Annotated in this window: 60 protein-coding genes, 2 tRNA genes and 2 pseudogenes (1 of these 64 cut by a window edge); 16 read left to right on the top strand and 48 right to left on the bottom strand. The window is 59.8% G+C overall.

Features of this window, described 5'->3' with window-relative positions:
• Nucleotides 1–173 precede the first annotated feature (173 nt).
• Together HU743_RS17600 and HU743_RS17605 are read left to right on the top strand one after the other, a co-directional pair.
• Entirely contained in the window at nucleotides 174–773 is a 600-nt protein-coding gene (locus HU743_RS17600; RefSeq protein WP_186650155.1) for a flavin reductase family protein, read from the top strand.
• Between the two features lie 73 nt (nucleotides 774–846).
• Nucleotides 847–1,479: a LysE family transporter gene (locus HU743_RS17605; RefSeq protein WP_186650157.1), complete on the top strand. Its 633-nt coding sequence runs from the start codon at nucleotides 847–849 to the stop codon at nucleotides 1,477–1,479.
• A gap of 10 nt (nucleotides 1,480–1,489) precedes the next feature.
• Here HU743_RS17605 and HU743_RS17610 read toward each other — a convergent pair whose 3' ends face one another.
• From HU743_RS17610 to ggt, 3 genes and pseudogenes are all read right to left on the bottom strand, one after another.
• Complete coding sequence (locus HU743_RS17610) at nucleotides 1,490–1,861, bottom strand: helix-turn-helix domain-containing protein (RefSeq protein ID WP_186650159.1); 372 nt, start codon at nucleotides 1,859–1,861, stop codon at nucleotides 1,490–1,492.
• Between the two features lie 3 nt (nucleotides 1,862–1,864).
• A pseudogene (locus tag HU743_RS17615) lies at nucleotides 1,865–2,017 on the bottom strand (type II toxin-antitoxin system HigB family toxin); the annotation flags it as partial.
• A 136-nt stretch (nucleotides 2,018–2,153) separates the two neighbouring features.
• On the bottom strand, nucleotides 2,154–3,986 hold the full coding sequence (ggt, locus tag HU743_RS17620) for a gamma-glutamyltransferase (RefSeq protein ID WP_186650161.1): 1,833 nt from the start codon (nucleotides 3,984–3,986) through the stop codon (nucleotides 2,154–2,156).
• A 336-nt stretch (nucleotides 3,987–4,322) separates the two neighbouring features.
• Between ggt and HU743_RS17625 the strand changes: the two genes are divergently transcribed.
• Both HU743_RS17625 and HU743_RS17630 read left to right on the top strand, forming a co-directional pair.
• Nucleotides 4,323–4,706 (top strand): helix-turn-helix transcriptional regulator, encoded by a 384-nt coding sequence (locus HU743_RS17625; RefSeq protein WP_238351752.1) that lies wholly within the window; start codon nucleotides 4,323–4,325, stop codon nucleotides 4,704–4,706.
• Nucleotides 4,707–4,794: 88 nt separating this feature from the next.
• Nucleotides 4,795–5,019 (top strand): SymE family type I addiction module toxin, encoded by a 225-nt coding sequence (locus HU743_RS17630; protein WP_186551154.1) that lies wholly within the window; start codon nucleotides 4,795–4,797, stop codon nucleotides 5,017–5,019.
• A gap of 466 nt (nucleotides 5,020–5,485) precedes the next feature.
• On the opposite strand, the gene HU743_RS17635 is transcribed toward HU743_RS17630, so the two are convergent.
• The 4 genes from HU743_RS17635 to HU743_RS17650 form a co-directional block, all read right to left on the bottom strand.
• A complete protein-coding gene (locus tag HU743_RS17635; protein ID WP_126366361.1) occupies nucleotides 5,486–5,854 on the bottom strand; it encodes a hypothetical protein in 369 nt (122 codons plus the stop codon).
• Nucleotides 5,854–6,975 carry a hypothetical protein gene (locus HU743_RS17640; RefSeq protein WP_186650164.1) on the bottom strand — a complete coding sequence of 374 codons (1,122 nt, stop codon included), beginning with the start codon at nucleotides 6,973–6,975 and terminating at the stop codon, nucleotides 5,854–5,856. The genes HU743_RS17635 and HU743_RS17640 overlap by 1 nt, the downstream gene beginning before the upstream one ends.
• A gap of 777 nt (nucleotides 6,976–7,752) precedes the next feature.
• On the bottom strand, nucleotides 7,753–7,953 hold the full coding sequence (locus HU743_RS17645) for a hypothetical protein (protein ID WP_186650166.1): 201 nt from the start codon (nucleotides 7,951–7,953) through the stop codon (nucleotides 7,753–7,755).
• Between the two features lie 789 nt (nucleotides 7,954–8,742).
• Nucleotides 8,743–9,171 carry a hypothetical protein gene (locus HU743_RS17650; protein WP_186650169.1) on the bottom strand — a complete coding sequence of 143 codons (429 nt, stop codon included), beginning with the start codon at nucleotides 9,169–9,171 and terminating at the stop codon, nucleotides 8,743–8,745.
• Nucleotides 9,172–10,346: 1,175 nt separating this feature from the next.
• Between HU743_RS17650 and HU743_RS17655 the strand changes: the two genes are divergently transcribed.
• Nucleotides 10,347–10,619: a hypothetical protein gene (locus HU743_RS17655; RefSeq protein WP_186650172.1), complete on the top strand. Its 273-nt coding sequence runs from the start codon at nucleotides 10,347–10,349 to the stop codon at nucleotides 10,617–10,619.
• A 631-nt stretch (nucleotides 10,620–11,250) separates the two neighbouring features.
• On the opposite strand, the gene HU743_RS17660 is transcribed toward HU743_RS17655, so the two are convergent.
• The 19 genes and pseudogenes from HU743_RS17660 to HU743_RS17755 form a co-directional block, all read right to left on the bottom strand.
• On the bottom strand, nucleotides 11,251–11,850 hold the full coding sequence (locus HU743_RS17660; protein WP_124304122.1) for a tail assembly protein: 600 nt from the start codon (nucleotides 11,848–11,850) through the stop codon (nucleotides 11,251–11,253).
• Nucleotides 11,851–11,853: 3 nt separating this feature from the next.
• Nucleotides 11,854–12,204: a hypothetical protein gene (locus HU743_RS17665; protein WP_186650175.1), complete on the bottom strand. Its 351-nt coding sequence runs from the start codon at nucleotides 12,202–12,204 to the stop codon at nucleotides 11,854–11,856.
• A gap of 111 nt (nucleotides 12,205–12,315) precedes the next feature.
• Entirely contained in the window at nucleotides 12,316–12,921 is a 606-nt protein-coding gene (locus tag HU743_RS17670) for a hypothetical protein (protein WP_101161850.1), read from the bottom strand.
• Nucleotides 12,918–13,229 carry a hypothetical protein gene (locus HU743_RS17675; RefSeq protein WP_186650178.1) on the bottom strand — a complete coding sequence of 104 codons (312 nt, stop codon included), beginning with the start codon at nucleotides 13,227–13,229 and terminating at the stop codon, nucleotides 12,918–12,920. The genes HU743_RS17670 and HU743_RS17675 overlap by 4 nt, the downstream gene beginning before the upstream one ends.
• Nucleotides 13,230–13,565: 336 nt before the next feature.
• Nucleotides 13,566–15,368, bottom strand: coding sequence for a DUF927 domain-containing protein (locus HU743_RS17680; protein WP_186650181.1), 1,803 nt, complete (start codon nucleotides 15,366–15,368; stop codon nucleotides 13,566–13,568).
• Nucleotides 15,355–16,251 carry a toprim domain-containing protein gene (locus HU743_RS17685; protein ID WP_186650183.1) on the bottom strand — a complete coding sequence of 299 codons (897 nt, stop codon included), beginning with the start codon at nucleotides 16,249–16,251 and terminating at the stop codon, nucleotides 15,355–15,357. Before HU743_RS17685 ends, HU743_RS17680 begins: the two co-directional genes overlap by 14 nt.
• A gap of 547 nt (nucleotides 16,252–16,798) precedes the next feature.
• Complete coding sequence (locus HU743_RS17690; protein WP_186650186.1) at nucleotides 16,799–17,020, bottom strand: hypothetical protein; 222 nt, start codon at nucleotides 17,018–17,020, stop codon at nucleotides 16,799–16,801.
• Entirely contained in the window at nucleotides 17,013–17,288 is a 276-nt protein-coding gene (locus HU743_RS17695) for a hypothetical protein (protein ID WP_124304115.1), read from the bottom strand. Before HU743_RS17695 ends, HU743_RS17690 begins: the two co-directional genes overlap by 8 nt.
• A gap of 4 nt (nucleotides 17,289–17,292) precedes the next feature.
• A complete protein-coding gene (locus HU743_RS17700; protein ID WP_124304114.1) occupies nucleotides 17,293–17,790 on the bottom strand; it encodes a hypothetical protein in 498 nt (165 codons plus the stop codon).
• Entirely contained in the window at nucleotides 17,787–18,002 is a 216-nt protein-coding gene (locus HU743_RS17705; RefSeq protein ID WP_186650188.1) for a hypothetical protein, read from the bottom strand. Before HU743_RS17705 ends, HU743_RS17700 begins: the two co-directional genes overlap by 4 nt.
• A complete protein-coding gene (locus HU743_RS17710; protein ID WP_186650191.1) occupies nucleotides 17,999–18,259 on the bottom strand; it encodes a hypothetical protein in 261 nt (86 codons plus the stop codon). The genes HU743_RS17705 and HU743_RS17710 overlap by 4 nt, the downstream gene beginning before the upstream one ends.
• Nucleotides 18,256–18,573, bottom strand: a complete 318-nt coding sequence (locus tag HU743_RS17715; protein WP_186650194.1) for a hypothetical protein — start codon at nucleotides 18,571–18,573, stop codon at nucleotides 18,256–18,258. The genes HU743_RS17710 and HU743_RS17715 overlap by 4 nt, the downstream gene beginning before the upstream one ends.
• Nucleotides 18,570–18,815, bottom strand: coding sequence for a hypothetical protein (locus HU743_RS17720; protein WP_186650197.1), 246 nt, complete (start codon nucleotides 18,813–18,815; stop codon nucleotides 18,570–18,572). Before HU743_RS17720 ends, HU743_RS17715 begins: the two co-directional genes overlap by 4 nt.
• Before the next feature lie 478 nt (nucleotides 18,816–19,293).
• Nucleotides 19,294–19,662, bottom strand: a complete 369-nt coding sequence (locus HU743_RS17730; RefSeq protein WP_186650203.1) for a hypothetical protein — start codon at nucleotides 19,660–19,662, stop codon at nucleotides 19,294–19,296.
• On the bottom strand, nucleotides 19,663–19,932 hold the full coding sequence (locus HU743_RS17735; protein ID WP_101161876.1) for an AlpA family phage regulatory protein: 270 nt from the start codon (nucleotides 19,930–19,932) through the stop codon (nucleotides 19,663–19,665).
• Nucleotides 19,933–20,036: 104 nt separating this feature from the next.
• Nucleotides 20,037–20,579, bottom strand: coding sequence for a hypothetical protein (locus tag HU743_RS17740; protein ID WP_186650206.1), 543 nt, complete (start codon nucleotides 20,577–20,579; stop codon nucleotides 20,037–20,039).
• 178 nt (nucleotides 20,580–20,757) lie between these two features.
• Nucleotides 20,758–21,998: pseudogene (locus HU743_RS17745) on the bottom strand (tyrosine-type recombinase/integrase).
• Nucleotides 21,999–22,168: 170 nt separating this feature from the next.
• A tRNA-Met gene (locus HU743_RS17750) sits at nucleotides 22,169–22,245 on the bottom strand.
• Nucleotides 22,246–22,360: 115 nt separating this feature from the next.
• Complete coding sequence (locus HU743_RS17755) at nucleotides 22,361–24,418, bottom strand: methyl-accepting chemotaxis protein (protein WP_186650208.1); 2,058 nt, start codon at nucleotides 24,416–24,418, stop codon at nucleotides 22,361–22,363.
• A gap of 330 nt (nucleotides 24,419–24,748) precedes the next feature.
• On the opposite strand from HU743_RS17755, the gene HU743_RS17760 reads away from it, so the two are divergent.
• Nucleotides 24,749–25,966, top strand: a complete 1,218-nt coding sequence (locus HU743_RS17760) for an MFS transporter (protein WP_186551157.1) — start codon at nucleotides 24,749–24,751, stop codon at nucleotides 25,964–25,966.
• 174 nt (nucleotides 25,967–26,140) lie between these two features.
• Here the strand turns inward: HU743_RS17760 and ychF are convergent, their stop codons facing one another.
• The 8 genes from ychF to HU743_RS17800 form a co-directional block, all read right to left on the bottom strand.
• On the bottom strand, nucleotides 26,141–27,241 hold the full coding sequence (gene ychF, locus HU743_RS17765) for a redox-regulated ATPase YchF (protein ID WP_186551158.1): 1,101 nt from the start codon (nucleotides 27,239–27,241) through the stop codon (nucleotides 26,141–26,143).
• A 22-nt stretch (nucleotides 27,242–27,263) separates the two neighbouring features.
• Nucleotides 27,264–27,848: an aminoacyl-tRNA hydrolase gene (pth, locus tag HU743_RS17770; protein WP_186530541.1), complete on the bottom strand. Its 585-nt coding sequence runs from the start codon at nucleotides 27,846–27,848 to the stop codon at nucleotides 27,264–27,266.
• A gap of 171 nt (nucleotides 27,849–28,019) precedes the next feature.
• Entirely contained in the window at nucleotides 28,020–28,622 is a 603-nt protein-coding gene (locus tag HU743_RS17775) for a 50S ribosomal protein L25/general stress protein Ctc (RefSeq protein ID WP_186551159.1), read from the bottom strand.
• Between the two features lie 141 nt (nucleotides 28,623–28,763).
• Nucleotides 28,764–29,705 carry a ribose-phosphate pyrophosphokinase gene (locus HU743_RS17780; RefSeq protein WP_003171603.1) on the bottom strand — a complete coding sequence of 314 codons (942 nt, stop codon included), beginning with the start codon at nucleotides 29,703–29,705 and terminating at the stop codon, nucleotides 28,764–28,766.
• A 45-nt stretch (nucleotides 29,706–29,750) separates the two neighbouring features.
• Nucleotides 29,751–29,825: transfer RNA gene (locus tag HU743_RS17785), tRNA-Gln, on the bottom strand.
• A 36-nt stretch (nucleotides 29,826–29,861) separates the two neighbouring features.
• Nucleotides 29,862–30,713 (bottom strand): 4-(cytidine 5'-diphospho)-2-C-methyl-D-erythritol kinase, encoded by an 852-nt coding sequence (ispE, locus tag HU743_RS17790; protein ID WP_186551160.1) that lies wholly within the window; start codon nucleotides 30,711–30,713, stop codon nucleotides 29,862–29,864.
• A 3-nt stretch (nucleotides 30,714–30,716) separates the two neighbouring features.
• The gene (gene lolB / locus HU743_RS17795; RefSeq protein WP_186551161.1) at nucleotides 30,717–31,334 is read right to left on the bottom strand and encodes a lipoprotein insertase outer membrane protein LolB; all 618 of its coding nucleotides are present in this window, start codon (nucleotides 31,332–31,334) and stop codon (nucleotides 30,717–30,719) included.
• Nucleotides 31,335–31,337: 3 nt separating this feature from the next.
• On the bottom strand, nucleotides 31,338–33,062 hold the full coding sequence (locus HU743_RS17800) for a tetratricopeptide repeat protein (protein WP_186650210.1): 1,725 nt from the start codon (nucleotides 33,060–33,062) through the stop codon (nucleotides 31,338–31,340).
• A gap of 182 nt (nucleotides 33,063–33,244) precedes the next feature.
• Between HU743_RS17800 and hemA the strand changes: the two genes are divergently transcribed.
• The 6 genes from hemA (at nucleotide 33,245) to HU743_RS17830 (ending at nucleotide 38,602) form a co-directional block, all read left to right on the top strand.
• Nucleotides 33,245–34,531: a glutamyl-tRNA reductase gene (hemA, locus tag HU743_RS17805; RefSeq protein ID WP_186622849.1), complete on the top strand. Its 1,287-nt coding sequence runs from the start codon at nucleotides 33,245–33,247 to the stop codon at nucleotides 34,529–34,531.
• The gene (gene prfA / locus HU743_RS17810) at nucleotides 34,528–35,610 is read left to right on the top strand and encodes a peptide chain release factor 1 (protein WP_186650212.1); all 1,083 of its coding nucleotides are present in this window, start codon (nucleotides 34,528–34,530) and stop codon (nucleotides 35,608–35,610) included. The genes hemA and prfA overlap by 4 nt, the downstream gene beginning before the upstream one ends.
• The gene (prmC, locus tag HU743_RS17815; protein WP_186650213.1) at nucleotides 35,611–36,441 is read left to right on the top strand and encodes a peptide chain release factor N(5)-glutamine methyltransferase; all 831 of its coding nucleotides are present in this window, start codon (nucleotides 35,611–35,613) and stop codon (nucleotides 36,439–36,441) included.
• Nucleotides 36,435–37,190, top strand: coding sequence for a molybdopterin-synthase adenylyltransferase MoeB (locus HU743_RS17820; RefSeq protein ID WP_186650215.1), 756 nt, complete (start codon nucleotides 36,435–36,437; stop codon nucleotides 37,188–37,190). Before prmC ends, HU743_RS17820 begins: the two co-directional genes overlap by 7 nt.
• Complete coding sequence (gene murI, locus HU743_RS17825) at nucleotides 37,183–37,974, top strand: glutamate racemase (RefSeq protein WP_186650217.1); 792 nt, start codon at nucleotides 37,183–37,185, stop codon at nucleotides 37,972–37,974. The genes HU743_RS17820 and murI overlap by 8 nt, the downstream gene beginning before the upstream one ends.
• 109 nt (nucleotides 37,975–38,083) lie before the next feature.
• On the top strand, nucleotides 38,084–38,602 hold the full coding sequence (locus HU743_RS17830; RefSeq protein ID WP_186650220.1) for an acyloxyacyl hydrolase: 519 nt from the start codon (nucleotides 38,084–38,086) through the stop codon (nucleotides 38,600–38,602).
• A gap of 93 nt (nucleotides 38,603–38,695) precedes the next feature.
• Here the strand turns inward: HU743_RS17830 and HU743_RS17835 are convergent, their stop codons facing one another.
• The 12 genes from HU743_RS17835 to HU743_RS17890 all read right to left on the bottom strand — a co-directional run bounded on the left by HU743_RS17835 (nucleotide 38,696) and on the right by HU743_RS17890 (nucleotide 48,803).
• Nucleotides 38,696–39,001, bottom strand: coding sequence for a YkgJ family cysteine cluster protein (locus HU743_RS17835; protein WP_186650223.1), 306 nt, complete (start codon nucleotides 38,999–39,001; stop codon nucleotides 38,696–38,698).
• Between the two features lie 52 nt (nucleotides 39,002–39,053).
• A complete protein-coding gene (locus HU743_RS17840) occupies nucleotides 39,054–39,545 on the bottom strand; it encodes a DUF2878 domain-containing protein (RefSeq protein WP_186650226.1) in 492 nt (163 codons plus the stop codon).
• A complete protein-coding gene (locus HU743_RS17845) occupies nucleotides 39,538–40,803 on the bottom strand; it encodes a cyclopropane-fatty-acyl-phospholipid synthase family protein (protein ID WP_186650228.1) in 1,266 nt (421 codons plus the stop codon). Before HU743_RS17845 ends, HU743_RS17840 begins: the two co-directional genes overlap by 8 nt.
• The gene (locus HU743_RS17850; protein WP_186650231.1) at nucleotides 40,790–41,605 is read right to left on the bottom strand and encodes a DUF1365 domain-containing protein; all 816 of its coding nucleotides are present in this window, start codon (nucleotides 41,603–41,605) and stop codon (nucleotides 40,790–40,792) included. Before HU743_RS17850 ends, HU743_RS17845 begins: the two co-directional genes overlap by 14 nt.
• Nucleotides 41,602–42,849: an FAD-dependent oxidoreductase gene (locus HU743_RS17855; RefSeq protein WP_186636843.1), complete on the bottom strand. Its 1,248-nt coding sequence runs from the start codon at nucleotides 42,847–42,849 to the stop codon at nucleotides 41,602–41,604. The genes HU743_RS17850 and HU743_RS17855 overlap by 4 nt, the downstream gene beginning before the upstream one ends.
• The gene (locus tag HU743_RS17860; protein ID WP_186551174.1) at nucleotides 42,846–43,628 is read right to left on the bottom strand and encodes an SDR family NAD(P)-dependent oxidoreductase; all 783 of its coding nucleotides are present in this window, start codon (nucleotides 43,626–43,628) and stop codon (nucleotides 42,846–42,848) included. The genes HU743_RS17855 and HU743_RS17860 overlap by 4 nt, the downstream gene beginning before the upstream one ends.
• Nucleotides 43,625–44,047, bottom strand: coding sequence for a nuclear transport factor 2 family protein (locus HU743_RS17865; protein WP_186650233.1), 423 nt, complete (start codon nucleotides 44,045–44,047; stop codon nucleotides 43,625–43,627). The genes HU743_RS17860 and HU743_RS17865 overlap by 4 nt, the downstream gene beginning before the upstream one ends.
• A complete protein-coding gene (phrB, locus tag HU743_RS17870; protein ID WP_186650236.1) occupies nucleotides 44,040–45,485 on the bottom strand; it encodes a deoxyribodipyrimidine photo-lyase in 1,446 nt (481 codons plus the stop codon). The genes HU743_RS17865 and phrB overlap by 8 nt, the downstream gene beginning before the upstream one ends.
• Before the next feature lie 16 nt (nucleotides 45,486–45,501).
• Nucleotides 45,502–46,443 carry a MerR family transcriptional regulator gene (locus HU743_RS17875; RefSeq protein ID WP_186650239.1) on the bottom strand — a complete coding sequence of 314 codons (942 nt, stop codon included), beginning with the start codon at nucleotides 46,441–46,443 and terminating at the stop codon, nucleotides 45,502–45,504.
• Nucleotides 46,443–47,405 carry a DUF523 and DUF1722 domain-containing protein gene (locus tag HU743_RS17880; protein ID WP_186551178.1) on the bottom strand — a complete coding sequence of 321 codons (963 nt, stop codon included), beginning with the start codon at nucleotides 47,403–47,405 and terminating at the stop codon, nucleotides 46,443–46,445. Before HU743_RS17880 ends, HU743_RS17875 begins: the two co-directional genes overlap by 1 nt.
• A 199-nt stretch (nucleotides 47,406–47,604) precedes the next feature.
• On the bottom strand, nucleotides 47,605–47,820 hold the full coding sequence (locus tag HU743_RS17885) for a TIGR02450 family Trp-rich protein (protein WP_186551179.1): 216 nt from the start codon (nucleotides 47,818–47,820) through the stop codon (nucleotides 47,605–47,607).
• The gene (locus tag HU743_RS17890; RefSeq protein ID WP_186650242.1) at nucleotides 47,817–48,803 is read right to left on the bottom strand and encodes an FAD-dependent oxidoreductase; all 987 of its coding nucleotides are present in this window, start codon (nucleotides 48,801–48,803) and stop codon (nucleotides 47,817–47,819) included. The genes HU743_RS17885 and HU743_RS17890 overlap by 4 nt, the downstream gene beginning before the upstream one ends.
• A 197-nt stretch (nucleotides 48,804–49,000) precedes the next feature.
• On the opposite strand from HU743_RS17890, the gene HU743_RS17895 reads away from it, so the two are divergent.
• Both HU743_RS17895 and hemH read left to right on the top strand, forming a co-directional pair.
• Nucleotides 49,001–49,903, top strand: a complete 903-nt coding sequence (locus tag HU743_RS17895) for a TIGR01777 family oxidoreductase (protein ID WP_186650245.1) — start codon at nucleotides 49,001–49,003, stop codon at nucleotides 49,901–49,903.
• Between the two features lie 13 nt (nucleotides 49,904–49,916).
• Nucleotides 49,917–50,942, top strand: a complete 1,026-nt coding sequence (gene hemH / locus HU743_RS17900; protein ID WP_186650248.1) for a ferrochelatase — start codon at nucleotides 49,917–49,919, stop codon at nucleotides 50,940–50,942.
• A gap of 165 nt (nucleotides 50,943–51,107) precedes the next feature.
• On the opposite strand, the gene HU743_RS17905 is transcribed toward hemH, so the two are convergent.
• Nucleotides 51,108–52,382, bottom strand: coding sequence for a uracil-xanthine permease family protein (locus HU743_RS17905; RefSeq protein ID WP_186551183.1), 1,275 nt, complete (start codon nucleotides 52,380–52,382; stop codon nucleotides 51,108–51,110).
• Nucleotides 52,383–52,384: 2 nt separating this feature from the next.
• A complete protein-coding gene (gene upp, locus HU743_RS17910; RefSeq protein WP_090286199.1) occupies nucleotides 52,385–53,023 on the bottom strand; it encodes a uracil phosphoribosyltransferase in 639 nt (212 codons plus the stop codon).
• A 176-nt stretch (nucleotides 53,024–53,199) separates the two neighbouring features.
• On the opposite strand from upp, the gene HU743_RS17915 reads away from it, so the two are divergent.
• Nucleotides 53,200–53,757: a hypoxanthine-guanine phosphoribosyltransferase gene (locus tag HU743_RS17915; RefSeq protein WP_016773231.1), complete on the top strand. Its 558-nt coding sequence runs from the start codon at nucleotides 53,200–53,202 to the stop codon at nucleotides 53,755–53,757.
• Nucleotides 53,758–53,918: 161 nt separating this feature from the next.
• A protein-coding gene (locus tag HU743_RS17920; protein ID WP_186650251.1) for a hypothetical protein crosses the window boundary here: on the top strand, nucleotides 53,919–54,265 show its 5' portion. The gene runs 133 nt beyond the window's last position; 347 of the gene's 480 nt are visible here — the first part of the coding sequence; it begins with the start codon at nucleotides 53,919–53,921; the stop codon falls past the right edge of the window.

A 54,265-nucleotide genomic window follows, 5' to 3' on the forward strand; every position in this document is an offset into this window, starting at 1 on the left:
GTGACGCTCTGCGTCACGCCGACGAAGGAACGCGGAGCGTCCCGGGCGGCATTCCCACGCAGAGCGTGGGAACGATCACCGAGGGGCAGCGCCGCATCTGCTCACTCCTGCAGGTTCTTTGTTTCTTCAGTGGCAGCGCTACAATCGGCTCCTTTTCTCCCGGAGCAGATCCCATGAGCGACTCTCACCGCCGTCCGGTGTCCCTGAACAAAGCCTATCGCCTGCTCAACCACGGACCGACCGTACTGGTCAGCGCCGCCCATGACGGCCAGCGCAACATCATGGCCGCCGCCTGGGCCATGCCGCTGGATTTCGAGCCGCCGAAGGTTGCCGTCGTCCTCGATAAATCCACTTGGACCCGCCAGTTGCTCGAAGCCTCCGGCACTTTTGTGCTGAACGTGCCTTGCGTCAATCAGGCCGATATCGTGCAAACTGTGGGCAACACCTCCGGCCTGGACATCACCCGGACCCAGGGTCAGGACAAATTTCAGGCGTGCGGCCTACAGACCTTCGCTGGCGAACAGGTTGAAGCGCCGCTGCTGGAGGGCTGCGTCGCCTGGCTCGAATGTCGCCTGCTACCGGAGCCGCGCAACCACGAACAATACGACCTGTTCCTCGCCGAAGTCATCGCCGCGCAAGCCGATGAGCGCGTGTTCAGCGACGGCCGCTGGCATTTCGAAGGACATGATGGCTTGCGCACGCTGCACCATGTTGCGGGCGGGCATTTCCTGACGATTGGCGATGGGGTGGACGGCAAGACGCTGACGATTTAAATGGCGTTGATGGAAAACCTTCAGCGGATGTAGCAAGGTAGAGGCCAAATTCCATCTATCAGGCGCAACGCACATGGACTTATCTGTTGCCGGTTATCTCGCCCCGTTGCTGTCGCTGGCGCTGTTGTGGACGCTGGCCGTAGTCACGCCCGGACCGAATTTCTTCAACATCGCGCAACTGGCGGCCAGCCAGTCGCGACGGCACGGTGTCGTGGCTGCGCTGGGTGTGGCCAGCGGCACGGTGCTGTGGGGGCTGGCTGGCGGCCTTGGGATCAAGACTTTGTTCAGCGCCGCGCCGGCCCTTTATCTGGGCTTCAAGATTGCCGGTGGCTGCTATCTGATTTATCTGGGCCTGAAGCAATTCAAGCGCAAGCCCCCGATTGTCCCCGGTGCGCTGGCTGCCGCCCGCCAGACCTATCTGGGCGTCTACGCTCGCGGTTTCCTCGGTAACATGACCAACCCGAAATCGGCGTTGTTCGTCGCCACCATCTTCGCTACGGCCATGCCGGCTCACGTACCGCCACTCCTGCTGGCGCTGGCCGTGCTGACCATGGCGACGCTGTCGTTCAGTTGGTATTGCAGCGTCGCGCTGTTCTTCGCCAGCCGCCGGGTTGCCGGTGTTTACGAGCGGTCACGCCAGTGGCTGGATCGGTTGGCGGGTGGGTGCTATTTGTTATTTGGGGTGCATTTGGTGGCGAATCGCTGAGTCTCTAGCCTCAACCGTGTTTCATTGGTTTGATCAGGCTTTCGGCAGGAATCCCGAATAACTCATGAAGCTTCCAGATCATCGGCAAGGTCAGTGCTCGTTTGCCGTTCAAAACCTCATAGACTCTGTTTGTTCGACCGATAGCCGGAGCGAGATCAGCAGCAGACAGGCCTGATTGTTCCATTCGAAATTTGATGGCATCGATCGGATTCGGCAGATCCAGCGGAAAGTTCTTGGCTTCGTAGGCCTCAATGAGCGTGATCATGATGTCGAAGTAGTCACCTTCAGGGGTCCCCGGTTCTGGCTCGTTGTCGAAGAGCGCAGATATATTTTTAAGCGCCGCTCGGTAGTCTTCCTCGTTATGAATCGGGCGTATGTTCATGGGTTACTCCATTTCGACGGTGTCAGCGTCGATTGCATCGTACTGCTTGTGAGTGCCGACGAATTTTATGTAAATCGCGCCGTAGCGATAGGCCACAGCTACGATCAGGCGAAAGTCGTTGCCTTTGATGTTGAACACAACTCTTCGGCTTTATTTCCTGAAAGGTCCCTTACTTTATCTGCCCCAGCTAATTTTCGGGGTAGGAAAAGGCGACGAGGTGCATATGAACAGAGCCTATCGCCGACAAAAAAAGCCTACCTCCCGGTAAGCCTTTTCTGTCCACTTCGTAATACTAATCCCCCAGCGCTTCTCCCTCACGCCGGGGATCGGCACCCCCCGTCAACGTCGCTTTGCCCTGCGCATCCTTGACCCGCACGATTGCCTGCGTGCCGCTGGTCATGTCGATTTCGCTGATTGTGTGGCCCTTGTCCTTCAATGCCTGAATCAGCCCCGGGCTGAATTGTCCCTGTTCCAGTTCGGTCGGGCCGTTGCGGCTGCCGAAGTTGGGCAGGTTGATCGCGTTTTGCGCGTCGAGGTTCCAGTCGAGCAGGCCTATGGTGGTTTTCGCCACGTATTCGATGATCTGCGAGCCGCCGGGCGAGCCGACCGTGGCGAGGAAGTCACCAGTGTTGCGATCGAAGATCAATGTTGGCGCCATGGACGAGCGTGGGCGTTTGCCCGGCTCGACGCGGTTGGCGACTTTCCGGCCGTTCTCTTCGGGGATGAACGAGAAGTCGGTCATCTGGTTGTTCAGCAGAAAACCCTGAACCATCAGGTGCGAGCCGAACGCGGCTTCGATGGTGGTGGTCATCGACACGGCGCCGCCGAGGTCATCGACCGCCACCACTTGGGAGGTTGAGATGCGCAACGGCGAGCGGTCCGGCGCGTAGGCCACTTGCACGCCTGGCGGTGTGCCCGGTTTGGCGCTGCCCATGCTGCGCTCGCCGATCAGGCTGGCGCGGCTGGCCAGATAGGCCGGATCAACCAGACCTTTGACCGGCACCGGGACGAAGTCGGTGTCGGCCACGTATTGCGCGCGGTCGGCGTAGGCCAGGCGTTCGGCCTCGGCGATCAGATGCACGGCTTGCGGATTCGGTTCGAAGCCGGCCGGCTTATTGGTTTTGACTGGTTTGAGCGGGGTCAGGGACAAACTCGGGTCGCGGGTTTCCAGCGCCTGCAACGTGCCGAGAATCTGTGCCACGGCGATCCCGCCCGACGACGGTGGCGGCATGCCACAGATCTGCCAGCGCTTGTAATCGGTGCACAGCGGCGCTCGCTCCTTGGCCTGATAACGCTGTAAATCGTTCAGCGACAGGCTGCCGGGGTTGGCGTGGCGCTGAACCTTGGCGACGATCTCTTCGGCGATTGGACCTTTGTACAGCGCATCCGCGCCTTCGCTGGCGATACGTTTGAACACGGCGGCCAACTTCGGGTTCTGCAGGCGTGTGCCGACGGCTTTGACGCTGCCATCCTCATTGAGGAAGTACGCTGCCATGTCTAGTGACTGGCGGATGAGCGGATCGGCAACCAGCAGCGAATGCAGGCGCGGGGAAATCGCAAAGCCTTGCTCGGCCAGTTTGATCGCCGGCTCAAACAGCTTCGCCCACGGCAAGCGACCGTGTTGCCGATGCGCCAGCTCCAGCGCGCGCAACACCCCAGGCGTACCGACCGAGCGCCCGCCGATCTGCGCTTGCGTAAAAGCCATCGGTTTTCCGTCAGCATTCAAGAACAGCTTTTCGGTCGCCCCGGCCGGCGCCGTTTCGCGGCCGTCATAAGTGCGCACCTGTTTGCCATCCCACAACACAATCATCGCGCCGCCACCGATCCCGGACGACTGCGGCTCAACCAGCGTCAACACCGCCTGCATCGCAATCGCCGCATCAATCGCCGAACCACCCTGACGCAAAATCTGTCGCCCGGCTTCGGCCGCGAGTGGATTGGCAGCGGCAGCCATGTGTTTGCTGGCGTGGCGGGTTTGCAGATCAGCGCGGTAACCGGAAGCGGCTTCCGGTGCCAGCGGCAAGGAAGAAGAGGGCGGGGCGTTGCATGCGGTGAGGGTCAGAGCGCTGACAAGCAGTGTCAGGGCTGGCAGGCGAAAGCGCTTCAAGGGCTGGGCTGGAAACACGCGGGCTCTCCGTCCGTGGGGTAAAAGTCTTGGGGACTTTATCGAGCGGGCGGGCGGGGTGCAAACCGGGTGGGGATTTGATGCTTGGTCAAATCGTCCTCGACGGTACGTTCTAAAACCGGTTGGTTGCGATGGATTCAGTCGGCAATGGCGTCTGTGGTTGTAGTTCTTCGCCCCGGCTGGAGTACCTTTCGTGCATTTCTCCTACAGAACTTTCAGGTCGACAACCTACGCGCCGCTGCCTGAGGATGTTTTCTGTGGTTTTTTCCAGGATGGATATCAGCTGAAGAGGATGAGTCCGTTGCCATTCGATTTTATTTTCAGTCGGCCACTGTCATGAGCATTTCCAATGAGGATCGTGATTTTCTGGTGGCGTTGGGCAGTCGCATTGCACATTTACGCACAGTGCACGAGATAACACAGACGCGGTTTGCAAGGGCTTTAGGTCTTTCCCGGCAGACCTTTCAGGGTTACGAGGAGGGCACGCGCAGCATGCCGGTCACGACACTGGTGAAGGTGGCATTTGCGCTGCGCGTGCCTGTTGAAGACCTGCTCGGGGTTCCCTCGTACACGGAGACGCCCAGACGCAGCTTGACCTCGACGTGGTATCGACGGCTGCAGTCCATCAATGAGCTTTCGAAGGTTCAACAGAAGGTTATTGCGCAGATGCTCGACGCCCTGATCGCACAGGCGGGGACCAAAACAAGTAACGAAGAATGAAAGGCTTGAAATAACCCAAAGAACGCGGAACCAAGGTGCGCGAACACCCTGGCTCCGCTAACCACAAGCAGCTAAACAGGAGCTAATCATGGCTAAAACCAATCATACGTCATCAACCCCCATCACTGTACGCCGGTTGAAAATCGCCGCTGATTTTTACCCGGCCCACACAAAGGACACACCCTACGGCCCCGGCAAGCCTGTGCCTTGGATCAGGCTGCGCGGGTTGTGGTTGCGGCAAGCGGGATTCGAGGTAAACGAGAACGTCAAAGTGCGCGTGATGAAGGGGTGTCTGGTGATTACGGCGGAGTAGAGCAGTAGATGGGGGGCTTAGGTAAATAGGCAACACTGGCGCATTAAGAGAAACGCTGCTATCCCTTAAGGATAGTGGCGTTTTAGCTGAGCATTTCGCCGGTTACCTTTTTATGGTTATCTGAGTCCATAGTTTGATCGTGCGAGGATCAGCTCTTCAAAGACAACCCGGTGCAGGTGCTCCATATCTCCCGAAGTATTAAACAGGCCAAATCCTAAGGAATTATGTCGAGCAGCGCTAGGCCATGGGGAAAAGCTCTCTTTTTAAAGATGGCTATTTCAAAAAGTGTTTTGATTTATCTGGAAATTACTAGCGGTATAGGCCCGTTACACCAAGAATACACCCGAATAGTGACGTGGCATTATCTTGAATTCCAGATTTGCGTATGTGAGATCAGACGAAGTAAGTATTGAAAGTTAGACGCGAGGAGCATATACAGAAAACCCGGCGCTGGGCCGGGCTTGTCTTACGGCTTATAGAGCCAATCTCTTTCTTCTGCGATGGTCCGAAGGATTTTTGATTTTCGTTTGATATCGTTTTTCTCGTTCCCATCAAAGTCAATAATGGCGTGCTCTTTGAACGGCTCAGGATCGGGGAAAGCTGGAAGCTCCAGCGCTCCACACTCGGCAACCGTGACAGCTACCACCCCGACAGACCTAAGGCCCAGTGACTGAACGAAATGATCGTGAGCATTCGGTGGGTCGATTTGGTCACCATCGTAGCAAGAAAGTTTCTTATCATCTTTCGGCGTGGGACTAAAAGCTTGCGATGTGATCTTTCCATCCTGAATGAAGCTTGGATTAATTTGTCGCAGCAGATGCGTACTCTCCTTCATCAAATCTCTCCCTTTGCGGCTTTGGAAATTAAATCGACGAGCGCCTGTTTGTGGGTAGGATCGTCCAAGGAAAGCACTTTGGATATCTCTTGCATTGTCTCGGTGTTGAGGCAATGAAGGTCGCCAGATAGGCTGGCGAGATCAATTTCTAAGCTGACGTCCTGATTTCCGGTTCGCCATTCAAGCTGAACCCCACCCTCTTCTGTAGGGTAGATATAAGGGCTAGGCAGCGTAGGTGGATAGGTGTCGACGAAAAAGCTCTCAAGCCAGTCAAAGTCGGACGACGCTGGAACGAGCCCGCGACCATCCAGCCAACCGACTTTAAGAAGTCTCAGCTCGTCGATTCTAGCCAGTGGATCGTTGGTATCGATAATGGCGGCGTCCTCAATAACATCAAATGAGTGTAGCCGTTCATAGCGGTCAAATCGACCAACGCCCGAGACTGAAACCTTGAGCCCGGTTCGGTAGCCGCTCATCGCCTCAAGGATGGTATCCAAGTGAATAGCGTCAACCTTGGCGGCAATTTTTCTGCCGCCTGGCAGCTGCAGTTCGAAACTCATCTTGCTTTGATCAAGCTCAGACACGAGGCCGCGAACTGTTATTTCGTCCGTGAGTACCTCGTTCTGCGATGCGAGTAACAGACGTCGGCGAGTTAGCTTTGTGAGCCGTGCAGGGCGATCTTTTCCCGGGAAAAACTCCAGAACCTCTCCCTCCCTAAGCCCCCTTCCAAATCTGTCAAAATAGCCAAGCAGATTTGCAGGAAGGTGATCAGTGATAGGTTCGTTATGCTCGGCGGCATTGATCGCTCCCCCGATGGCTTGAACAGCGCGGAAAAAGTAATCCTCATTTGCTGCGGGAAATAGGCCGGCTGAGTCGTCAATGTAATCAATAGTAATGCCAGGTATCGCGCTACCGTCCTTGACTTCAGAGAGACCAATGGAAAGCGGGTCTGTAAATCCTTTTGGCGCCCTAATGCGAACGTTGTTTTGCACGAATATCCACTTGGCAACCGCTATTACGAATTCCTCCAGAACAGATATGTCCTTAAGAAGCTCAAGCGGGATAGTGTGCCCATCAAATCGAGCGCCGACAAACCGCGGTTCAATCAATGGTTTTTTCATGAGCGATCCCTATCCCTTGATTTCTGTTGTCGCATGAATTTCTGCAATTCCCTGCCCATTTCTGGTGGGGAGAAATGTCGCAAGTGGGCGCCGTTTGATGACGAAAGGCGCACGCTCCGCCTTGTTCCATCCCAGCATAGCCTTAACCAAGCATCACAGTCGCAGCTCCCTAGAAAGCTGCCATCGTTAAGAATGTATTCGTGCAAAGGCATCCGATTCTTCCTTTGACGGCGTTGAATCGAACCATGGTGGATTGTCGGTCATATGGGGAATCAAAGCACAGCGTCGCAGGTGGTGTAATTTACGAAATATCCGTTTCGTACGCTGATCGGATATTTTTCCTATAATTTTCTTCTTGAGAAATGCGTCAATTCGGTCTGCTGACGTGAAGCGGCCGATCTGAGCTGTAGGAGTAAGCTCGGGAAAGATTTTTCTCAAGGCATAAAAAAACGGCCTACCTTTCGGTAAGCCGTTTTTAGTACTTGGTGGCTACACAGGCAATTGAACTGGACGCCTAACCTACTGTATTTATTGGATATTCGTAATTTGTGATATTCAAGGGATACACCAGGGGATACACGGCGCCGTCTGCTGGGCTGTTTTTGGCCTGCTCGCCGTCGTCCTGAATTCACCATTGACGCTACTCATCTGTACCCGACGAACGGTAACCACGCTTCGAACCGACGCCACGAAGCGCTACCCCGGGACAGGGGAGTGGCCGCGGCTACCTGCCATCCCATTTCGGTAGGGCAGGTGCTGATAATTCACCGGCGCCTCTCACAGCCGCATTTCCCTGATGACCTTCCGCGGGTCTGCGCCTTGCCTGAGCGCTCGTCGTGCGTCCTTGGTCAGTTGGTCGAGCGCCTGCTCCTCGAAGGTAGCCGCCATGGCGCGGGCCTTTCTGATGATCAGCAGCGCCAGCTCGGCGGGAATCTTCACTTTCTCAGTTGGCAGGTAATCGCAATCGATCACAGACACGGCGCTGTCCTCTGGCTCGCGGGATGCTGGCGCTGGACCGGATCGGCGCCAGCGATGATCTGCAGATGTTATCAGTGCGCAATCGAAACTACCCAAAATCCAGGTAGTTTCCTGTCGCCTGCTCCGGCCTGCTGTCAGGAGCCAAGGCGCCCGGAAGATACTAGACGAGACCGGAGCGCGTCGGCACGCCGTCACCGCCACAACCCGCGCACTACAAGCTCTCCCGGCAACTGGTCGGCATCCTGCTGGCCGCAATCCGTCTAATGTCTGTCTAGTATTTGGTGGCGCGGCCGGCCCGTGGGCGCGTTGGCCTGTCCATCTACCGTTCACCCTTGACGGCCGTGGTTTTGAATTCTTGACGAGACGAGTGCCTACGGGGCCGCACGAAGTGCCGCAGGCCATGCTATGCGCGGGTTTGCCGTGCCCGGTGGTGGTCCGCCCCTGGGGAAACCGTCAAGACCTGTCTGAAGTTCGGTCAAGGCTCCGTCAAGGATGGTCAAGGATTTCGGCGTGGCCTGCGCTGTGACAGTCCCATCCGTTCTGGACGCCCTGACCATCGCCGCCAGCCTTCCGAGCCGGCCCGGCCTTGATGGCCGCGGCCTCCGTCCACCGCCTACCAAAATACGCCGGGTCAATCCGTCCAGAACTGTCCAGAATCTATCAGGGGTCTGTCAGGGTTGTGAGACGGTCAACCTCCCCACTTTGACGTGGCCAAGGCGGAACAAGCCCCAGACGCCCACCGGCCTTGGATTCCGTCTCACACCTGTCTCACATTCCGTCAAAGCGTGGTCAAAGTGCGGTGGCTTTGCAAAGCGGCCAAAACGAGTAGAGCCATGACCCGCCCAAGTCTCCGAAAGCATTGATGAGCGCCCCAACAATGGAGACCGCTATGCCCGCTGCCACGTTGCTCCCGGCACGCCGCTCAGATGGGGTAGTCGTTACGAGGTCATCCCCCTGCAGATCTCCGTACCGCCCTGCGCCTGACTGCGACCGGTAGAAGCCGTTTGCAAACACTGGCGCCATGGTGAAAAGAAGTCCGGCTACGGCAATAACAGCGCCGAATCTATTGAGCATTGTCCAGTCTCCCTTCCATATGGAAAGGCTTACACCAGCAACCAGCGATGCCAACGCCAACAAGTAGATGAACGTCCGATTCGCCAGCCATTTGACCCAGGGATCAAGCGGGTGGCTGTCCACTGCGCGTCGTTTTGCGAACATTTCGTCCTTCCTTTGGGTGAATAAGTCCCCAGCCGGCATTGGCTGCGGATGTAACTTAAACCCGGATCAGGCATGTGTGAAGGTGTGCCCCCAATGGGGGAGAATGTCCAGCGTCAGCTATTTTTTGAAATATGCCGACACTGTGATGGTTTCCAGTGAAAACCACTGCCCATGGTGGAAACCTAAGTGGAAACCTCCAAGCGCCAACCATAACTTTTGATAACAGTGACGCGGGGGCGCCCACCCGAGGTTTTACGACTTTGTCGCGAAAGGTCGGCATGGGGACGACGGTTCGCGCGCAATGATGGTTGCGAACCAGGTGCGAACTTATCGTGCGAACCACCGGTGCGAACTTGCTGGCTGCTTCCAGTGCCAGGTGCGTACCGATCGTGCGTACCTGGCTGCGTACCAGTGTTGGGAATCTCGCTCCCACAGGGGATATCCGAGTAATGCTCCCTGCCATCAAAGATGATCCAGTTTTGGATCATGTTTCGCGGGCTCTAGGGTGCGTGAGGATCATGCGTGAAGACGTGCGCGAAGCCTCATTCATGGGGTTGGTTTTCACAATCAGCGTTGAATGCGTCGGTGACCGGTGGGAGTGGTCGCTACTGATGTTCACCGCGAATGGTCACTGGCTGGATGCGTGGCTCGGTGCTGGCCTGAGATCGATGCTGCGCGTACTAACTTTTGCTAACAGATCGTGGATACCAGCGTGGATACCAAAAACCATTCGTCAATTCGCATGAGTTCGATTTTTGCTGGCTCGGTCTTCTGTGAACATCTGTGACGTGAAATCGATGGCCCGGGTTTTGGACGAATGGAAAAATGACTAAGAATTTGATCGCCGCCCGCAACCTCGCGGAGGCTCAGCAGGCCAGGAGTCTGAGGGCGGAGGCAATATCTCTCCGCCTGGAAGTTCGTGTTGTGCTGAGACAGCTCGAGGCGCAGCGAGGCCTTTACCTCGTCCGGATGCTGCAAGTGGCTGATGTATTGCAGAGACTCGATTCAACTCATCGAGCGCGTACGGGCCAACTATTAGGCTGGCCACCAAATGCGCGTTGTTCGCGCTACACCAGCAGCCAATCACAGCCCCATCCTGACCTGGAAACTCACCAATAAACCGTGCAATCGAACCGTTTGGCGTCCATGGTGTAGTGCCATGGAGAGCGCGGCTTATGACTTCCGGTGATCGGCTTCACGATAAAGTTCTGAGTTACGCCCACGCGGAAATCCAAATCATCCTTGCTGGTTCGGCGAATCCGCAGTTTCACTTCGATCAGCTGGTCAGGACCCTGGGAGCGTTTGTTCATTGCGAAATCGTTACCCAAGATGAGGTCGACAGTATCCTGGCGGAGGCGAAAGTTGCCTTGGGTATCGCTGTGCAAAATATCGAAGACTTGTCACGTCTGGCAGCGTTTGCGCGCGCGGATGAACCTGACAAAACCTGACATCGTGAGGAGTGCGTCACCGTTGACGATGTTGACATCGCCACGCGCTCAAGCCCTCAACTCTGTTAACAATTGTCAAGGTTGGCCACGTCTGTGTGAGGATTTTGGATTGGTTACCAAAGGTGGTTACCACGCTTGGTTACCACCCGGCGGAGCGGAACATATGGGCTGCTGGGTAGCGCGCTCTGCCTCCTATCTCTGACACATTGTCAAAGGCACTCTTTTGTCGATCTCAGCGCGCTCTCTTTGCCTGATCCGAAGTCGAGGTATGCGCGCTGGTAAAATCTCACAGAGCTGCCAGACGCGGTTTTACTGATGCTCAGAATCTCATTCGTGTTCATGTCGTTGCCGCTGACCAGCCGATAGCCAATTTCCGTTTCGGACATGGTGGCGTCTGGTCGATGCTCCTGCCACTGCGGGAAGACACAAAGCGCATAATTCTTAGGCGTCTTGCTGGAGGAGGCTGAAAACACTGGTCCTTTTTGAACGAGGGCGCCTGGAGAGTAGCAACCTGCCAAAACGAGAGTCGAGGCTGCGAGTACGACTGCTATTGAAAAGCGCATGGTGGCGTTATCCGTAACTGATAAAGCCGTGAAGCTACCATGCGCTCAATAAAAGCCCAATAACCGAGTTACGCCTTATCTTCGGCGTAGATCGAGGCCGAGATAATCATCCCGCCCCACCGTCTGTGGCCGATGCAGATCGGTACCGGGTTGCCGCTGGCTGTGGTGTTCTTGGCGCTGCCGAAGGCGTAGGACGGGGAGTTTTCAGGGCCGGCGCTTTGCTTGAGCCCGGCAGCCTGCGGACTGAGCATCTGGATAACGCCGCCGGCGGCCGTGCCAATCCCCGCACCCATGACCGCGGTCGCCGCAGCGCCAGCAGTCATGAATGACGCTATGACGATAAGCGCAACTCCGATCACTGTCTGCAGAACGCCGGCGCGCTTACTGCCGGCTATTACAGGAACAATTCGAATCTCCTGTGCCCCTCCCAGCTTCAAGTCGCGCTCGCCAATGTTCCTCCGATTACGGAAAACGGCGAACTCCAAGCCTTTACTCTTGGCATTGGCCAGGTACTTCACAAAGCCAGGGTGATTCACGTCGACGGCCTTCACCGCTTCGCGAACGTCACCTGTGGAGAGCTCGTACAGGTGTTCCCGGCCAAAAAGTTTCCCAGCGCTACCGCCGAGCAGGATCAGGGTCTTATTGCCAAAATTTGTTGCCATCGCCATTTGTTACTCCTGGGCGCCTTGGGCGCTGTGTTTGGGGATTTCCATGCCGAGCTGGCCGGCGAGGATCATGCGTGCGGCCATTGCGTCGTTTCGAATTGCGATCTCGCGCTTCACGTCTGGATTCCAGGCCGAGCAGTGAGTCGATTTGTACGCCCGGGCTCCCCGGTATTCGATGCGCATCAGTTCGGCGGAGATCCTGGCCTCCTCCTCGGTGTAGAAAGGCCCCTCAATCTCCACCCGCTGGCCGTCACGCACGTGCTCTACCGTCCAGACGATGTACCCGCCGATCGTGCCGGGGTCAGTGGTGAAATCTGTGTCCTTGCACGCTTCCGCGAAGCGTATGTGGTGTGACATGTATTGCCTCCTTCGACGCCGTGGCGCCATTGATGGGCGGATGCCCGGTTGTGTTGCTCCGTGTCGCGACACCTTTTCGTGATTCGCAAAACGTGTCGCGTAATTGGGTTTCTACTTGCCGACGATGCTCAGGGTGGGCGGAAGCTTTGGGCCAAACGGTGCGCCAGGCGCGAAAGGGTCTGGCCGCAAATGCTCTGGGCAGTCCCTGATGAAGTTGGCAGTCGCGATCTGACAGGCGTTGAACAACGGCGCGTCGTTCCATTCCTGTCCTCGGCGTGCGGCGCTGTCCTCCAGGGAATGGGCGAACACCAATTCCGCCAAACCGTTCACGCCGTCCTTCCTCGCCGCCTCCCGCTCCACGGCGTTCACCGCCAGCAGATCGCACACCCGGTCGAAGCCCAAGCCATCCATCAAGCCTTCGGTGTCCAGCATCAGCGACCGGCCGAACGCGCCCAGCACCTTGCGCACGTCATCCCATTCAGCGCTCCGATGGTCCGAAGACTTCTGCTGAATCTCGTAGATCTTGTTGGCGGTGAAGGGCAGGTAGTGGCGCAGCTTGCTGGCCTCCCGCCGTATGGCTCGGCGCTCGGTTCGGATGTCGTCTGCTCTCTGGCCGAGGATGCGACAGAGCCGGCGGGTGGTGATCAAGCTTGTGCTCTTGCTGGCGCCTGGCTTCTGCGCGATTTCCAGCAGGGCAATGACGATATTGGCCTTCATGGTTTTGTCTCCATGGGCGTGCGGTCGTAATCAGCGCGCAACTCGGCACCAACGCCGCAATAGCGATTGGTGGGCGCGTAGCACGATCGGCAGGCCATGATGTGGTTGAGGTATGCGTCGCGCGCCCGCCGCCACTCGGGCGTTGCCGTGGCGGCGCTTGCGTGAGGCTCAGTCGCGAACTGGGGGCGACGTTCTGCGTGGGTGATCAGCGCCAGCGACGGACGAGGCGCATGGCGTCGCGGATTCTCCGTGGTGGTACTCGCGATGATCGGCGGCATGTGATCGAGCAGACTGGAGAGGAGGCTCACGGCTTCACCTCGCCCGACTTGCACCATTGCCCAAATGTGTCTGTGAAAAAAAAACGGGGGAACGGGGGAACAGTGGGAACACCCAATGATTCCGGGGCTTTCAGAGGGGGATTTTGTACCCCACGTTTTTTTGTGGGGAACAGTGATAACCAAACGTCAGGAAAGCGCCGTTCGCTTATATTCAAAAACATGTTTGTGTTCCCCCTGTTCCCCAAACACCAAATAAGGGGGAACGGCTACAGGCCGCGTCTTTGCTGGCTGTTCCCCCGTTCCCCCTGTTCCCCACGTTTGTAGGTTCCTGTGAAGTCGGGCATTCGTCTCTGGTATTGGTGGAGGTCATACGGCACCGCCTTCGCCGTCCAGGGCTTCCGGGTCGATGACGTACAGCCGAGCAGATCCGCCGGCGGGGATACGGTACTTTTTGGTCTTTCGGCTATCCCGATCGGTGTCGCGCTTGGCCAGGGCTCCGCCAACCTCCAGCGCCTTGATGACGCGGGTGAGGCCGAACCCGTGGGCGGCTTCGATGAGCGCGGACTTGTTGAACAGGAACAGTCGCTTGTTGGCGACCACCTCCCAGTACCCTGCGCGGTTGAAAACCTTGGCGTCCGCCTCTGGGGCGTCCACGTCGGAGAATCGGCTGCTGCCGTGCTTGTCGATAAAATCGATGATGCCGGCCAGGATCTGGCGGTCTTCGGCGTTCCCTCCGCCGACACGGGAAAGCCATTCGCCGTAGAGCAGGCGGCAGTCGGCGAGGGCGGTACCTGGCTCCCACGGGAGCAGTCCGTAGGCGATGGCCATCTCGCCCGCCAGCGCGATCACGGCGAACCGGTCAGCCACCCGGCCGGCCTGGGCATTGTCCTCGACGAACTGCGCGCGGATGCCGTCAAAGTCACTGAGCAGTCCAGGCTTGTCATCGGCCGCCACCAGATGCTCGACGAATGCCGGGCCGAGATGTCCGTGGTGCGCGCCAACCGCGACGGTCAACTGCCGGTGGAAGTCCGCGCCCTCAAGGCCGTGCAATTCATCGAAGGCGCGGTGGGTGCGGGTACCGGCGTTCACGTCGACCATGCGCAGCTCGGCGCCAGCATGGGCAGCGTTACCGGATATGGCTGCGTGCTCGGACAGCGACCGCTCGCCGCTGGAGAGCGTGAGGAGGCGCCAGCTCAGTTTCGCCCGGCCTTCACGCTCTCGGGTCATGGTGCCTTTGCCCTGACCATTGGCGAGGGAGTAGGCCATTTCCTGTACCCGCTTGGGGTCGGCGCGCTTGATCTCGTCCAGCGGCAGGATGGTGTCGTTACGACTGGACGCCTCGATCTCAAGCCCGCCCTTGGTCATATCCCAACTGGCGGCGAACACGCCCGGGTCACCCCACACGGAGGAGCCGATCAGTTGAGCCAGCGACTTGCCGCTCGAGCTGTCACCGACCAAGTGAACACCCCCGCCCAGCACGCCGACCAGACTCAGGAGAGGCCCGGCCAGCGAGCAGCCGATCGCCAACGTCAGCACGGGATTGCCCACGCACTTGGCTGCCACTTCAGCCTGCCACCGCGCCAGCTCGCCGCGCTGACTGAACAAAACCTGAGCTCTGTTGCTCGCCTGATATCGCACGTTGGCGGTGCCGATCGTTCGCCCGGGTAGCACGAACGCGCCTGATTCATGCCAGCCTGGCCGGCCCGTGGTGGCGAACACCTCGGCGGGGTGCTGATCGAGCAGGTACTCCATGAACGTGCCGCGCTTCTTGAGCGCGATGATTACGCCCATGCCGAAGAGTGCCCGGCGAGCGTCCTCGCCGCTCCCGCCGAACACCTCCATGGCGATGATCCATTCCTTGATGCCGCCCTCCGTGACCAGGCGGAGCAGACGCCCTTCGCTGCCGTCGTCGCTATTGGTCGTGCGCGCCACAACCGTGACAGGGCTGGAGATCCATTCGTCGGTGATGGGGCGGTCCGCGGCGTCGCTCTCCGCGTCGTCCTGATCGGCGGCGGTGCGCTTGAAGCTGTGCCAGTACACCCCGGGGCGCAGCTTGCGGCCGTTCTCGTTGGTTACCCAGTGCTCGTATACCGCCCAGCAGGGCCGCGCTGGCGCAATGGTGGCGGCTTCCAGCCGAAGGGTGATCACGTTGGCGTCAGGCTTGGCCATTGGCGAGTTTCCAGTTTGCAAGGTCGTTGAAGTCAGTCAGGGATTCGGGGGCGTTGTCTGGCCAGTCGGGGAAAGCGACCTCACCACCCACGGCCGCGGCTGCGGCGTTTGCAGCGGCGCGTCCTGGGTTGCCATCGGTGAGCCGATCATCGTCGCCAGCAACGACAATTGGCTGGGCTGGGTAGCGGGAGCGGAGACCCATTGCGGCCGGCATCAAGTTGCCCGCGTTCATGGCTGCGGCCACCGCGTATCCGCCGTGCTGATGGAGGCTGGCGCCGGTCGCCCACCCTTCGCAGATACAAAGCACCGCGCCGGGCTGGATGATGCCCAGCGGGGAATAGGTGCCCTTGATCCGCCCGCCGAAGAGAAAGCGCTTGCCGCCGTCCGGTGCGATGCGTTGTAGGTTGACCAGTCGACCGTCGAGGTACAGCGGAACGAGCAAGTCAGCCCCGCGCTGGCGCAAGCCGTAGGAGCGAACACCCTTCGCCGCCAGATACGGATGGTCGGGTGATGCGCGCCGCGCGTTGCGCCACCAATGATTCGCTCTTGCCGCCGCCCGCTCATGGCGCTGGCGCTGTTCCGCTTCACGCTGGCGCCTAGCCAGTTCGATTCGCTCGCGGATCTGCGCGGCTTCGCGGGCGTCCACCGGCTCGCGGCTACACCAGGTGCTGGTGGTGCCGTCCTTCCAGCTTCCGAAAGCCCCGGATGCGATGTTGTCCAGATACAGCACATACCAACCGTTTTGGCTCCCGACCTTGTCGCCTGGAACATGAAACCTGTGAATCTCGCTATCGGGTTCGGGCAGCCAGTTAAGCGCTCCATACGCGCTCTGGAGCGTTTCGCGGAATAGGTGAATAAGATCGCTTGTCTTCGGATTGTTCAAAGGGCTACCCCCTTGGCAATTTCGGCGCGCACTTCTTCTAGAGTTTTGCCAGCGGTATCTACGTTCATCCCTGGAGCTCGCAGTTGGGTTATCTCCAAGTCGGATAAACCCATCGCTCGCATTTTTGTAATCCACGCGGCCAGCCGCTCCAGTGCGTTCTGTTTGGCGTTCGGCCCCCTCATCATTTCGTTGGCGCGGAGGCATACCTCGCACATGTCGCTGGGTAGCGGCCTCGACATCCATGTACCAGGGCGTCGATATTCGTAGAGCCCGCAATCACAACGACATACCCACCAAGTGCCATTGCCGGAATTGCTCGCTCGATGCCAGGCGTAAGCAGTCATGCGTCCACGCCGGAGTCCGGTGTAATCGGTAGCGCGCATCGGTCGCTGAGGACACGATGGTGGATGGTCAAGCGTGATCCTCTTTTTGGGCCGGGCGCTGTCGAATCTCACCTCGAAGTGTTCGCCGCTACAAAAACCGACGGTCGCAGACGCCCTGTTGACAGGATTCGGATGTAGCTTGAGCTTTTCAAAGGAGGACGATTTCATGCCGCGCCCTCCGGTTCATAACGCGCCAGCACCACGCCGATCTGCTTAACGACCGCATCCGTCTCCTTGCGGCTGTGGTCGTCGGCGGCGCTGTCGCGCAGCGTCACCAGATCGCTAAAAGCGCACAGCAACAGCGACCGGCCGTAGTCATCCATGTGGGCCGGCTCGCTCTCGCGCCCGGTAGTGGCGTGCGGGTCGAACTGAATTACGTCACCCATGGCTGGCGCTCCCTGCGAAGGCGCGGCAGATCCTGCCGTTGTTCAGTGCGTGCCAGTGGGTGAAGTCGTCGATGGAATCGACCAGACACGCAGTGACCTGGGCGTCGGCGCTACGCATAACTACACGCCCGCACTCGGCGTCGGCTTCGGTCAGGAACGGACCCAGCAGCGCTTTGGGCGCCTTCGGATGGGTCACATAAAACAGTTCGTTGGCTTTCTTCAGGCAAGCCGATCCCGTCGACGCAGAAGCGCCGTTTTGAAGTTTCATGGTCTTAACCCTTTATCGAATCAGCGTTTCGCGCCGAGTGCGCGTCGTTCGTCTGCGTCCGGCGTGCCCGTTCTGCCGCCATAAATCCAAGCCCTTCATTCGCCTTTTTGAGCGCGGCCTTGTCGTCGACCTGGGAAAGCCGCAATCGCGAGCCAACAGCCGACGCCTCGGTGAACTTGCCGATCTCTGCCATGAACCCCATGACTTGCGCCTTGAGCGTTTCCAGCTCCTCGGGGGACGCCTGGCTGGCGCGGTCGATCCACGAAGCGGCGATGTATTTGAGGTGGTCGCCATCAACTCGCTGGGCGTAATTGCTCATGTGTTTCAAGGCGATCAGCGCCAGCGCGCCGCCGGTTGCCCAGCCACCGCTATAACCACCGATCAAGGGAACGTCCCAGTACCCGATGCGCCCCATCGGGTCGGTATAGACGGTGTTGCCGACGTAGGGGAGGCGGTGAGCCGGGAGGGTTCTGCGGCGTTTGAACATCATTGGCTGAATCATTGGGACGCCTCCTGTTCGGCGATGACATCACCGAGGAGATCGGCCCAAGCCATGGCTGTGTGCTGTGCGAACATGGCCGTCACACGGGCCACAGCGATGTGAGTCGAGGGCGAGGCGATCAGCGCCAGCGACATCGCCAGAAGCACCAGAATGTCCTGCGCATCTCGCAGATCTTCGACCACGCCTGCGTTGGTCTTGAGCGTGCCAGTCATACCTCACCTCCGAGGTTCGACAGGTTGTCACTCAGCAGCTCGAACGACTGCTCCACATCCCCGAGGTGCGTTTCTGCCAGGTACACGCCGAGGTTCGACAGACCGGGAACGTTCTTCCCATCGGAGTGTTTTTGGTCGTCACGAATGGCGGTCATCAGGGCCAGCATCCAGTCGCTGAACTCGCGGCAGCAATCGAGCTGGAAAAGTGCCTCTTGGGCCACCTGTTTGCAGGTGCCGGCTTTGGATTTGATCGTCATTGCGCACCCCCTTCACCCATTTCGGCGCGCTTGCCTACCACGCCGTGCGAGGCGCCCAGGTGGCGATGGCGCCAGCAGAAATTCCCGCTGAACGTGCGGATCTGCTCAATATGGCGGGCAATGTCACACGCCAGCTCATTGTCGTAACCACCCATCGCTGGAATCACGAACGTCAGCAGGATTTTCTCCAGCTTTTTGTGCTCTTCGCGGGCGAAATTCATAGAGCACATATCACGAGCATCGATCATTGCTTCGCTCAGGATTTCCCCTTCAATTGGGGAGGCGCCCCCGAGGACGCAAAGTTCGCGGCTCATTGAGCACCTCCTTCAACAAGCAGGTGCTCATAGTCCTCGATGAAACAATCCACCGAGTTTGCGTGGTCCATAGCGACGAACGCACCCAGTGAGGCGAGGCGTGACTGGTTGGAGTGTTCTGGGGAGGATTCTTTGAGGGCGATCAACAGCGCTTCAAGCTGCTGCAGAATTTCCTGACAGCCCCTCAGGTGCTCAAAGGCGTCACTGGCAACTTGATGCGCGGAACGGGCGACGGCAGTCATGCGGCACCCCCGACAGATTCCAGTGTGCGAACGATGGCCATGTGGGCGTTGTAACGGGCGAGACGAACGGAGACGGACGAGTTTGCGCGGAGGGCGCTCAAGGCCATGCGGCGGTGAGCAAGTGCGCGGATTTTGGACGGAATGAGGGCGGACATAGGTGGCGCTCCAAGTTCGATATCGGAACTGCCACGGTCCTTCCTACGGGATTGGGTGGCAGCCGTGCGTGGGGTAGGAATACCGGGAAACTTGGAACCCGGCCAGGCCGAAGCCTGCCCACACACGGCCGCCATAACACTTAACTGCGGGCGTAAAAAAAGACGCCAGCAATCGGAATGGGGGCGCCTGTGCGCCAAGTTTTCTGATGGGTTCCTACACCCGGCCATGGATTTTGCCATGACTTGGGGCGAACCATACCGACGGGCGCGACTGCTGGCAAGAAGACTTATCGACCGTTCATCGCTGATCATGAGGGGAGCAATCATGCCGCCACCTTTTGGCGGGATGAGCCCGTCTTCTCAAGCATGGCCAGAACGTTGCGCCCGCGCTTGTGTTCGGAAGCCGGTAGGCTGTAGCGGGTCACCAGGCAAGGCAGACCCCAATGATTCGGCACACGCTCCATCAGGCGGTTGAAGTTCAGCCCGTAACCGTTGGACAGACTGCTGATGGTCGAGTGAAGGCAGTGGTCGCCCAAACGCTCTGCCTCGAAGCGATTGAGGCTCAGGTCTTTGAGGAAGTGGCCCAGGACGCGACTGATCTTTGTCGGTGCTTTCCCGGTGCTGGTGGTAATATCGGCTTGAGATTTTTCCGGGCCGGCCTTTTTGGGTTGGCCTTTTTTTTGGTCAGTCATTTATGCGGCCTCTCCACGCAGAGCGATGCGCTGGCGCACCCATGCCTGGACCTCGGCTAGCACGAAGCCCACCGGCGAGCCGCGCGACTTGCTGTTGCTCAGGGGCACCGGGCGCGGAAAGGTCGGATCGTCTTTGAGGCGTTTGTACACGGTGGGGCGAGCGAGGCCGGTGATAGCCTCAAGGTCCGGCATGCGAATCAGGGTGATCGCCGGGTCAAAGTTCTGTGCAGAGACAGCGGAAGGCTGGTGCGGCGTATGAATGGTGTGCATTTTGCGTTTCCCGATACTGATTTAGACAGGAAACACATTGCGTCGGCAGGGCTATTGTCGAAAATGTATGACATGCCGGCGTGCCGTCACGTCATACCAATCTGTCACTTACCGGCAGCGATGTCAGAGCGGTCTGACACATTGTCAGGCTTGATCGCACTCGCCAATTCCGCGGCCTGGCGCACTGGGATGCCTCGCTCCGAAATGAAGCTCTGGATGCTTTTCTGCAAGGGCGGACGCTCTGGATCGTACTCAATCCAGAATTTGATCGTGGCCTGTTGGGCGGCTGACAGAGCTCTTGTCGTATATGGGAATGTGAGCGCCCCAGTATCGGTTGGACCATTGCTGTCATGGGTGATGGGTATCAGCAGCGGCTTATCTCCCGGCAGTGGGCTGTCCGGCTGCGCAGTCGCTACCGCGTCGCTTGATTCGGCTGCCTCCATCTCGTCGATTGCGTGGAATTGGCGGAGGACGTACGACATACCCCACGCTGCGCACAACATGCCGCTTGTGCTGCCCATGACTATCCACCCCAGCGTGTCATAGCCGTACTGTTTCAGAGCCAAAAACACGCACAGCAGGATCATGCCGGCGACCATGCCCGCAAGAAAAAGGCCGAGCTGGTGGTTGTAGTATTCACGCTTCATCTGCCGCTCCCTCCCAGGAGCCCCAATTGGCTAGATTGGCTGACCAGGCGGTTGGGAATCCCGCTTTTCGTCCCGTCGGACTAGATCAGCCAAAACTCTATGCTCTCCAGATACTGGCTATTCAAACAGTAATGGCGGACAGTCTATATCTGTCTATCTATCAGATGAAAGCGCCGTGTCATGCGCGTTTACCGAAGTGTCCCTGAACCACAACACCGCCCGCGAGACCGTCGAGGTAGTTCGCATACCATTGCATCATCACAGTGCGCTGCGGCAGGTACTTCGCTTTGTTGTATACGCCAGCGACGCCGGGCTTCTTGTGGGATAGCTGGGCCTCGATGTGGTTCTCGTCGAACCCGTTTTCATTGAGGACAGTCGACGCGATGTGTCGGAACCCGTGCCCGGTCTGGCGCCCCTCGTAACCCATTCGCCGCAGTGCCATCAGGAACACCGTGTCGCTGCGGGGCTTCGTGCGGTCGCTGCGGCCGGGGAAAAGCAGGGGATTGCCACCGGTGTACTTGCGCAACTCTTCCAGCGCCTCGATCGCCTGAGTGGAGAGGGGGACCAGATGCTCCATTCCCTTTTTCCGCCCCTTCCGATTCACCGGGACAGTCCAGATCTTTTTATCAAGGTCGAACTCTGACCACTCCGCCTCGCGCAGCTCGCTGGGGCGCACGGCAAAAAGGCTCAGCAAGCGCAGGCCGAGGCGGACATCGTGGGCATGTGGATATGCGGCAATCGCGCGGATCAGGCCGGGCAACTCGTCTTGCGTTACGTGCGCGTAGTTCTCGGCTTTGCCTGACTGAAGATACTTCTGCAGCCTTCCAGCGGATTGTGCGTCGCGCGACCAGTCACCCTGGCCAAGTCGTAAACGTCACGGCAGTAGGAGCGAACCCGGCTCATTTGCTCAAGGATTCCTTTCTGCTCCATGCCGCGCAGAAACTCCATCCATTCGAGTGGGGTGATATCCACGAACTGGCGCTTGCCGAACACAGGGAAGACATGACGCTCCAGGGCGCCGATGATCCGCTTCGCTGTTCCGGCATCCCAATTGGTCAGGCGTGACGCGTACCACTCCCGCGCCAATGGCTCGAACGTCTCGCCGGCGATATCCCGATCTGCCTTTTTGCGAGCCTGTTTCGTGACGATGGGGTTTTTGCCGTCGGCGGCATCGGTGCGCAGTTCAGCAGCTTTCTGCCTGGCGGCCGATCCGCTCACCTCTGGGTAACCGCCGAGCCCGAGCCATGACCATTTGCCGTCTGGCTTCTTGTACCGGAGCTGCCAAGACTTTTGCCCGTCAGGTTTCACGCGAAAATAAAGGCCGCTCCCGTCGAGCTCGCGATACTCCTTGGCGTCAGGCTCAAGGCCGGCCAATGCGGTATCAGAAAGGGGGCGGCGTTTTATCTCGGAGCGCTTCATTTGGGCTTGTATCCCCTCGGTTCAATTATTTGTCGAGGATACACAGGGGGATACACAGAGGGAAGGTATAGAGGGATACAGGGAGAGATAGCCAGAAACAAGAAAGCCCGCACTAGGCGGGCTTCTTGAGGTTGCTTAGAGACTCATGGAGACATCTGTAAACAGGTACTTGGTGGCTACACAGGGACTTGAACCCCGGACCCCAGCATTATGAATGCTATGCTCTAACCAACTGAGCTATGTAGCCAAGTGGCGCGCATTATTCCCCTGAAATGATAAAGCGTCAAGCGTAAATCAAAAATATTTCTTCCTGTTTTCAACCGCTTATCCTCGGGCCCCGAAAATCGGGGCCGGGGAGGGCGTCAGCGCAGCTGGAATCTGGCGGTATTGGCGCTCAGGGCCTGGCTGCCCTGGCTCAAGGTGTCCGCCGCGAGGTTCACGGCGCGCGCGCCTTCGAGCAAACGCACCGCCGCTTGATCGACCTGCTGGATATTGCCGCTGACCTCATCAGCCGTACTCGCCTGCTCTTCAACGGCCGTGGCGATCTGCGCCAGGGTGTCGGTGACACTTTGTACGGCGCTGGCGATTTCCCCAAGGCGTTCGCCGAGACCAGTGACCGCTTCGGCGTCCGACTGGGCCTGGCCGCAAGCGGCTTCCATCAGGCTCACCGCTTCGTTGACGGTAGCGCGCAGGCTGTCGACGGTGCCGGCGATTTGCGCGGTGGACGATTGCGTGCGTTGCGAGAGGCTGCGTACCTCGTCGGCGACCACAGCAAAGCCACGACCCTGTTCACCAGCGCGCGCCGCTTCGATGGCGGCGTTGAGTGCGAGCAGGTTGGTCTGCTCGGCGACGCCGCGAATGGTGTCGACCACCAGTTGAATCTGCTGGCCTTGCTCGCTGACCCGGCCGAGCGCGGCGGCGGTGTCGTTCAGGCGTTGATTGAGCTGCTGAATGCTTGCCGTGGTGCGCTGGCTGTCGCGGCTGCTGTCGGCGGCGATGCGGCGGGTGTGCTGGGCGCTGCCGGACGCCTGCTCGCAGCTTTGCGCCACGCCTTGCGAGGTGGCGGCCAATTGCGTGGCGGCAGCGGCGATCTGGCTGATCTGCAACTGCTGCGCCTCGACTTCGCCGAGGGCGCCGCTGGAGTGTTGGTTGAGGCTGCGCACCGCGTTGCTCAGTTGCGAGGTCTCGTGGTCGACGCCGAGCATGCTGCTGCGCAGTTGCACCACGGCAACGTTGAGTGCTGTGCTGATCGCCGCCAGTTCATCGCGACCCACCACCGGCACTTGCAGGCTCAGGTTGCCGTCGCGCAAGGCTTCGGCGAGCAGGGTGATGCCGCTGGCGCTGCGGCGGATTGATGCCTGCAGGCAGACGAACAGGTACAGCGCGGCCAGCAGCAAACAGCCGAAGATCATGGCAACAAGGATGAACTGGCGGATCGCCGTGCCGTGATAGGCATCAAGCCGCTGATCCAGCGCTACCAGCGATTGCTGGCGCAGGGATGCCAGATCAGTGAGCAACGCATCGAGGCTACGTTCGAAGTCTTCCGGTTTCAGGTTAATGCTGCCGCCGAACACGCCGTCGTCGAGTACCTTCAGGCTGCTGTCGAGGTGTTTGAGGCTGTCGTGGTATTGGCTGGCCCAGGCTTGCAGATCGGCTGGCAGACGCGCTTCGAGCAGCCCTGCCGTTTTCACCAGTTGCTCGCGGGCGTCGCCGATGCGGCTGCGCAGGTCACGCAGTTGCAAGCGGCTCTGCAAGGTGAACTGGCCGGAGACGACCGAGGCCTGACCGACGGCCGCGAGGCGACCGACCCGCTCGATCAGGTCCGGCGCGTGTTGCGTGGAAATCTGCGTCAGCAGGTAGGTTTCCAGCCACGGCGCCAGCGTCAGGCGATTGTCCATGACAATCTGCTCGCGCAAGGCTTGCAGTGCGCCCAGGGCATTGGTGAAACGGTCGTAACCGTCCGGCCACCAGCCAACACCGCTGAGGCTTTTCGAATCCAGACTCTTGAGCGCCGATTGCAGCGCTTGAAAGCGCGCGAGGGTTTCGCCCTCGGCGCCTTCCTGGTTCAGCGCGTTACCCAGGTCGGTGGTGGCTTGCAGCACCGCCGGTTGCACGCCGTCGAACGCGGCCATGGCGGCGAGAGTGGCCGGTGTCGGCTGGCGATTGGTTTCCGTGGCGCGCCAGCGGGCGGCGCGGTCACGTTGAGCGGCGAGCAGGTTGTCCAGCGCATCCAGCGCCAGCAATTGACGCACCCCGGCGCGCTCGCCAGAAATCAGGTTGAGCTTCTCTTTATAGTCCTGGCCGATCATCAACAGGCTGCCGGCCAACGGCAGAATGAACAGCAGAAACAACATCTGGAATTTACGCGCGAAGCCAAACCGCCCCAGCAATTTGATCCCCGGTGAAAGGAAAGCCTGCATGCCTCATGACTCCTCTGGACACCACGCACCATTGGCGTGCATCGCGAGCTTCTCGCCCACGACCGTGCCCTCTAAAAGGCCTCGAAAGTTCACCTGTGCCCGCTCTGTAGGCCGGCTCTGTAGCGAAACTTCCCATTGTCGAGCGCCTTTGTAAGGCGATCGTGTTCAAGGGCAGAAGCAAGGCAAGATTCAGACCATGGCGTTGCGCTATCATTTTTTGTCGGCGGCCAGCCAGTTAGTTAGCTGCCTAAGGGGATGGCGCTCACGCACCGAAAAATGGCACATTGACGTACCTGCCTGCGGGCAATTCTCTGCTGTCCGGAAATTTCCATGGCTATCAGCAACGTTCAGACCGCCGCTGCCTCGGCGACCGCTGCTCCCCAAAGCAGTCCACTGGTAATGCGCATCATCGGCGCGGTGGCGCTGGCGCATTTGATCAACGACCTGATCCAGTCGGTGCTGCCGTCGATCTACCCGATGCTCAAGGCTAACTATGGCTTGACGTTCACCCAGGTCGGCCTGATCACCTTGACCTTCCAACTGACCGCGTCGCTGTTACAACCGTGGGTCGGTTATCACACCGATCGACATCCGAAACCCTGGCTGCTGCCGGCGGGCACGGTGTGTACCTTGATCGGTATTCTGATGATGTCGGTAGTCGGCAGCTTCCCGCTGATTCTGCTGGCGGCGGCGCTGATTGGCATTGGCTCATCGACCTTTCACCCGGAAGCGTCGCGGGTCGCGCGGCTGGCATCGGGCGGGCGCTATGGCCTGGCGCAGTCGACGTTTCAGGTCGGCGGTAATGCCGGTTCCGCATTCGGCCCATTGCTGGCGGCGGCGATCATCATTCCGTTCGGCCAAGGCAATGTGGCGTGGTTTGGCCTGTTCGCGGTGTTTGCGCTGTTCGTGCTGTATCGCATCAGCCGCTGGTACGCCAATCACCTCAACCTGTTCAAGCTCAAGGCCGGCCAGGCTGCGACGCACGGATTGTCGAAGGGCAGGGTGACCAGTGCGCTGGTGGTGCTGGGCTTGCTGGTGTTCTCCAAGTACTTCTACATGGCCAGTTTCACCAGTTACTTCACCTTCTACCTGATCGAGAAGTTCGACCTGTCGGTGGCCAGTTCGCAGCTGCACCTGTTCCTGTTCCTGGGCGCGGTGGCTGCGGGCACGTTTTTCGGCGGGCCGATTGGCGACAAGATCGGGCGCAAGGCAGTGATCTGGTTTTCCATCCTCGGCGTGGCGCCGTTCACGCTGATCCTGCCGCATGTCGATCTGTTCTGGACCAGTATTCTCAGCGTGGTGATCGGCTTCATCCTGGCCTCGGCGTTCTCCGCGATCGTGGTGTACGCACAGGAACTGGTGCCGGGGAATGTCGGGATGATCGCCGGGATTTTCTTCGGACTGATGTTTGGTTTTGGCGGGATTGGTGCGGCGCTGCTCGGGCATCTGGCGGATGTGCACGGGATCGAGTATGTGTATTTCCTCTGCTCGTTTTTGCCATTGTTTGGCGTGTTGGCGATTTTCCTGCCGCGTACCAAAAAGGCCTGACCCGACACAAACCCCTGTGGGAGCGGGCTTGCTCGCGAAGGCGTCGTGTCAGTCGACGAATGTTTTGCTGACACACCGCCTTCGCGAGCAAGCTCGCTCCCACAGGTACAGTGTCAAATCGCAGGCACAAAAAAGCCGCGTATCAAACGCGGCTTTTTCTCGGGGGGCCGTCGCTTAGACGTTAAAGCGGAAGTGCATCACGTCGCCGTCCTTGACGATGTAATCCTTGCCTTCCAGGCGCCATTTGCCGGCCTCTTTCGCACCGGCTTCGCCTTTGTACTGGATGAAGTCGTTGTAGGCGATGACTTCAGCGCGGATAAAGCCTTTTTCGAAGTCGGTGTGGATCACGCCAGCGGCTTGTGGCGCGGTGGCGCCGACCTTGACGGTCCAGGCGCGGACTTCTTCGACACCGGCGGTGAAGTAGGTCTGCAGGTGCAGCATTTCGTAGCCGGCGCGGATCACGCGGTTCAGGCCAGGCTCTTCCAGGCCCAGGGCCTCGAGGAACATGTCTTTCTCTTCGCCGTCATCGAGCTCGGCGATTTCCGCTTCGATCTTGTTGCAGACCGGAACGACCATGGCGCCTTCTTCTTCGGCGATGGCACGAACCACGTCCAGGTGCGGGTTGTTCTCGAAACCGTCTTCAGCAACGTTGGCGATGTACATGACCGGTTTGGTGGTCAGCAGGTGGAAGCCCTTGATCACGGCTTTCTCATCCGCGCTCATGTTCTTCATCAGGCTGCGTGCCGGTTTGGCTTCGGTGAAATGCGCGATCAGTTGCTCCAGCAGCGCTTTCTGAACCACTGCATCCTTGTCACCGCCCTTGGCGTTGCGCGCGACTTTCTGCAGTTGTTTTTCGCAGCTGTCGAGGTCGGCGAAAATCAGTTCCAGATCGATGATTTCAATGTCGCGTTTCGGATCGACGCTGTTGGAGACGTGGATCACGTTGTCGTCTTCGAAGCAGCGCACGACGTGAGCGATGGCATCGGTTTCGCGGATGTTGGCGAGGAACTTGTTGCCCAGGCCTTCGCCTTTCGAGGCGCCGGCGACGAGGCCTGCGATGTCGACGAATTCCATGGTGGTCGGCAGGATGCGCTTCGGATTGACGATGGCCGCCAGTGCTTCCAGACGCGGATCCGGCATCGGCACGATGCCGCTGTTCGGCTCGATGGTGCAGAAGGGGAAGTTCTCCGCCGCGATACCGGATTTGGTCAGGGCGTTGAACAGGGTGGACTTGCCGACGTTAGGCAGGCCGACGATGCCGCAATTGAATCCCATGGTGTTTCCCCTCGGAGTAGAGTCAGGCCTTCTGGCTGTGCAGGTTTTTCATCGCGCGGTTCCATTCACCGGCGAGGATATCCGGCAGCACGCCGAGGGCAAAATCGATGCTGGCATCGAGTTTTTCCTGTTCGGCGCGTGGCGCACGACCCAGGACGAAATTTGAAACCATACTGGCAACGCCCGGGTGGCCAATGCCAAGCCGCAGGCGGTAGAACGTGTTCTGATTGCCCAGTTGCGCAATGATGTCGCGCAACCCGTTGTGACCGCCATGGCCGCCGCCTTGCTTGAGCTTGGCAACGCCCGGAGGCAGATCGAGTTCGTCGTGCGCCACGAGGATTTCTTCAGGCTGGATGCGGAAGAAACCGGCGAGTGCCGCCACGGCCTGGCCGCTGCGGTTCATGTAGGTGGTGGGAATCAGCAGACGAACATCCTGACCCTGATGCGAATAGCGCCCGGTCAGGCCGAAATATTTGCGATCGGCCACCAGATTCACATTCTGTGCGTGGGCGATGCGCTCAACAAAAAGGGCCCCTGCGTTATGCCGGGTCTGTTCGTATTCAGCGCCTGGATTACCCAGGCCAACGATCAGTTTGATGGCAGTCACGATAGGGGCCCTTCCTTGGAGTGGTGGATAACATCGCCGCGATCAGGGAAAGCGGCGAAAGTGGACGAAAAATGCTCATTTACCATGGATGTAAACTTCGCGTTCTCGCCCGCTTTCTCGCTACGTTCCAGTCCGCGATGTTACTTGCTCACTCAGGCTATACAGAGTGAATTACTCTGCTGCGCCTTCTTCAGTAGCTTCTGGAGCAACACGTGGAGCGTGGACGTTGGCAACAGCCTTGTCATCGCCGTGTGCCAGAGCAACGAACTCAACGCCTTTAGGAGCTTTGAGGTCCGACAGGTGAATGATCGAGCCGATTTCAGCGTCAGCCAGGTCGACTTCGATGAATTCAGGCAGATCTTTCGGCAGGCAGGACACTTCGATTTCAGCGATAACGTGCGAAATCTCGCCGCCTTTCTTCACTGGAGCAGCTTCGTTGATGAAGTGCACAGGAACGATGGCGGTCAGTTTCTGGCCGGCAACAACGCGTACGAAGTCAGCGTGCAGCACGTGGCCCTTGGACGGGTGACGCTGCAGTGCCTTGATGATGACGTTTTGCTTGGTGCCACCAACGTTCAGCTCGATGATGTGGCTGTAAGCCGCTTCGTTTTCGAGCAGTTTGGCAACTTCTTTGGCCAGCATGCTGATGGATTCAGGGGCTTTTTCGCCACCGTAAACTACAGCTGGAACCAGGCTTGCGAGACGACGCAGGCGGCGGCTCGCACCTTTCCCCAGGTCGGAACGCACTTCAGCATTCAGAGTAAAATCGTTCATTGTGTATCTCCAAAATAGCCATGACCGAGTGGCGTTTGCGACCAGCGCCGAACACGGTATGGGCAAAAAAGCCCCGCCCCGACAGGTATGCCGGGGCGGGGCGCTTTTCGTCAACGAGACATTTCGTGAAGGGCAGGGCCCTTAACGGAACATCGCGCTGATCGATTCTTCATTGCTGATGCGGCGAACCGCTTCGGCAACAACCGGTGCGATATCCAGTTGACGGATACGTGCACAGGCTTGTGCTGCTGCGGACAGCGGGATGGTGTTAGTGACCACCAGCTCGTCCAGCACGGAATTTTCGATATTCTCGATGGCCCGGCCCGACAGCACAGGGTGTGTGCAGTAGGCAAAGACCTTGGCTGCGCCATGCTCTTTCAGGGCCTTGGCCGCGTGGCACAGAGTGCCGGCGGTATCGACCATGTCATCGACGAGAATACAGGTACGCCCTTCGACATCACCGATGATATGCATCACTTCAGAGTGATTGGCTTTCTCACGGCGTTTGTCGATGATCCCGAGATCAACGCCCAGCGACTTGGCCACGGCACGTGCACGCACGACGCCACCAATGTCCGGGGATACGATCATCAGGTTTTCGAAGCGCTGATCTTCAATGTCATCCACCAGAACCGGGGAGCCGTAGATGTTATCTACCGGAATATCGAAGAAGCCCTGAATCTGGTCAGCATGCAGATCAACCGTGAGAACACGGTCGATGCCGACTACGGTAAGCATGTCAGCGACGACTTTCGCGCTGATGGCCACACGTGCGGAACGCGGACGGCGATCCTGACGGGCATAACCAAAATAAGGAATAACAGCAGTGATACGAGTAGCCGAGGAGCGGCGGAAGGCGTCAGCCATCACTACCAGTTCCATCAGGTTATCGTTTGTCGGAGCGCAGGTCGGCTGAATAATGAAAACGTCTTTACCGCGAACGTTTTCATTGATCTCGGCTGTGATTTCGCCGTCGGAAAACTTGCCGACAGAGATGTCACCGAGAGGGATATGCAGCTGACGTACAACACGCCGAGCCAGATCGGGGTTAGCGTTCCCCGTAAAGACCATCATCTTGGACACGCGCAGTACCTAGAGGCTGAGGGTAACCTGGATGAGTAGAGAAAATGGCAGGGGCGGCTGGATTCGAACCAACGCATGGCAGGATCAAAACCTGCTGCCTTACCGCTTGGCGACGCCCCTGTATCTGTTGCTTCAAGTGCCTGGCACTTGATTCCTTTAGAGCAGACTTTGCAGCTTGCGATGCAACATCGAAACGTTGCTTCCTTTTGCTACAAATCCTGAAAGGGTCTCTGTCAGAAGGGCCGAGACTTTATCAGCTTCAGCTTTGCTTGGGAAGCCCCCAAACACACAACTTCCAGTTCCGGTGAGCTTTGCTTCGGTAAATTTACCTAACAAATCCAATGCGTTACGTACTTCTGGATAACGCCTTGCAACCACCGGCAAGCAGTCATTTCGACTGTTTCCCTCGGGAACGGGGCGCACTTTAATGGGCGGCGTGTTACGTGTCAACAAAGGATCGGAAAAAATTTCTGCCGTACTTACAGAGACTTGCGGCACGAGCACCAGATACCACGGTTCTTCGGGATCGACCGGGGTCAGTTTCTCGCCCACGCCCTCGGCAAACGCCGCGTGGCCACGGACGAAAACCGGTACGTCAGCGCCCAGTGACAAGCCCAGAGCGGCCAGGCGATCTTCATCCCAACCCAGTTGCCAGAGATGGTTGAGGCCGAGCAAGGTCGTGGCCGCGTTTGAACTGCCGCCGCCGATGCCGCCGCCCATGGGCAGCACTTTGTCGATCCAGATGTCGATGCCCAGCGCGCAGCCGGACTGTTGCTGCAACATTTTCGCTGCGCGCACGATCAGGTTGCTGTCGTGGGGCACGCCGGCGAATTCGGTATGCAGTCGGATCACCCCGTCATCGCGCACGGCAAAGGTGATGTCATCACCGTAATCGAGGAACTGAAACAACGTCTGCAACTCGTGATAACCGTCTTCGCGGCGACCCAGAATGTGCAGCATCAAATTGAGTTTGGCCGGCGAAGGCAGGGTCAAGCGTGCAGCGGCCATGGGTTATTGCCCCAGCTTGCGTGGTTGCCAGGTCTTGATCACGAGCGTGACGTCGAGATCAGTGCCGTGCAACTTGATGCGCTCGGGTAGCCAGTAGCCGTTCTGCTGGGTGTAGGCGGTGTACTCGACTTTCCAGCCATCCTGTTCGAGGCTGGCCAGGCGGCTGTCGGCGTCCAGATTCAGGCGACTTTTGCTTTCCGGCGCTGGCAGGCCACGGACCCACCAGGCCAGATTCGACACTGGCAGTTTCCAGCCCAGTTGCTCCTCCAGCAGGGCTTCCGGGGACTGCGATTCGTAGCGGCCCTGGTTGGCGACTTCCAGCGACACCTTGCCCGGACGTCCGGTCAGGCGTGCTGCGCCGCGACCCAGCGGGCCGGACAAACGAATGTCGTAGTAATCCTGGCGTTGCAGCCAGAACAGCGTGCCGCTGCCGGAATCCTTTGGCGCGCGGATGCCGATCTTGCCGTCGATCTGCCAGCCATCGAGGCCGGTCAGTTGTTGTTTGTTCGCCGCCCACTGGGCCGGGCTGCCGTGGCCTTCGACCGATTCACGGGCGCCGAAACCCGCGCAACCGGCGAGCAGGGCGATAAAACTGAAAACAATAACGTGGCGCAAAAACATGAGTTAAAGAGTCTCGGATCCGGTCAGGCGCTTGATGGTGCTGCGCAGGATGGTGCTGTCGGGCTGATCCTTGAGGAATTTGCCCCACACTTGTCTGGCTTCGCGCTGATTACCCTTGGCCCACAACACTTCGCCCAGATGCGCGGCCACTTCGTGGTCAGGGAAACGCTCGAGCGCCTGGCGCAGATATTTCTCCGCGTCGTCCAGATTGCCCAGGCGGTAATTCACCCAGCCGAGGCTGTCGAGTACGGCCGGGTCTTCCGGGTTGATCTGGTGGGCCTGCTCGATCAGCGTCTTGGCTTCGGCGTAGCGGGTGGTGCGGTCGGACAGGGTGTAGCCCAGCGCGTTGAGCGCCATGGCGTTGTCCGGGTCGCGCTTGATGATCAGGCGCAGGTCTTTTTCCATCTGCGCCAGGTCATTGCGTTTTTCTGCGAGCATCGCCCGGGTGTACAGCAGATTGAGATCGTCCGGGTATTTCTGCAGGGCCTGCTGCAAAACTTGCCAGGCTTTGGCTTCTTGCTTGTTGGCCGACAGGGTTTCCGCCTCGATCAGGTACAGCTGGATCGCATAATCAGGCTGCTCGTCACGTTCGGCGGCCAGTTTGCTTTGTGCTTCAGCGGTCTTGCCGTTGTTCATCAGGATATCGGCCTGACGCAATTGCGCCGGCAGATAGTCGTTGCCCGGACCAACCTGCGCGTATTCGATCAGCGCGCCTTGCGGGTCGTTACGTTCTTCGGCAATGCGCCCCAGGTTCAGGTGCGCCGAATCGACATGGCTTTCGCGCGCGATCAGGTCTTCCAGATAGCCTTTGGCTTCATCCCAGGCCTTGGCTTCCAGGCACACCAGCGCGAGGGAGTAGCGCAATTCGTCGTCTTCCGGGTACTGCTGAACCAGGCTGGAGAACTCGGTCTTGGCGTCATCCATCCGGTCCTGCTCGACCAGCATGCGCGCATAGGTCAGGCGCAGGCGCTTGTCGTCCGGGTATTTTTTGATGCTTTTCTGCAACAGCGGCAGTGCTTCGTCGCCACGGTTCAACACTTGCAGCAGGCGCGCGCGCAGCAAAATCGGGGCAACTTCGCCGTCTTCCGGCGGGTTGTCTTCGAGCAGCGTCAGGGCGCCTTGATTGTCGCCGTCCTGCTGCAAAAGCAAAGCCTTGCCAAAAATCAGTTGATTGTTGTTCGGGTGCCGTTGCAGCAAACGGTCGAAGCTTTTCATCAGACCATTGCGGGTTTCCTGATCGGTGTCGGCGGCCGACAGCGCGAGGAAATCGAAATGGGTGTCGCCCTTGCCCTGCAGGACTTTTTCCATGTAGACCATGGAGTCGTCGTAACGCCCGGCGCGGGCCAGTTGCACGGCGGCGGCGCGTTGCGCTTCGAGGTCGTCCGGAGCGTTGCGTGCCCAGATCAATGCGGTATCGAGGGCCGGTTGATCGGCGCCCAGGTATTCGGCGATGCGAAAGGCGCGCTCGGAAACACCCGGGTCCTGCGTGTTGATGGCCTGGGTCACGTAGTTGTCCAGGGCAATGTCGAAACGATTGCGCTGACCGGCGAGCTCGGCGCTCAGCAGGCTGAACACGGTTTCCTCGCTGAACGAGCTGTAGACCTTGGGTTTTTCAGGCGCGGGCGTGGTGTCTTCGGTCGGCGGAGTACCGTCCGGCGCAACGGGGGCCAAGGCCTGGCAGCCGCTGAGGAACACAAAAGCGAGGAGCAACGCGGAAGATCTATTCATATAGGAAGAGGACGACTAACCTGCGGTCGGATCATCATGACACAAGCCTTCGGCCAAACATAACCGAGACTCAATTGTGGCCATTATAGGGGCTGACGATTGGGACAATAGTCAGCGGTAGTTGTTCTGAATCTTTCGAAGTAGGACAATTGCCGGCTTCACGTCACCATCAGCGACCTTGAATGGCCTTCCTTGCACTCGGTATCAACCACAAGACTGCATCAGTAGACGTGCGCGAGCGCGTGGCCTTTACGCCTGAGCAACTGGTGGAAGCCTTGCAACAGCTCTGCCGACTGACCGACAGCCGCGAAGCTGCGATCCTCTCCACCTGCAATCGCAGTGAGCTTTATATAGAACAGGATCAGCTGTCGGCCGATACCGTGCTGCGCTGGCTGGCCGATTATCACCATTTGAGCCTCGAAGAGCTGCGGGCCAGTGCTTATGTGCATGAAGACGATGCGGCCGTTCGTCACATGATGCGCGTCGCCGCAGGACTCGACTCGCTGGTGTTGGGTGAACCGCAGATTCTCGGCCAGATGAAGTCGGCCTACGCCGTGGCTCGCGAGGCCGGCACCATCGGTCCGCTGCTGGGACGGCTGTTTCAGGCGACGTTCAATGCGGCCAAGCAGGTGCGCACCGACACGGCCATCGGCGAAAACCCGGTTTCCGTGGCGTTCGCCGCGGTCAGTCTGGCGAAACAGATTTTCAGCGACTTGCAGCGCAGCCAGGCCCTGCTGATCGGCGCTGGCGAGACCATTACGCTGGTCGCCCGCCATTTGCATGAACTGGGGGTCAAGCGCATCGTCGTCGCCAACCGTACGCTGGAGCGCGCCAGTCAGTTGGCCGAACAGTTTGGTGCCCACGCGGTGCTGCTGTCGGACATCCCCGCGGAACTGGTGCGCAGCGACATCGTCATCAGTTCGACCGCCAGTCAGTTGCCGATTCTCGGCAAAGGCGCGGTGGAAAGCGCGTTGAAGCTGCGCAAGCACAAGCCGATCTTCATGGTCGACATTGCCGTGCCCCGGGACATCGAGCCGGAAGTCGGCGAACTCGACGACGTTTACCTCTACAGCGTCGACGATCTGCACGAAGTGGTCGCCGAGAACCTCAAGAGTCGTCAGGGCGCAGCCCAGGCGGCGGAAGAGATGGTCTCGGTCGGCGCCGACGATTTCATGGTGCGCCTGCGCGAGCTGGCGGCAGTCGACGTGCTCAAGGCCTATCGTCAACAGAGCGAACGGCTGCGCGACGAAGAATTGCAGAAGGCCCTGCGCCTGCTGGCCAACGGCGGCAACGCCGAAGACGTGCTGGGCCAACTGGCCCGTGGCCTGACCAACAAACTCTTGCATGCACCCAGCGTGCAACTGAAAAAGCTGTCTGCCGAAGGCCGCCTCGATGCGCTGGCCATGGCCCAGGAACTCTTTGCCCTTGAGGGCTCACCGGATAGTTTTTCGGATAAAAAACCGCAATGAAAGCGTCACTGCTCAACAAGCTGGACATTCTCCAGGACCGTTTCGAGGAACTGACCGCGCTGCTCGGCGACGCCGAAGTCATTTCCGATCAGGCCAAATTCCGCGCGTATTCCAAGGAGTATGCCGAACTGGAGCCTGTAGTGGCCGGCTATAAAAAGCTGCTCGGCGTACAAAGCGATCTTGAAGGCGCCCAGGCGTTGCTCAAGGACAGCGACCCGGACATGCGCGAAATGGCCGTGGAAGAAGTCCGCGAAGCCAAGGAATTGCTGGTCACGCTGGAGTCCGATCTGCAACGCATGCTGCTGCCCAAGGATCCCAACGACGGCCGCAACGTGTTTCTCGAGATCCGCGCCGGCACCGGTGGCGACGAGGCGGCGATCTTTTCCGGCGACCTGTTCCGCATGTACTCGCGCTACGCCGAGCGCCGTGGCTGGCGGGTGGAGATCCTCTCGGAAAACGAAGGCGAACACGGTGGCTATAAAGAAGTCATCGCCCGCATAGAAGGCGACAACGTTTACGGCAAGCTCAAGTTCGAGTCCGGCGCGCACCGCGTACAGCGTGTACCCGCCACCGAATCCCAGGGCCGTATCCACACCTCGGCCTGCACCGTGGCGGTGTTGCCCGAGCCGGACGAACGGGAAGCCATCGAGATCAACCCGGCGGATTTGCGCGTCGACACTTTCCGCTCCTCCGGGGCCGGTGGTCAGCACGTCAACACGACCGATTCTGCGATCCGCATCACCCACATCCCGACCGGCACCGTCGTCGAGTGCCAGGAAGAACGTTCCCAGCACAAGAACCGTGCCCGGGCGATGGCGTGGCTGTCGGCCAAGCTCAACGATCAGCAGACTGCTGCGGCGGCCAACGCCATCGCCAGCGAGCGCAAGTTGCTGGTCGGCTCCGGCGATCGCTCCGAGCGGATTCGCACCTACAACTTCGCTCAGGGCCGGGTCACCGACCATCGGGTCAACCTGACCCTGTATTCGCTTGATGAAATTCTCGCCGGCGGCGTGGAGGCCGTAATCGAGCCGTTGCTGGCCGAATACCAGGCTGACCAACTCGCCGCGATAGGTGAATAAATGACCATCATTGCCAGCCTGTTGCGCGCCGCCGAGCTGCCGGACTCGCCCACCGCGCGCCTGGACGCTGAACTGCTCCTTGCCGCCGCTTTGGGTAAGTCGCGCAGTTTTCTGCACACCTGGCCCGAGCGCATTGTGCCGAGCGAAGCGGCGCTGACCTTTGCCGAATACCTGCAACGGCGCCGCAGTGGTGAGCCGGTGGCGTATATCCTCGGCCAGCAAGGCTTCTGGAAACTCGACCTGGAAGTCGCGCCGCATACGCTGATTCCACGCCCGGACACCGAGTTGCTGGTGGAGGCGGCGCTGGAACTGTTGCCAGCGACCCCGGCAACGGTGCTCGACCTCGGCACTGGCAGCGGCGCAATCGCTCTGGCCTTGGCCAGTGAACGTCCGGCGTGGAAAGTCATCGCCGTGGATCGTGTGCTCGAAGCCGTGGCGTTGGCCGAACGCAATCGCCAGCGCCTGCAATTGGATAACGTCACGGTGCTCAGCAGCCATTGGTTCAGTGCACTTGAAGGCCAACGCTTTGGGTTGATCATCAGCAACCCGCCGTACATCGCCGCCGCCGATCCGCATCTGATCGAAGGTGACGTGCGTTTCGAACCGGCCAGCGCGCTGATCGCCGGGGAAGACGGCCTCGACGATTTGCGCCTGATCGTCGCCCAGGCTCCGGATCATCTGCACGCCGGCGGCTGGCTGATGCTCGAGCACGGCTATGATCAGGCCCAGGCTGTGCGGGATCTGCTGCTGAGCCGTGGCTTTGAAGAGGTCCACAGCCGTACCGATCTGGGCGGCCATCAACGCATCAGTCTGGGGCGCCTGCCGTGCTGAATGATCAGGAGTTGCTGCGCTACAGCCGGCAGATTCTGCTGCAACACATCGACATTGACGGCCAGTTGAAGCTCAAAGCCAGTCGGGTGTTGATTGTCGGCCTCGGCGGACTTGGCGCGCCGGTGGCCCTGTATCTGGCGGCGGCGGGCGTGGGCGAGCTGCATTTGGCGGATTTCGATACGGTCGACCTGACCAACCTGCAGCGCCAGATTATTCATGACACCGACAGCGTCGGTCTGAGCAAAGTCGACTCGGCGCTCAAACGCCTGGGCGCGATCAATCCCGAGATTCAACTGATCGCCCATCGTCAGGCGCTGGACGAGGACTCACTGGCCGCTGCCGTAGCGGCAGTGGATCTGGTGCTCGACTGTTCGGATAATTTTGCCACCCGCGAAGCGGTCAACGCCGCGTGTGTTGTCGCACGCAAACCTTTGGTCAGCGGCGCGGCGATTCGCCTGGAAGGGCAGTTGTCGGTGTTCGACCCACGGCGTGCCGAAAGCCCTTGTTATCACTGCCTGTATGGTCACGGCAGCGAGGCCGAACTGACCTGCAGCGAGGCCGGCGTGGTCGGGCCGCTGGTCGGTCTGGTCGGCAGCCTCCAGGCGCTGGAAGCCTTGAAAGTGCTGGTCGGCTTCGGCGAACCGCTGGTTGGCCGCTTGCTGCTGATCGATGCGCTGGGTTCACGTTTCCGTGAGTTGCGGGTCAAGCGCGATCCAGGGTGCAGCGTCTGTGGTTCGCGCCATGCGTGAAGCGCCGATCGGCGTGTTCGACTCCGGCGTCGGCGGCTTGTCGGTATTGGCAGAGATCCAGCGTTTGCTGCCCAATGAATCGCTGCTTTATCTCGGCGATTGCGGGCACATTCCTTACGGTGAAAAAACCCCGGAGTTCATCCGTCAGCGTTGCAGCGTGATGGCTGCTTTTTTCCGCGAGCAGGGCGCCAAGGCGCTGGTGCTGGCGTGTAACACCGCGACAGTGGCGGGCGTCGCCGATCTTCGTCGCGACTATCCCGACTGGCCGATTGTCGGCATGGAACCGGCGGTCAAACCCGCCGCAGCGGCCACGCGCAGTGGCGTAGTCGGCGTGCTGGCGACGACGGGGACTTTGCAAAGCGCCAAGTTTGCCGCGTTGCTTGATCGCTTCGCGGCTGATGTCAGAGTCATCACCCAGCCGTGTCCGGGGCTGGTCGAACGGATTGAAAACGGCGATTTGCACAGCGCCGACCTGCGCGCGTTGTTGCAAGGTTATGTCACGCCATTATTGGCTCAAGGCTGCGACACGATCATTCTTGGCTGCACGCACTATCCGTTCCTCAGGCCGCTGCTCAGGTCGATGATCGGCGACGATATAAGCCTGATCGACACCGGAGCCGCCGTGGCCCGGCAGCTTCAGCGTTTGCTCGCCGAGCGCGATCTGCTCGCGCAGGGTCCGAGCCTGCCTGTGAAGTTCTGGACCAGCGCTGATCCGCAATCCCTCAGAAAAATCCTACCGTTGCTGGGCCAAACTGCGTCGAATGTGCAAAACTTCGACTTGTAAAAAAAATGTGAAATAACTAAAAAAACGCTGAACTTCTGACCAAGCGCAGATTTCTATAGCGACAGAAGCACTAAAACCAAACGATCGTTCCGGAAAAGGAAGTTTCAAAGTGAAGCGACTATTCTGCTTGGCCGCGATTGCGGCCGCACTGATGGGGCAAAGTCTTTCTGCACAGGCTGCGGACGTAGAGTTTGCGGTGGGCGGGACCAGCGATTCGACCATGACTTATCGTCTGGGCATGAATTTCGATTGGGACAAGAGCTGGCTGCAGAGCGATGTCGGCCGCCTGACCGGTTACTGGAGTGGCGCCTACACCTATTGGGAAGGTGACAAGACTTCCAGCAACAACAGCCTGTCGTTCTCGCCAGTGTTTGTTTACGAATTTTCCGGTCAGTCGGTTAAACCTTACGTTGAAGCCGGTATCGGCGTGGCGTTGTTCTCCAACACCGAATACGAAGACAACAAACTGGGCGGCTCCTTCCAGTTCGAAGACCGTCTCGGTTTCGGCCTGCGCTTCAATGGCGGCCACGAAGTCGGAATCCGTGCCACGCACTATTCCAACGCCGGTCTGTCCAGCGACAACGATGGTGTAGAAAGCTACTCACTGCATTACTCGATGCCGCTGTAAATAAAGTTCAAAAGATCGCAGCGTTCGGCAGCTCCCACAGGAGAAATCATTCCCTGTAGGAGCTGCCGAAGGCTGCGATCTTTTGCTTGTGAATCAGCGGTAGACGGTAGATATGCCTCGGCGCTCTTCGATGCACTCCGGTGCGCCCATTTCAAACTCGCGGCAGATCAGTGGGCGTTTCTCGTAGATCGTGCACATCATGCTGTCGCGGTCCAGCGCCGCGCACCAGCCGTCGTCCAGGCGCAGCATGACTTCGCCGCCCCACTCATCGGTATCGATAAAGCGATCCGGCACGCCGGTGTCGGTGATCAGCAGCACTTCGAGCTGGCAACAGCACGCGGCGCAGGTCGAACAGGTGACTGCCGGTTCGGCGATTTGCGTATGAGGAATGGTTTTCATGGCGCCAGTGTAAGGCAGTGATCGCTGTGGGTGTGAACGCGCAGACGGACGCTCAAGGCGCCAGGCGTCGAGCCATTACGTGTAGCAGTGGAAACAGCAGAGCCCAGAGCAGGCCGATGACGATCAGCGTGGCGACCTCGCCGTAGGGGAATTGCACCCCGGCCAGGCGCCCACCGCCGTAGTAGGACATCGCCCCGCCCACCGCACCGAGGCCGCTGGCCAGCCACCATGGCCGGGCGCTCCATTCAAGGCAATGGCGCAAAGTCGTGGCCAGCAGCGCCCAGAGCAGCATCAGCCAGAGCGGAATCAGCGGCGAAGCATCCTCGAACCGAAACACCCCGAGGTAACGCAAAACCCCGTCCACCGCGATGCCGACAATGACCACGCAAAGAATCAAACGGCCCTCCGCCGCCCAACTGCCGATCCAGCGCAGATGGATCACCAACACCGCCAGGGCCAGCAGTAGCCACAAGCTGTCGCCGCCCAGCACGCAGGCCAGCCAGCCGAGCTGAAACAGCACGGCATTGGCCGCACGCTCAAGCATCGAAGCGGCCGAGCAGAGGCGTCGGCATCGCCGCCGGTTTGGCCAGCAACAGTTGCGCGGTGCCGATGGTGCGCTCGAGGAAGCCACCCTCGCAGTAGCACAGGTAAAATTCCCACAGCCGCAGGAAATAATCGTCGTAGCCCAATTCATTCAAACGGCCATGGGCCAGGCGAAAGTTCTCGTGCCACAGGCGCAGGGTCCTGGCGTAGTGCAGGCCGAAATCTTCCATGTGCAGCAGGTTCATGTCGGTGTCGCGACTGACCACGTCGAGCATTTTCTGCACCGAGGGCAAGGCGCCGCCAGGGAAGATATAGCGCTGGATGAAATCGACGCTGCGCCGGGCCTGTTCATAGCGCTGTTCGCGAATGGTGATTGCCTGCAACAGCATCAAGCCGTTGCTCTTGAGCAGGCGCGCGCATTGCTTGAAATAGGTCGGCAGGAAGCGATGGCCGACCGCTTCGATCATCTCGATCGACACCAGTTTGTCGTACTCGCCGCTGAGGTCGCGGTAATCCTTGAGCAGCAGGGTGACGCGACCCTGCAAGCCCAGTTGCTCGATGCGGTTGGCGGTGAACGCGTACTGCTCTTTCGACAGGGTAGTGGTGGTCACGCGGCAACCATAATGCTGCGCTGCGTAGAGCGCCATGCTGCCCCAGCCCGTGCCGATTTCCAGCAGATGGTCGCTGGGCTGGAGAGCAAGTTTCTGGCAGATCCGTTCCAGTTTGTTCAACTGCGCCTGTTCCAGCGTGTCGGTGGGCGTGAGGAATTGCCCGGCGGAATACATCATGGTCGGGTCGAGAAACTGCTCAAACAGTTCATTGCCGAGGTCGTAATGCGCCGCGATGTTTTTCTGCGAGCCCTTGCGCGTGTTGCGGTTGAGCCAGTGCAAGCCTTGCACCAATGGCCGACCAAGGCGCGCCAGCCCCCCTTCCATGGCATCGAGCACATCGAGATTACTGACGAAGACGCGGACGACGGCAGTCAGGTCCGGTGAACTCCAATAACCGTGGATAAACGCTTCGCCGGCACCGATGGAACCGCTGCTGGCAATCAGGCCCCACAGCGCTGGATCGAGCACATGAACTTCGCCGAGCAGAGCGCTGCCGGGCGTGCCGAAGAGCATTTGCTCGCCATCCTCGACGACCATCAATTGCCCGTGTTTGAGCTGCGCCAACTGACGCAGCACGCCACGGCGCAGCAGCGAGCCGGTCAGACCGTTGGTGCTCAAGCGACTGAGTGGCAGGCTAGAGGATTTCATGGTGCGGCTCCTTCGGAGGCACAGAGGCGGTTTGGAAGCTGCCGTCGGCAGCCTGATGAGCGAAGATCGGCGCGCGCTTGAGCAGCAGTCGCAGCGCTTGCCAGTAAATCGCCAGGGCGGTTTTCGCGGTCATCCACGGGAAGCGCCGCAGATAGCTGTGCAGGCTGCGACGATCGAGCGGTTCGCGGCGTAGATTGAGCGTGGCGTCGAACAGTTTGTGGTCGCCCTGCCAGTCAGCCATGTGCACGCCGAGGGTTTGCGCGGCCGGGCTGAAACTCATGCGGTACTCCAGATCCCGCGGCAGGAACGGCGAAACGTGAAACGCCTTGGCCACGGCGAAGTGCTGATGGAAATCCACCAGGCTGGTCGGCGTCTGCGCTGGCAGCACGTAGTGATAACGCTCGCGCCATGGCGTATTGGTCACTTCGCAGACAATCGCCGCCAGTTGCCCGTCGGCTTCGTGGCAGTAAAAGAAACTCACCGGATTGAACGCCAGCCCCCAACTGCGTGGCTGGGTCAGCAGGCACACCGCGCCTTGCGGCTCATGACCGATGGCCGCGCCGACCTGCTGGCGCACGGCGTCGATCAGGCGCATGCCGTGAGCGGTAAATGCTTTTAGATAATCGCTTTCGCGGAACGAAAACGGCGCAAAGCGACTGCGACCGGCCAGGGGCGACAAGGCCAACACGGCCTCCTGCTCGCTGAGGTCGAGATAGAGCAGGCCGACCCGGTAACGGAATTGGTGGCGACGGGGCGAGAAGCGTCGGTGGTCGATCCAGCCCGAGTACAGGGCGCTGTTCATAAGGTCTCACCGAACGAGGCCGCCACGCGCAAGGCGCTGACCACACCATCCTCATGAAAACCATTGGCCCAGTACGCGCCGCAGTAATGCGTGTGTTGCGCACCATCGAGTTCGGCCCAGCGATTTTGCGCGGCCATCGCTGCGAGGCTGTATTGCGGGTGGGCGTAGGTGTAGCGAGCGAGGACCTTATCGGGGGCGATGCCCGCGCTTTGGTTGAGGCTGACGCAAAACGTCGTGTCGCTCTCGATGCCCTGCAGGATGTTCATGTTGTACGTGACGGCCGCGCGGGTATGGCCGGGCCCGCCAAGGCGATAGTTCCAGCTGGCCCAGGCCCGCTTGCGCGTCGGCAACAGGCCGGTGTCGGTGTGCAGCACCACTTCGTTATCGGCATAGGGCAGGGCACCGAGGATCGCCCGTTCGGCATCGCTCGGGATGGCCAGCAGTTGCAGGGCCTGGTCGCTGTGGCAGGCAAACACCACTTTGTCGAAGTGTTCGATGCCGGCCGGGCTGTGGATAACCACGCCGTGTTGGTTGCGCTCGACGCGAGTCACTGCACAATTGAGGCGAATATTGCCCCTGAATGACGCCGTCAGCGGCGCGATGTAAGCGCTCGAACCGCCGACAATGACTTGCCACTGCGGCCGATCGCTGACGGACAGCAGCCCGTGATTCTTGAAGAAACGCAGAAAAAACTGCAGCGGGAAATTGAGCATCTGTGCCATGGGCATCGACCAGATGGCCGCGCCCATCGGCACGATGTAATGCAGGACGAAGCGCTCCCCGTAACCGCCAGCCTTCAGGTATTCATCGAGTGTGGTATCGGCGCCAATGCGCAACTCGGCGAGATCACGCTGGGCTTGTTTGTTGAACCGCAGAATGTCTTTCAGCATGCCCCAGAAACCCGGCGACAACAGGTTGCTGCGCTGGGCGAACAGGCTGTTGAGGTTGTTGCCGTTGTATTCCACACCGGTGTCCGGGTCGGTCACCGAGAAACTCATCTCGGTCGGTTTGAAAGCCACGCCGAGCTGGTTGAGCAAGCGGATGAAGTTCGGATAGGTCCAGTCATTGAAGACAATGAACCCGGTGTCTACGGCGAACTCCTGGCCTTGGTGCTTGACCGGCACGGTGTGCGTATGACCGCCGACCCAGTCGCCAGCTTCGAACACTGTAATGTCATGACGGCGCTTGAGCAGGTAGGCGCAGGTGAGCCCGGCGATACCGCTGCCAATCACGGCGATTTTCATATCGGGTCTCGCTGCGGTGGGTTTTTGCGCACCATGCGTTTGCCGATGGCGAGCTGAGCGCGGGCGGGCAGTTTCGACAGCGGCCACAGCGCCGCCATGAACAGCGCCGGAAAGGCAATTTCCAGCGGACGGTCCTTGAGTTTGGCGTAGATGTGACGAGCCGCTTTATCCACAGGCCAGCTCAGCGGCATCGGGAAATCGTTCTTCTCGGTCAGCGGCGTTTCGACGAAACCGGGACTGATCACCGTGACTTCAATGCCTTCATCCGCCAGATCGATACGCAGTGATTCGAACAGATAACGCAGCCCGGCCTTCGATGCGCCGTAGGCTTCAGCCCGTGGCAGGGGCAGGTAAGTCACCGAGCTGGCCATGCCGACCAAGTGCGGCGCGGTGCCTTTGCGCAGCAGGGGCAGGGCGGCTTCGATGCAGTAACTGCTGGCAAGCAGATTGGTGCGCACCACGTGTTCGATGATCGAGGCATCGAACTGGCGGGCATCGACATATTCACAGGTGCCGGCGTTGAGAATCACGCTGTCCAGCGAACCCCAGGCCTCGGTGATCTGCTCACCGATTTCGCGCACGGTCTGACTGTCGGTCAGGTCTCCCGGCACCACTAGCACCTGTCCCGGATAGCGTTGGGACAGGACTTTGAGTGGCGCAACGTTGCGTGAGCTGACGGCCAGATGCGCGCCGCTTTTGAGGATGTACTCACACAATGCAGCGCCGATGCCACTGCTGGCCCCTGTCAGCCAATAACGCCGTGGAGGTGTACGACTCATCCCATTCTCCTTTTCAGCCAGGCAATCACCCGGCCCAATATTGGCAAGTGTTCATACAGCAGCGCCCCGGCATCGAAATAATCCCGGTGGCGATAAACCTTGTCCCGCCAGAGCAGGTGCGAACAGCCGTTGACGCAAATCTCGCGGCCGCCGGCCAGACGCGGGTGGCGGTAACGCATGACCCAGCGCAGGTAACCCTCACCGTCGGCAATTTGGTCGAAACCGTGAAAATCGAAACGCAGATCGCTGACGTTGGCGTACAACTCGGTGAAGTAATCTTGCAGTTGCGCCAGACCCTGCACTTCATGCAGTGGATCGGTGAAATGAATGTCGCTGCTGTACAGCTCGCCCAGGCGATGCAGGTTGTCTTTGTTCAACCCGGAAAATTGCCGGGCGAAGCTGCGCAGGAATTCACTCATCGACGGCTCCGGCAGCCTGGCGCGACGGCAGATTCTTGAACGCCGTCAGCGCGCGGTCGCGTGAAGCGCCAAGGTTGACGATCGGCGCCGGATAATCCGCTACGCCGAACAGCCCTCCAGCGCTGGCCGGGTTGTGTACTTGCTTCTTGTTGAGCCCAGCCAGTTCCGGCAGCCAGTGCTTGATGAACACGCCTTCGGCGTCGAACTTTTCCGACTGGCTGACCGGGTTGAAAATGCGAAAGTACGGCGCTGAGTCGGTGCCGGTCGACGAGCTCCATTGCCAACCGCCGTTGTTCGCCGCCAGATCGCCATCGATCAGGTGGCGCATGAAAAAGCGTTCGCCTTCGCGCCAGTCGATCAGCAGGTTTTTGGTCAGAAACATCGCCACCACCATGCGCAGGCGGTTGTGCATCCAGCCGGTTTCGAGCAATTGGCGCATCGCTGCGTCAATGATTGGCAGACCGGTGCGCGCCTCTTGCCAGGCTTTCAAATCCTCCGGCGCGTTACGCCATGCCAGGGCTTCGGTTTCCGGGCGGAAGGCGCGGTGCCGCGAAACCCGCGGATATCCAACCAGGATGTGTTTGTAGAACTCGCGCCACAGCAGTTCGTTGATCCAGGTGACCGCGCCGACCTTGCCGCTTTCAAACTCGCCCTGATTGCTGTGCAGCGCGGCGTGCAGGCACTGGCGTGGCGAGATCACCCCGGCGGCCAGATAAGGCGAGAGCTGGCTGGTGCCGGGCTTGGCCGGAAAGTCGCGTTCGCTCTGGTAATAGTCGATCTGCGCATCGGTGAACGTATCGAGACGGCGCCGCGCTTCTTCCTCGCCGGCCGGCCACAATGCGCGCAGCGATTCGCTCGGCGTGGCGAAGCCTTTGATGGCGTCGGGAATCGCATCGCTGGCGATGTTCAGCGCAGCCTGTTTGCCCGGTGCCTTGACCCGTGCCGGCAGCGAACGGTGCAGGCGTTCGTAGCAGACTTTGCGGAACTGGCTGAACACCTGGAAATAGCTGCCGGTCTTGGTCAGCACGGTGCCGGGTTTGAACAGCAACTGATCCAGATAACTGTGGAATTCGATGCCCTCGGCCCGCAACGTTTCGGCCACGGCTTCATCGCGACGGCTTTCATGAACGCCGTATTCCTCGTTGACGTGAACCGCTTCGATCTTCAATTGCCGGCAGAGCTTGAGCAGTTCTGCCGGCGCCTGCTTCCAGTGCGCTGCGCTACGAATCAGTAACGGAATGTTCAACGCGCCGAGACTTGTGCTCAGCTCGCGCAGATTGCGCAGCCAGAAATCCACTTTGCACGGCGCATCGTCATGTTCCAGCCATTGCTGCGGGCTCAACAGGTAAACGGCCACGGTCGGGCCGCGCGCTGCGGCGGCCGCCAGGGCAGTATTGTCATGTTGGCGCAAGTCGCTGCGCAGCCAGATCAGTTGCATGTCGTTGGACTCATCATCAAATCAGACCGCGCTCGAGCAGCGCCTGGTGCGCAGCAAGCGGATCTTCAGCCAGGAATAAATCGGCGGATTCGGCAGTTCTGGCGGACAACTCGGCGTGGTGGATATGCACCGCCGGTCCGGCGATCAATGTCGGGCAACCGACGTTTGCCAACAGTTTTGGCAACTGCGCCAGTTGCAGGGCTTTGCTGGAATACAGCAGAACGCCACGGGCCTGGAGCTGTTCGACAGTCAACGCCAGCTCGCCGGCCGGCAGCGGCCAGTCGAACACCTGCACCGGGCAATCAGCGCTGCTGATCAGCCACGCGCACAGCCACAGTTGGGGGTCCAGTGGCAGGTCGGAATGATTGATCAGCAGCAGCGGTGCGGCATGCAGTTGGCGGTTGTTGTGGTAGATGCGTGCGCCGAATTTACTGCGCAGCCAGGACAGGAAAAACACCCGTTCCATCTGCGCGCCGAACTGGCCCTGCCAGCGCTGTTCGAGTTCGCTCAGCAACGGCATCAGCAGTTGTTCGCACAGCGTGCGCGGCGGGTACAGCGCCATGGCCTGGTTGACGCTGTCATCCAGCGCGCGTTCATTGAGCGCGGTAACGGCCGCCAGCAAAGTCTGCTGCAAGCGCTGCCAATCGTTTTCCACGGTTTCAGTGAACGCTTGCGGCGTATCGAGCAGCGGCTTGACCTGGCTGACGGCAACGCCACGGTTGAGCCAGGTGAGAATGGCCAGAATCCGCTGCACATGTTCGGCTGAATACAAACGGTGGCCCTTGGGCGTGCGCTGTGGTACGACCAGCCCGTAGCGGCGTTCCCACGCACGCAAGGTAATGGCGTTGACCCCGGTCTGCCGCGCGACTTCGCGGATCGGCAGCCAGCCCTCGTCGAGGGCTTTCTTGAAGTCGGCGCCGAGGTCTTCCTGGGCGCTGCTGTCGGTTTTTTCGTTCATTAGATAGCGTTTCGCAGACTGAGGTTTTCCGGATGCGGCTGCAGGTACACCTGTTGCGCAATGTAGGGATCCGGATGGAGGCGAAAATGATGCTTGAGCAGGGTCAGCGGCACCACCAGCGGCACGATGCCCTGACGGTACTGGCCGATGACCTGCTGCATTTCCTGTTTGTCTTCGGCGCTCAGCGATTGTTTCAAATATCCGCTGATGTGCAGCAGCACGTTGCAATGGGTACCGCGGGTCGCGCATTTTTTCAGCGCGGCCATCAGTTCGCTGAAATAGCGCGGGCCGAGCTCCGCAGGGTCGCTGTCGGCCATGTTGCCGAGCAATTTGCCCAACGCTTTGTATTGCAGCGGGTTGTGCGCCATCAGCAGGTATTTGTAGCGCGAGTGGAATTCGGTGAGGGCGCGGCGGCTCAGGCCCTGGGCGAGCACTTGCTGCCAGGCGCTGTAGGCAAGCACGCGGGTGATGAAGTTTTCCCGCAGCACCGGATCGTTGAGGCGTCCGGCTTCTTCCACCGGCAAATCCGGATGCTGTGCACAGAACGCCTGGGCATAGATACCACGGCCGCCACCATTCACCGGAGCGCCGTTGGCGTGATAGACCTTGACCCGCTCCAGCCCGCAGGACGGCGATTGCTGCATGAAGATATAGCCGCAGAGATCTTGCAGCTCACCGGCCATTTTTTCGCCGTACTCGGCCAGTGGCCGGGTGACGTTGATGCTCGGATTTACGGTGCCGACCGCCTCGGGCTGTTGCGGGTCGCCGACCAGCCGAATCGGCTCGCGAGGAATGCCCATGCCGATGGCGACTTCCGGGCACAGCGGCACGAAGTCGAAGTATTCCGCCAGGGTTCGGCTGCACAGCCGTGATTCCTTGTGCCCACCGTTGAAGCGCACTTCTTCGCCCAACAGGCAGGCGCTGATGGCGATCTTCGGCTTGGACAGGGAAGCAGTAGACATGAGCACCTCGAATCTATACCTGTACAGAGGGTTGTCTCTGTACAACTTTGCTCAGCATAGATCCGTGGATGTACAAGTCAAATGGTTTGTATAAGATTTTTTGTAGGAGTGAGCCTGCTCGCGATGGCGGTGTGTCAGATGAAAATGTCTTAACTGATATTCCGCTATCGCGAGCAGGCTCACTCCTACAGGGAGAAATTTATTTCCAGCCTAGTAGCCAGTGTTCGTTGTTCTGGAGCGTTCGCCAATCCAGGCGCTCGCTGCGCTGGGTCAGCACCGCCTGCAATTCAACCTCCAGCACCGTGCCGTCTTCATCACGGATCAGTTCGGTGACCAGAAAATGTTTCTCGCGATTCTGCGGGTGGGCTGCTGTCCATTTCGACAGCAGCAATTTGCGCGGGTTGATGCGATTCATTGCAGGTGTTCGTGCAAGCGACGTGCAGCCTCCTGACCGCTGAGCCAAGCCCCTTCGACCCGTCCGGACAGGCACCAGTCGCCGCAGGCGTACAGGCCCAGATCGGCGTCGGCCAGCGTCGTCCATTCATGACCGGTGGCGGGGCGCGCGTAGAGCCAGCGATGGGCGAGGCTGAAGGTTGGCGCGGGCATGGCGCTGTGCAGCAATTCGGCGAACGCACCGTGCAGTTGCTCGATCACGGCTTCCTTGGGCAAGTCGATATGCTGTCGGCTCCATGCGCTGGTGGCGTGCAGCACCCAGGTGTCGAGGGTGGTGTCGCGTCCGGGTTTACTGCGGTTGCGCGCCAGCCAGTCGAGGGGGCTGTCCTGTACGAAGCAGCCTTCGATCGGTGTATCCAGCGGTGTCTCGAAGGCGAGGGCGACGGCCCAGGTCGGGTCCATTTTTACCCCGGCGGCGGCCCCGGCGAGTTTCGGTGCGGCCGCCAGCAGCGCTGTCGCTTGTGGTGCTGGCGTGGCGATGATCACATGGCTGAACGGCCCGTGGGTGAAGCCTTCGGCGTCTTGCAGGTGCCAGTGCTCTTCACCGCGATAAACCTCGGTGATCCGGCAGGCAAACTGCACGTCCAGACCGTCGAGCAGGCCACGGGTAATGGCGCTCATGCGCGGCGTGCCGACCCAGCGGGTCTGCTCGTCCGGGGACAGGTTCAACTGCCCGCCCTGAAAGGTGTACAGCTGCGGCGCCCACTCGGCGGCCCAGCCCTTGCTTTGCCAGCGTTGCACTTCCGTGACAAAACGCCGGTCGCGCGCAGTGAAATATTGCGCGCCCAGATCCAGCGAACCCGCGTCGCTGCGCTTGCTGGACATGCGCCCGCCGCTGCCGCGGCTTTTATCGAACAGTTGAACGGTATGCCCGGTCTCTGTCAGAGCCTGGGCGGCGGAGAGTCCGGCGATGCCGGTGCCGATGATTGCGATAGGTACAGTCATAGGGGCCTCGTTTACCTTTCTGTACAGACTACGCCGTCGATGAAACCTGTACAATTATGTTTTTTGGTATAACTTCTAGCATTCTCGTTCTGACAGCTTGGCCTATTGTTAAACCATAGAGCCTGCTCGATCGAAAAGATCCCTGCCTATAAAAATAGACTAGTGATCGGTGTTAAACGCCACGCGAGGAAGATGTCATGCACATATTGCTGACCGGCGGTACTGGTTTGATAGGACGTCAGCTCTGCCGGCACTGGCTGGAGCAGGGGCATCGCCTGACCGTGTGGAGTCGACGCGCACACAAGGTCACGCAGATTTGCGGGCCAGACGTTCGCGCGATTGCACGTCTGGAGGACCTCGGCGAGGAGCCGCTGGACGCAATCGTCAATCTCGCCGGCGCGCCGATTGCCGACCGGCCGTGGACCCATCGACGCAAGGCGTTGTTATGGAGCAGCCGTATCACCCTGACCGAGACGTTGCTGGCATGGCTGGAGAGTCGCGCACAGAAACCTTCGCTGCTGATTTCCGGCTCGGCGATCGGCTGGTACGGCGACGGTGGCGAACGCGAGCTGACAGAAGAGTCGCCGCCCGGCATCGACGATTTCGCCAGCCAGCTGTGTATCGCCTGGGAAGAAACCGCCCTGCGCGCCGAGAACCTCGGCATCCGCGTGGTGCTGCTGCGAACCGGTCTGGTGCTGTCGGGCGAGGGCGGCTTTTTGTCGCGGCTGTTGCTGCCGTTCAAGCTCGGGCTGGGCGGGCCTTTGGGTAATGGTCGGCAGTGGATGCCGTGGATTCACATCGACGATCAAATCGCCCTGATTGATTTTCTTCTGCACCATCATCAGGCGAGCGGTCCTTATAATGCCTGCGCGCCGAAACCTGTGCGCAACCGCGAATTTGCCAAGACCCTGGGCAGTGTCTTGCACCGCCCGGCGTTCATGCCGATGCCGACCCTGGCGCTGAAGGTCATGCTCGGCGAGCTGTCACTGTTATTGCTCGGCGGCCAGCGTGCCACGCCGGCACGTTTGCTCGAAGCGGGCTTTACCTTCCGCTTTACGGATTTACGCGCGGCCCTGGATGATCTCTCCAGCCGCCTCTGAAATAGGACGTTGCATGACCGATCACGCTTTGCTTCTGGTCAACCTGGGCTCTCCGGCCTCCACCTCCGTGGCCGATGTGCGCAGCTACCTCAATCAATTTCTGATGGACCCGTACGTGATCGACCTGCCATGGCCGCTGCGGCGGCTGCTGGTGTCGCTGATCCTGATCAAGCGCCCAGAGCAATCGGCGCATGCCTACGCGTCGATCTGGTGGGAGGAGGGCTCACCGCTGGTGGTGCTCAGCCGCCGTTTGCAAGCGCAAATGACCGAGACGTGGAAACACGGCCCGGTGGATCTGGCGATGCGTTACGGCGAGCCGTCGATCGAAACCTGTCTGTTGCGGCTGGTGAAAGCAGGGCACAGGAAAATCACCTTGGCGCCGCTGTATCCGCAGTTCGCCGACAGCACCACGACCACCGTGATCGAAGAAGCGCGACGCGTGCTGCGCGAGAACAAGCTCGACGTGAAGTTATCGATCCTGCAACCGTTCTACGATCAGCCGGAATACATCGAAGCACTGGCCGCCAGCGCTCGCCCACATCTGCAGCAGGATTACGATCATTTGCTGCTGAGCTTTCATGGCTTGCCGGAGCGGCATCTGACCAAACTCGATCCGAGCGGCAAGCACTGCCTCAAGGGCGCCGACTGCTGTCAGACCGCCTCGCCGGCGGTGTTGGCGACCTGCTACCGCGCGCAATGTTTCCGCACCGCCGCCGCCTTCGCCAAGAGCGTGGGCTTGCCGGACGGCAAATGGTCGGTATCGTTTCAGTCGCGCCTGGGGCGGGCGAAGTGGATCGAGCCGTACACCGAAGCGCGGCTGGACGAGCTGGCAAAAAGCGGCGTGAAAAAGATTCTGGTGATGTGCCCGGCGTTCGTCGCCGATTGCATCGAGACGCTGGAAGAAATTGGCGATCGCGGCAGAGAACAGTTCCGCGAAGCGGGGGGCGAGGAGCTGGTGCTGGTGCCCTGCCTGAACGACGACCCGCAATGGGCCAGGGCGTTGGCGACTCTCTGCGAAAGAGCGCCGCTGGCCCTTTGAGCTGAGTAAACACAAACTGTGGCGAGGGAGCTTGCTCCCGCTGGGCTGCGAAGCGGCCCCAAAATCTGCTGATGCGGTTTCACAGGAAATCGCATTTGCCGGATTTACGACTGCTGCGCAGCCGAGCGGGAGCAAGCTCCCTCGCCACAGGGTGTGAGCCGATCTTTAAATCAGCGGCTCATCCGCCTTCTTCTGCTTCCAGCCGTCATTGCCCGGCAGGATCAGGTTCAGCGCGATCGCCACCACCGCGCACAGTGCGATGCCTTTGAGGCCGAAGTCATCCGGGCCAGTGCCGGTGCCGACCAGCACACCACCAATGCCGAACACCAGCGTCACCGAGACGATCACCAGATTGCGCGCTTCGCCCAGGTCGATCTTGTGGCGGATCAGGGTATTCATGCCCACCGCCGCAATCGAACCGAACAACAGGCACAGAATCCCGCCCATCACCGGCACCGGAATGCTTTGCAGCAGCGCGCCGAACTTGCCGATGAACGCCAGGGTGATGGCGAAAATCGCCGCCCAGGTCATGATTTTCGGGTTGTAGTTTTTGGTCAGCATCACCGCGCCGGTCACTTCGGCATAGGTGGTGTTGGGCGGGCCACCGAACAGGCCAGCGGCGGTCGTCGCAATGCCGTCACCAAGCAGGGTGCGATGCAGGCCCGGCTTCTTCAGGTAATCGCGACCCGTCACACTGCCAACGGCAATCACGCCGCCGATGTGCTCGATCGCCGGGGCCAGCGCCACCGGAACGATGAACAGAATCGCCTGCCAGTTGAACTCCGGCGCGGTGAAGTGCGGCAGGGCGAACCAAGGCGCCGCGGCAATCTTCGCGGTATCGACCACGCCGAAATAAAACGACATGGCAAAACCGACCAGCACACCGGAGATGATCGGCACCAGACGAAAGATGCCTTTGCCGAACACCGCTACGATCAGCGTGGTCAGCAGTGCCGGCATCGAGATCAACATGGCGGTCTGGTAGTGGATCAGCTCGGTGCCGTCGCCAGCCTTGCCCATCGCCATGTTCGCGGCGATCGGCGCCATGGCCAGGCCGATGGAAATGATCACCGGGCCAATCACCACCGGAGGCAGCAAACGGTCGATAAAACCGGTGCCTTTGATCTTCACGGCAAGGCCCAGGAAGGTGTAGACGAAACCGGCCGCCATCACCCCGCCCATGGTCGCGGCGAGGCCGAACTGGCCCTTGGCGAGGATGATCGGGGTGATGAAAGCGAAGCTCGACGCCAGAAACACCGGCACCTGCCGCCCGGTGACGATCTGGAACAGGATCGTTCCCAGACCTGCGGTAAACAGGGCCACGTTCGGATCAAGGCCGGTGATCAGCGGCATCAGCACCAAAGCGCCGAACGCCACGAACAGCATCTGGGCGCCGGACAGCACCGTGCGCCAGAGCGGATCGTTGAACTCTTGCTGCATGCTTACGCGTCCTTCTGCTTGGTGCCGAAGATCTTGTCACCGGCGTCGCCAAGCCCAGGGATGATGTAGCCGTGCTCGTTCAGACGTTCATCGATCGACGCGGTGTAGATGGTCACGTCCGGGTGCGCCTTTTCTACGGCGGCAATGCCTTCCGGCGCGGCCACCAGGACCATGGCGCGGATGTCGCGGCAACCGGCCTTTTTCAGCAGGTCGATGGTCGCGACCATGGAACTGCCGGTGGCGAGCATCGGGTCGATGATCATGGCCAGGCGTTCGTCGATTTCCGGCACCAGTTTTTCCAGATACGTGTGGGCTTGCAGGGTTTCTTCGTTGCGGGCAACGCCCACAGCGGACACCTTGGCACCCGGGATCAGGCTCAGCACGCCTTCGAGCATGCCGATGCCGGCGCGCAGGATCGGCACGACGGTGATCTTCTTGCCGGCGATCTTCTCCACCGACACGGTGCCGCACCAGCCGGCAATGTCGTAGGATTCGAGCGGCAAATCTTTGGTGGCTTCATAGGTCAACAGGGCGCCGACTTCCTGAGCGAGCTCGCGGAAATTCTTGGTGCTGATGTCAGCGCGGCGCATCAGGCCGAGTTTATGACGGATCAGCGGATGGCGGATCTCGAGGATGGGCATGGGAAAGGCTCCGGCGGCGGGCAAAAAAACCGGCCTAGATTAATCTATCCGACAGTGATGTCCTATAGGACATTCTGTACGTTAGTCCATAAGAGCTTGATTCGGTCCTGCGAGATGCGTACCTTTGCCCGCTTTTCGCAACCATGCCCCCCACCCGCCAACCCCTGGAGAGCGCCATGTCCGCTGATCTCGAGCATATCCGTCAAATCATGCGAGAGGCTGACTGCCTGTACACCGAGTCTGAAGTCGAGGCGGCCATCGCCCGCGTCGGTGCACAAATCAACGAACAACTGGCCGACAGCAACCCGGTGGTCTTCTGCGTGATGAACGGCGGCCTGATCTTCTCCGGCAAACTGCTGACCCATCTGCAGTTCCCGCTGGAAGCGTCCTACCTGCACGCGACCCGCTATCGCAACGAAACCAGCGGCGGCGACCTGTTCTGGAAAGCCAAGCCGGAAGTCTCGTTCATCGACCGCGACGTGCTGATCATCGACGACATCCTCGACGAAGGTCACACCCTGGGCGCGATCATCGATTTCTGCAAACACGCCGGCGCGCGCAAAGTGCACACCGCCGTGCTGATCGACAAGGACCACGACCGCAAGGCGCGTCCGGACCTGAAAGCCGATTTCGTCGGCCTGCCGTGCATCGACCGCTACATCTTCGGTTACGGCATGGACTACAAGGGCTACTGGCGCAACGCCAATGGGATCTACGCCGTTAAAGGCATGTAATCCTCTGCACCATCCCCCTGTAGGCGTGAGCCTGCTCGCGATAGCGTCATACCAGCCAACATCTACGTTGCTGACAGACCGCTATCGCGAGCAGGCGAAGGCCTACATTTGTTTGTGTGATACCCATGCTAGAGTGCTCGGCCCGCCCCCCGGAGCCTGTCATGCGCCTCTTGACCCGCAGCCTCGCCGCCCTCTTTCTGACTCTCAGCCTGCCGCTGGCCGCCGCGCCCATGCACAGTCAATTCCTGCCGCCGGACGACCTGACCCTGCGCGACGCCGAACCCGAGCAGCAGCAACTGCTGCAGGTCAGCGAATATTCCGTGGTGGTCGGTGCGCAGCGGCAATCCAATCAGCAGCCGATTCCGGTCACTTCGTCGTTGTTGATTCGCCTCAAGGGCAAGTCGCTGAATAAAGGCGCGACCATCAATCAGGTGCTGGTGAGTTTCGATGGCGAAAGCAAGAGCCTGAAAAAGCCGCTTTACGACGACAAAAGCAAAACCCTGACGCT

Source organism: Pseudomonas sp. SWRI99, from assembly GCF_014270125.1.
Lineage (GTDB): Bacteria > Pseudomonadota > Gammaproteobacteria > Pseudomonadales > Pseudomonadaceae > Aquipseudomonas > Aquipseudomonas hamedanensis.

Excerpts from the sequence above, each read along its gene's own strand:
- upp (WP_090286199.1), bottom strand. The coding sequence starts at position 53,023 with ATGCCCATCCTCGAGATCCGCCATCCGCTGATCCGTCATAAACTCGGC.
- HU743_RS17855 (WP_186636843.1), bottom strand. The coding sequence starts at position 42,849 with ATGAAAATCGCCGTGATTGGCAGCGGTATCGCCGGGCTCACCTGCGCC.
- prmC (WP_186650213.1), top strand. The coding sequence starts at position 35,611 with ATGACCATCATTGCCAGCCTGTTGCGCGCCGCCGAGCTGCCGGACTCG.
- HU743_RS17625 (WP_238351752.1), top strand. The coding sequence starts at position 4,323 with ATGAGCATTTCCAATGAGGATCGTGATTTTCTGGTGGCGTTGGGCAGT.
- HU743_RS17720 (WP_186650197.1), bottom strand. The coding sequence starts at position 18,815 with ATGACTGCCGTCGCCCGTTCCGCGCATCAAGTTGCCAGTGACGCCTTT.
- HU743_RS17860 (WP_186551174.1), bottom strand. The coding sequence starts at position 43,628 with ATGAGTCGTACACCTCCACGGCGTTATTGGCTGACAGGGGCCAGCAGT.
- prfA (WP_186650212.1), top strand. The coding sequence starts at position 34,528 with ATGAAAGCGTCACTGCTCAACAAGCTGGACATTCTCCAGGACCGTTTC.
- hemH (WP_186650248.1), top strand. The coding sequence starts at position 49,917 with ATGACCGATCACGCTTTGCTTCTGGTCAACCTGGGCTCTCCGGCCTCC.
- HU743_RS17740 (WP_186650206.1), bottom strand. The coding sequence starts at position 20,579 with ATGAAGCGTGAATACTACAACCACCAGCTCGGCCTTTTTCTTGCGGGC.
- HU743_RS17850 (WP_186650231.1), bottom strand. The coding sequence starts at position 41,605 with ATGAACAGCGCCCTGTACTCGGGCTGGATCGACCACCGACGCTTCTCG.
- HU743_RS17660 (WP_124304122.1), bottom strand. The coding sequence starts at position 11,850 with ATGGCGATGGCAACAAATTTTGGCAATAAGACCCTGATCCTGCTCGGC.
- murI (WP_186650217.1), top strand. The coding sequence starts at position 37,183 with ATGCGTGAAGCGCCGATCGGCGTGTTCGACTCCGGCGTCGGCGGCTTG.
- HU743_RS17635 (WP_126366361.1), bottom strand. The coding sequence starts at position 5,854 with ATGAAGGAGAGTACGCATCTGCTGCGACAAATTAATCCAAGCTTCATT.
- HU743_RS17690 (WP_186650186.1), bottom strand. The coding sequence starts at position 17,020 with ATGGGTGACGTAATTCAGTTCGACCCGCACGCCACTACCGGGCGCGAG.
- HU743_RS17800 (WP_186650210.1), bottom strand. The coding sequence starts at position 33,062 with ATGAATAGATCTTCCGCGTTGCTCCTCGCTTTTGTGTTCCTCAGCGGC.
- HU743_RS17840 (WP_186650226.1), bottom strand. The coding sequence starts at position 39,545 with ATGCTTGAGCGTGCGGCCAATGCCGTGCTGTTTCAGCTCGGCTGGCTG.
- HU743_RS17890 (WP_186650242.1), bottom strand. The coding sequence starts at position 48,803 with ATGACTGTACCTATCGCAATCATCGGCACCGGCATCGCCGGACTCTCC.
- HU743_RS17845 (WP_186650228.1), bottom strand. The coding sequence starts at position 40,803 with ATGAAATCCTCTAGCCTGCCACTCAGTCGCTTGAGCACCAACGGTCTG.
- HU743_RS17735 (WP_101161876.1), bottom strand. The coding sequence starts at position 19,932 with ATGCACACCATTCATACGCCGCACCAGCCTTCCGCTGTCTCTGCACAG.
- HU743_RS17885 (WP_186551179.1), bottom strand. The coding sequence starts at position 47,820 with ATGAATCGCATCAACCCGCGCAAATTGCTGCTGTCGAAATGGACAGCA.
- HU743_RS17705 (WP_186650188.1), bottom strand. The coding sequence starts at position 18,002 with ATGACTGGCACGCTCAAGACCAACGCAGGCGTGGTCGAAGATCTGCGA.
- phrB (WP_186650236.1), bottom strand. The coding sequence starts at position 45,485 with ATGCAACTGATCTGGCTGCGCAGCGACTTGCGCCAACATGACAATACT.
- HU743_RS17610 (WP_186650159.1), bottom strand. The coding sequence starts at position 1,861 with ATGAACATACGCCCGATTCATAACGAGGAAGACTACCGAGCGGCGCTT.
- HU743_RS17650 (WP_186650169.1), bottom strand. The coding sequence starts at position 9,171 with ATGTTCGCAAAACGACGCGCAGTGGACAGCCACCCGCTTGATCCCTGG.
- HU743_RS17640 (WP_186650164.1), bottom strand. The coding sequence starts at position 6,975 with ATGAAAAAACCATTGATTGAACCGCGGTTTGTCGGCGCTCGATTTGAT.
- HU743_RS17670 (WP_101161850.1), bottom strand. The coding sequence starts at position 12,921 with ATGAAGGCCAATATCGTCATTGCCCTGCTGGAAATCGCGCAGAAGCCA.
- HU743_RS17605 (WP_186650157.1), top strand. The coding sequence starts at position 847 with ATGGACTTATCTGTTGCCGGTTATCTCGCCCCGTTGCTGTCGCTGGCG.
- HU743_RS17875 (WP_186650239.1), bottom strand. The coding sequence starts at position 46,443 with ATGAACGAAAAAACCGACAGCAGCGCCCAGGAAGACCTCGGCGCCGAC.
- HU743_RS17760 (WP_186551157.1), top strand. The coding sequence starts at position 24,749 with ATGGCTATCAGCAACGTTCAGACCGCCGCTGCCTCGGCGACCGCTGCT.
- HU743_RS17895 (WP_186650245.1), top strand. The coding sequence starts at position 49,001 with ATGCACATATTGCTGACCGGCGGTACTGGTTTGATAGGACGTCAGCTC.
- HU743_RS17630 (WP_186551154.1), top strand. The coding sequence starts at position 4,795 with ATGGCTAAAACCAATCATACGTCATCAACCCCCATCACTGTACGCCGG.
- HU743_RS17880 (WP_186551178.1), bottom strand. The coding sequence starts at position 47,405 with ATGTCTACTGCTTCCCTGTCCAAGCCGAAGATCGCCATCAGCGCCTGC.
- HU743_RS17905 (WP_186551183.1), bottom strand. The coding sequence starts at position 52,382 with ATGCAGCAAGAGTTCAACGATCCGCTCTGGCGCACGGTGCTGTCCGGC.
- HU743_RS17700 (WP_124304114.1), bottom strand. The coding sequence starts at position 17,790 with ATGATTCAGCCAATGATGTTCAAACGCCGCAGAACCCTCCCGGCTCAC.
- ispE (WP_186551160.1), bottom strand. The coding sequence starts at position 30,713 with ATGGCCGCTGCACGCTTGACCCTGCCTTCGCCGGCCAAACTCAATTTG.
- HU743_RS17715 (WP_186650194.1), bottom strand. The coding sequence starts at position 18,573 with ATGAGCCGCGAACTTTGCGTCCTCGGGGGCGCCTCCCCAATTGAAGGG.
- HU743_RS17755 (WP_186650208.1), bottom strand. The coding sequence starts at position 24,418 with ATGCAGGCTTTCCTTTCACCGGGGATCAAATTGCTGGGGCGGTTTGGC.
- HU743_RS17680 (WP_186650181.1), bottom strand. The coding sequence starts at position 15,368 with ATGGCCAAGCCTGACGCCAACGTGATCACCCTTCGGCTGGAAGCCGCC.
- HU743_RS17655 (WP_186650172.1), top strand. The coding sequence starts at position 10,347 with ATGACTTCCGGTGATCGGCTTCACGATAAAGTTCTGAGTTACGCCCAC.
- HU743_RS17695 (WP_124304115.1), bottom strand. The coding sequence starts at position 17,288 with ATGAAACTTCAAAACGGCGCTTCTGCGTCGACGGGATCGGCTTGCCTG.
- HU743_RS17865 (WP_186650233.1), bottom strand. The coding sequence starts at position 44,047 with ATGAGTGAATTCCTGCGCAGCTTCGCCCGGCAATTTTCCGGGTTGAAC.
- hemA (WP_186622849.1), top strand. The coding sequence starts at position 33,245 with ATGGCCTTCCTTGCACTCGGTATCAACCACAAGACTGCATCAGTAGAC.
- HU743_RS17730 (WP_186650203.1), bottom strand. The coding sequence starts at position 19,662 with ATGACTGACCAAAAAAAAGGCCAACCCAAAAAGGCCGGCCCGGAAAAA.
- HU743_RS17915 (WP_016773231.1), top strand. The coding sequence starts at position 53,200 with ATGTCCGCTGATCTCGAGCATATCCGTCAAATCATGCGAGAGGCTGAC.
- HU743_RS17775 (WP_186551159.1), bottom strand. The coding sequence starts at position 28,622 with ATGAACGATTTTACTCTGAATGCTGAAGTGCGTTCCGACCTGGGGAAA.
- HU743_RS17600 (WP_186650155.1), top strand. The coding sequence starts at position 174 with ATGAGCGACTCTCACCGCCGTCCGGTGTCCCTGAACAAAGCCTATCGC.
- lolB (WP_186551161.1), bottom strand. The coding sequence starts at position 31,334 with ATGTTTTTGCGCCACGTTATTGTTTTCAGTTTTATCGCCCTGCTCGCC.
- HU743_RS17710 (WP_186650191.1), bottom strand. The coding sequence starts at position 18,259 with ATGACGATCAAATCCAAAGCCGGCACCTGCAAACAGGTGGCCCAAGAG.
- HU743_RS17665 (WP_186650175.1), bottom strand. The coding sequence starts at position 12,204 with ATGTCACACCACATACGCTTCGCGGAAGCGTGCAAGGACACAGATTTC.
- ychF (WP_186551158.1), bottom strand. The coding sequence starts at position 27,241 with ATGGGATTCAATTGCGGCATCGTCGGCCTGCCTAACGTCGGCAAGTCC.
- HU743_RS17835 (WP_186650223.1), bottom strand. The coding sequence starts at position 39,001 with ATGAAAACCATTCCTCATACGCAAATCGCCGAACCGGCAGTCACCTGT.